At 66.2% G+C, this 56,528-nt stretch carries 55 protein-coding genes, 1 tRNA gene and 2 pseudogenes (1 of these 58 running past the window's edge); 35 read left to right on the top strand and 23 right to left on the bottom strand.

The features are described from left to right. From AWC25_RS13555 to AWC25_RS13540, 4 genes are all read left to right on the top strand, one after another. Window positions 1-647, top strand: the final stretch of a protein-coding gene (locus AWC25_RS13555) for a carbon starvation CstA family protein (RefSeq protein WP_085166942.1). It extends 1,618 nt beyond the left edge of the window; the window shows 647 of its 2,265 coding nt (coding positions 1,619-2,265); its start codon lies off the left edge, out of view; the stop codon is at window positions 645-647. Between the two features lie 37 nt (window positions 648-684). Next, window positions 685-2,214 carry an Hsp70 family protein gene (locus tag AWC25_RS13550; protein ID WP_069399714.1) on the top strand — a complete coding sequence of 510 codons (1,530 nt, stop codon included), beginning with the start codon at window positions 685-687 and terminating at the stop codon, window positions 2,212-2,214. A 120-nt stretch (window positions 2,215-2,334) separates the two neighbouring features. Next, window positions 2,335-2,718, top strand: a complete 384-nt coding sequence (locus tag AWC25_RS13545; RefSeq protein ID WP_308204723.1) for a hypothetical protein — start codon at window positions 2,335-2,337, stop codon at window positions 2,716-2,718. Further along, window positions 2,655-3,482 (top strand): oxidoreductase, encoded by an 828-nt coding sequence (locus AWC25_RS13540; protein ID WP_069399769.1) that lies wholly within the window; start codon window positions 2,655-2,657, stop codon window positions 3,480-3,482. Before AWC25_RS13545 ends, AWC25_RS13540 begins: the two co-directional genes overlap by 64 nt. 19 nt (window positions 3,483-3,501) lie before the next feature. Here AWC25_RS13540 and AWC25_RS13535 read toward each other — a convergent pair whose 3' ends face one another. Together AWC25_RS13535 and AWC25_RS13530 are read right to left on the bottom strand one after the other, a co-directional pair. Further along, window positions 3,502-5,073, bottom strand: a complete 1,572-nt coding sequence (locus AWC25_RS13535; RefSeq protein WP_085166941.1) for an AMP-binding protein — start codon at window positions 5,071-5,073, stop codon at window positions 3,502-3,504. 57 nt (window positions 5,074-5,130) lie between these two features. Beyond that, complete coding sequence (locus tag AWC25_RS13530) at window positions 5,131-6,330, bottom strand: acyl-CoA dehydrogenase family protein (RefSeq protein WP_142278827.1); 1,200 nt, start codon at window positions 6,328-6,330, stop codon at window positions 5,131-5,133. Between the two features lie 284 nt (window positions 6,331-6,614). Here AWC25_RS13530 and AWC25_RS13525 point away from each other — a divergent pair, with 284 nt between their 5' ends. After that, window positions 6,615-7,676 carry a helix-turn-helix transcriptional regulator gene (locus AWC25_RS13525; protein WP_069399711.1) on the top strand — a complete coding sequence of 354 codons (1,062 nt, stop codon included), beginning with the start codon at window positions 6,615-6,617 and terminating at the stop codon, window positions 7,674-7,676. Here the strand turns inward: AWC25_RS13525 and AWC25_RS13520 are convergent. Next, window positions 7,640-8,596, bottom strand: coding sequence for an LLM class F420-dependent oxidoreductase (locus AWC25_RS13520; protein WP_085166939.1), 957 nt, complete (start codon window positions 8,594-8,596; stop codon window positions 7,640-7,642). The two genes, AWC25_RS13525 and AWC25_RS13520, sit on opposite strands and share 37 nt — an antisense overlap. Window positions 8,597-8,669: 73 nt before the next feature. Between AWC25_RS13520 and AWC25_RS13515 the strand changes: the two genes are divergently transcribed. Beyond that, entirely contained in the window at window positions 8,670-10,487 is a 1,818-nt protein-coding gene (locus AWC25_RS13515) for a glycoside hydrolase family 15 protein (protein WP_264033755.1), read from the top strand. 39 nt (window positions 10,488-10,526) lie between these two features. Here AWC25_RS13515 and AWC25_RS13510 read toward each other — a convergent pair whose 3' ends face one another. Then, the gene (locus AWC25_RS13510; protein WP_085166937.1) at window positions 10,527-11,234 is read right to left on the bottom strand and encodes an MspA family porin; all 708 of its coding nucleotides are present in this window, start codon (window positions 11,232-11,234) and stop codon (window positions 10,527-10,529) included. 165 nt (window positions 11,235-11,399) lie between these two features. On the opposite strand from AWC25_RS13510, the gene AWC25_RS13505 reads away from it, so the two are divergent. Further along, window positions 11,400-11,651 carry a hypothetical protein gene (locus AWC25_RS13505; protein WP_085166936.1) on the top strand — a complete coding sequence of 84 codons (252 nt, stop codon included), beginning with the start codon at window positions 11,400-11,402 and terminating at the stop codon, window positions 11,649-11,651. A 364-nt stretch (window positions 11,652-12,015) separates the two neighbouring features. Continuing rightward, window positions 12,016-12,651: an HD domain-containing protein gene (locus tag AWC25_RS13500; RefSeq protein ID WP_069399707.1), complete on the top strand. Its 636-nt coding sequence runs from the start codon at window positions 12,016-12,018 to the stop codon at window positions 12,649-12,651. Window position 12,652: 1 nt separating this feature from the next. Here AWC25_RS13500 and AWC25_RS13495 read toward each other — a convergent pair whose 3' ends face one another. Beyond that, the gene (locus tag AWC25_RS13495; protein WP_069399706.1) at window positions 12,653-13,072 is read right to left on the bottom strand and encodes a DoxX family protein; all 420 of its coding nucleotides are present in this window, start codon (window positions 13,070-13,072) and stop codon (window positions 12,653-12,655) included. A gap of 73 nt (window positions 13,073-13,145) precedes the next feature. Between AWC25_RS13495 and AWC25_RS13490 the strand changes: the two genes are divergently transcribed. From AWC25_RS13490 to AWC25_RS13475, 5 genes and pseudogenes are all read left to right on the top strand, one after another. Beyond that, a complete protein-coding gene (locus AWC25_RS13490) occupies window positions 13,146-13,469 on the top strand; it encodes a DMT family transporter (RefSeq protein WP_069399705.1) in 324 nt (107 codons plus the stop codon). 119 nt (window positions 13,470-13,588) lie between these two features. Next, the gene (locus AWC25_RS13485; protein WP_085166935.1) at window positions 13,589-14,296 is read left to right on the top strand and encodes a cysteine peptidase family C39 domain-containing protein; all 708 of its coding nucleotides are present in this window, start codon (window positions 13,589-13,591) and stop codon (window positions 14,294-14,296) included. Window positions 14,297-14,436: 140 nt separating this feature from the next. Further along, window positions 14,437-14,796: pseudogene (locus AWC25_RS27395) on the top strand (alcohol dehydrogenase catalytic domain-containing protein); the annotation flags it as partial. A gap of 127 nt (window positions 14,797-14,923) precedes the next feature. Continuing rightward, window positions 14,924-15,502, top strand: coding sequence for a zinc-binding dehydrogenase (locus AWC25_RS27390; RefSeq protein ID WP_244899512.1), 579 nt, complete (start codon window positions 14,924-14,926; stop codon window positions 15,500-15,502). A gap of 234 nt (window positions 15,503-15,736) precedes the next feature. Beyond that, window positions 15,737-18,172 (top strand): glycogen/starch/alpha-glucan phosphorylase, encoded by a 2,436-nt coding sequence (locus AWC25_RS13475; protein ID WP_069399766.1) that lies wholly within the window; start codon window positions 15,737-15,739, stop codon window positions 18,170-18,172. Window positions 18,173-18,212: 40 nt separating this feature from the next. Here the strand turns inward: AWC25_RS13475 and AWC25_RS13470 are convergent, their stop codons facing one another. The 3 genes from AWC25_RS13470 to AWC25_RS13460 all read right to left on the bottom strand — a co-directional run bounded on the left by AWC25_RS13470 (window position 18,213) and on the right by AWC25_RS13460 (window position 20,274). Beyond that, window positions 18,213-18,419: a long chain fatty acid-CoA synthetase Faa4p gene (locus AWC25_RS13470; protein ID WP_069399703.1), complete on the bottom strand. Its 207-nt coding sequence runs from the start codon at window positions 18,417-18,419 to the stop codon at window positions 18,213-18,215. A 173-nt stretch (window positions 18,420-18,592) separates the two neighbouring features. Continuing rightward, the gene (locus AWC25_RS13465; RefSeq protein WP_069399702.1) at window positions 18,593-19,399 is read right to left on the bottom strand and encodes an SDR family oxidoreductase; all 807 of its coding nucleotides are present in this window, start codon (window positions 19,397-19,399) and stop codon (window positions 18,593-18,595) included. Next, entirely contained in the window at window positions 19,396-20,274 is an 879-nt protein-coding gene (locus tag AWC25_RS13460; RefSeq protein WP_069399701.1) for an HpcH/HpaI aldolase/citrate lyase family protein, read from the bottom strand. The genes AWC25_RS13465 and AWC25_RS13460 overlap by 4 nt, the downstream gene beginning before the upstream one ends. Before the next feature lie 186 nt (window positions 20,275-20,460). Between AWC25_RS13460 and AWC25_RS13455 the strand changes: the two genes are divergently transcribed. Both AWC25_RS13455 and AWC25_RS13450 read left to right on the top strand, forming a co-directional pair. Beyond that, the gene (locus tag AWC25_RS13455; RefSeq protein ID WP_069399700.1) at window positions 20,461-20,646 is read left to right on the top strand and encodes a hypothetical protein; all 186 of its coding nucleotides are present in this window, start codon (window positions 20,461-20,463) and stop codon (window positions 20,644-20,646) included. A 71-nt stretch (window positions 20,647-20,717) separates the two neighbouring features. After that, window positions 20,718-21,566, top strand: coding sequence for a PNPOx family protein (locus tag AWC25_RS13450; protein ID WP_069399699.1), 849 nt, complete (start codon window positions 20,718-20,720; stop codon window positions 21,564-21,566). A gap of 6 nt (window positions 21,567-21,572) precedes the next feature. Here AWC25_RS13450 and AWC25_RS13445 read toward each other — a convergent pair. Next, window positions 21,573-22,462 (bottom strand): annotated as a pseudogene (locus AWC25_RS13445) (DUF1295 domain-containing protein). Between the two features lie 259 nt (window positions 22,463-22,721). Between AWC25_RS13445 and AWC25_RS13440 the strand changes: the two are divergent. The 3 genes from AWC25_RS13440 to AWC25_RS13430 are packed head-to-tail and all read left to right on the top strand — an operon-like array spanning window position 22,722 to window position 26,719. Beyond that, a complete protein-coding gene (locus tag AWC25_RS13440) occupies window positions 22,722-24,107 on the top strand; it encodes a condensation domain-containing protein (protein WP_085166948.1) in 1,386 nt (461 codons plus the stop codon). Between the two features lie 27 nt (window positions 24,108-24,134). Next, complete coding sequence (locus AWC25_RS13435) at window positions 24,135-25,475, top strand: hypothetical protein (protein WP_069399698.1); 1,341 nt, start codon at window positions 24,135-24,137, stop codon at window positions 25,473-25,475. Further along, window positions 25,472-26,719: a hypothetical protein gene (locus AWC25_RS13430; RefSeq protein ID WP_085166934.1), complete on the top strand. Its 1,248-nt coding sequence runs from the start codon at window positions 25,472-25,474 to the stop codon at window positions 26,717-26,719. The genes AWC25_RS13435 and AWC25_RS13430 overlap by 4 nt, the downstream gene beginning before the upstream one ends. 7 nt (window positions 26,720-26,726) lie before the next feature. Here AWC25_RS13430 and AWC25_RS13425 read toward each other — a convergent pair whose 3' ends face one another. Continuing rightward, window positions 26,727-27,305 (bottom strand): hypothetical protein, encoded by a 579-nt coding sequence (locus AWC25_RS13425; RefSeq protein ID WP_069399696.1) that lies wholly within the window; start codon window positions 27,303-27,305, stop codon window positions 26,727-26,729. Beyond that, window positions 27,286-29,220 (bottom strand): putative alpha/beta hydrolase, encoded by a 1,935-nt coding sequence (locus AWC25_RS13420; RefSeq protein WP_069399764.1) that lies wholly within the window; start codon window positions 29,218-29,220, stop codon window positions 27,286-27,288. Before AWC25_RS13420 ends, AWC25_RS13425 begins: the two co-directional genes overlap by 20 nt. A gap of 136 nt (window positions 29,221-29,356) precedes the next feature. Here AWC25_RS13420 and AWC25_RS13415 point away from each other — a divergent pair, with 136 nt between their 5' ends. The 3 genes from AWC25_RS13415 (at window position 29,357) to fmdA (ending at window position 31,387) form a co-directional block, all read left to right on the top strand. Next, window positions 29,357-29,686, top strand: a complete 330-nt coding sequence (locus tag AWC25_RS13415; protein WP_069399695.1) for an alpha/beta fold hydrolase — start codon at window positions 29,357-29,359, stop codon at window positions 29,684-29,686. Window positions 29,687-29,789: 103 nt separating this feature from the next. After that, the gene (locus AWC25_RS13410) at window positions 29,790-30,125 is read left to right on the top strand and encodes an FmdB family zinc ribbon protein (protein ID WP_264033754.1); all 336 of its coding nucleotides are present in this window, start codon (window positions 29,790-29,792) and stop codon (window positions 30,123-30,125) included. Window positions 30,126-30,139: 14 nt separating this feature from the next. Then, window positions 30,140-31,387, top strand: a complete 1,248-nt coding sequence (fmdA, locus tag AWC25_RS13405) for a formamidase (RefSeq protein WP_069399694.1) — start codon at window positions 30,140-30,142, stop codon at window positions 31,385-31,387. Between the two features lie 390 nt (window positions 31,388-31,777). Here fmdA and AWC25_RS13400 read toward each other — a convergent pair. The 3 genes from AWC25_RS13400 to pgm all read right to left on the bottom strand — a co-directional run bounded on the left by AWC25_RS13400 (window position 31,778) and on the right by pgm (window position 34,797). Next, window positions 31,778-31,850 (bottom strand) — tRNA-Ala (locus AWC25_RS13400). Window positions 31,851-31,903: 53 nt separating this feature from the next. Next, the gene (locus AWC25_RS13395; protein ID WP_069399763.1) at window positions 31,904-33,073 is read right to left on the bottom strand and encodes an MFS transporter; all 1,170 of its coding nucleotides are present in this window, start codon (window positions 33,071-33,073) and stop codon (window positions 31,904-31,906) included. A 92-nt stretch (window positions 33,074-33,165) separates the two neighbouring features. Further along, a complete protein-coding gene (gene pgm, locus AWC25_RS13390) occupies window positions 33,166-34,797 on the bottom strand; it encodes a phosphoglucomutase (alpha-D-glucose-1,6-bisphosphate-dependent) (protein WP_069399693.1) in 1,632 nt (543 codons plus the stop codon). Between the two features lie 80 nt (window positions 34,798-34,877). Between pgm and crcB (AWC25_RS13385) the strand changes: the two genes are divergently transcribed. From crcB (AWC25_RS13385) to AWC25_RS13375, 3 genes are read left to right on the top strand one after another with little or no spacing between them, the layout of a single operon-like run. Then, complete coding sequence (gene crcB / locus AWC25_RS13385; RefSeq protein WP_069399692.1) at window positions 34,878-35,276, top strand: fluoride efflux transporter CrcB; 399 nt, start codon at window positions 34,878-34,880, stop codon at window positions 35,274-35,276. Continuing rightward, a complete protein-coding gene (gene crcB / locus AWC25_RS13380) occupies window positions 35,273-35,647 on the top strand; it encodes a fluoride efflux transporter CrcB (RefSeq protein WP_069399691.1) in 375 nt (124 codons plus the stop codon). Before crcB (AWC25_RS13385) ends, crcB (AWC25_RS13380) begins: the two co-directional genes overlap by 4 nt. Next, a complete protein-coding gene (locus tag AWC25_RS13375; RefSeq protein ID WP_085166933.1) occupies window positions 35,644-36,741 on the top strand; it encodes a DUF190 domain-containing protein in 1,098 nt (365 codons plus the stop codon). Before crcB (AWC25_RS13380) ends, AWC25_RS13375 begins: the two co-directional genes overlap by 4 nt. A 37-nt stretch (window positions 36,742-36,778) precedes the next feature. Here AWC25_RS13375 and AWC25_RS13370 read toward each other — a convergent pair whose 3' ends face one another. Genes AWC25_RS13370 through AWC25_RS13360 form a run of 3 tightly spaced genes read right to left on the bottom strand, consistent with a single transcriptional unit; the run spans window position 36,779 to window position 38,904 of the window. Then, window positions 36,779-37,840 (bottom strand): hypothetical protein, encoded by a 1,062-nt coding sequence (locus tag AWC25_RS13370; protein ID WP_069399689.1) that lies wholly within the window; start codon window positions 37,838-37,840, stop codon window positions 36,779-36,781. A gap of 22 nt (window positions 37,841-37,862) precedes the next feature. Further along, complete coding sequence (locus tag AWC25_RS13365) at window positions 37,863-38,489, bottom strand: GNAT family N-acetyltransferase (protein ID WP_069399688.1); 627 nt, start codon at window positions 38,487-38,489, stop codon at window positions 37,863-37,865. Between the two features lie 58 nt (window positions 38,490-38,547). Next, on the bottom strand, window positions 38,548-38,904 hold the full coding sequence (locus tag AWC25_RS13360; RefSeq protein WP_069399687.1) for a DUF488 domain-containing protein: 357 nt from the start codon (window positions 38,902-38,904) through the stop codon (window positions 38,548-38,550). A gap of 133 nt (window positions 38,905-39,037) precedes the next feature. Between AWC25_RS13360 and AWC25_RS13355 the strand changes: the two genes are divergently transcribed. Both AWC25_RS13355 and AWC25_RS13350 read left to right on the top strand, forming a co-directional pair. Further along, complete coding sequence (locus AWC25_RS13355; protein ID WP_276048450.1) at window positions 39,038-39,610, top strand: hemerythrin domain-containing protein; 573 nt, start codon at window positions 39,038-39,040, stop codon at window positions 39,608-39,610. Window positions 39,611-39,620: 10 nt separating this feature from the next. Next, window positions 39,621-41,084 (top strand): protein adenylyltransferase SelO, encoded by a 1,464-nt coding sequence (locus tag AWC25_RS13350; RefSeq protein WP_069399685.1) that lies wholly within the window; start codon window positions 39,621-39,623, stop codon window positions 41,082-41,084. A gap of 91 nt (window positions 41,085-41,175) precedes the next feature. Here AWC25_RS13350 and AWC25_RS13345 read toward each other — a convergent pair whose 3' ends face one another. Beyond that, window positions 41,176-41,571, bottom strand: a complete 396-nt coding sequence (locus AWC25_RS13345) for a DUF4267 domain-containing protein (protein ID WP_069399684.1) — start codon at window positions 41,569-41,571, stop codon at window positions 41,176-41,178. Between the two features lie 21 nt (window positions 41,572-41,592). Further along, complete coding sequence (locus AWC25_RS13340; protein WP_158089744.1) at window positions 41,593-43,902, bottom strand: SDR family oxidoreductase; 2,310 nt, start codon at window positions 43,900-43,902, stop codon at window positions 41,593-41,595. 375 nt (window positions 43,903-44,277) lie between these two features. Between AWC25_RS13340 and AWC25_RS13335 the strand changes: the two genes are divergently transcribed. After that, window positions 44,278-47,163 (top strand): MMPL/RND family transporter, encoded by a 2,886-nt coding sequence (locus tag AWC25_RS13335; RefSeq protein ID WP_069399683.1) that lies wholly within the window; start codon window positions 44,278-44,280, stop codon window positions 47,161-47,163. A gap of 17 nt (window positions 47,164-47,180) precedes the next feature. Continuing rightward, window positions 47,181-47,810 (top strand): DUF732 domain-containing protein, encoded by a 630-nt coding sequence (locus tag AWC25_RS13330; RefSeq protein ID WP_069399682.1) that lies wholly within the window; start codon window positions 47,181-47,183, stop codon window positions 47,808-47,810. A 19-nt stretch (window positions 47,811-47,829) separates the two neighbouring features. On the opposite strand, the gene AWC25_RS13325 is transcribed toward AWC25_RS13330, so the two are convergent. Then, window positions 47,830-48,723, bottom strand: coding sequence for a DUF808 domain-containing protein (locus AWC25_RS13325; RefSeq protein WP_069399681.1), 894 nt, complete (start codon window positions 48,721-48,723; stop codon window positions 47,830-47,832). Between the two features lie 265 nt (window positions 48,724-48,988). Here AWC25_RS13325 and AWC25_RS13320 point away from each other — a divergent pair, with 265 nt between their 5' ends. Continuing rightward, window positions 48,989-50,284 carry a cytochrome P450 gene (locus tag AWC25_RS13320; protein WP_372513403.1) on the top strand — a complete coding sequence of 432 codons (1,296 nt, stop codon included), beginning with the start codon at window positions 48,989-48,991 and terminating at the stop codon, window positions 50,282-50,284. Between the two features lie 11 nt (window positions 50,285-50,295). On the opposite strand, the gene AWC25_RS13315 is transcribed toward AWC25_RS13320, so the two are convergent. Continuing rightward, on the bottom strand, window positions 50,296-50,586 hold the full coding sequence (locus AWC25_RS13315) for a DUF732 domain-containing protein (RefSeq protein WP_232326944.1): 291 nt from the start codon (window positions 50,584-50,586) through the stop codon (window positions 50,296-50,298). 250 nt (window positions 50,587-50,836) lie between these two features. On the opposite strand from AWC25_RS13315, the gene AWC25_RS13310 reads away from it, so the two are divergent. The 5 genes from AWC25_RS13310 (at window position 50,837) to AWC25_RS13290 (ending at window position 54,309) form a co-directional block, all read left to right on the top strand. Then, complete coding sequence (locus AWC25_RS13310) at window positions 50,837-51,562, top strand: CDP-alcohol phosphatidyltransferase family protein (protein ID WP_085166930.1); 726 nt, start codon at window positions 50,837-50,839, stop codon at window positions 51,560-51,562. Beyond that, window positions 51,559-52,194, top strand: coding sequence for a lysophospholipid acyltransferase family protein (locus AWC25_RS13305; protein WP_085166929.1), 636 nt, complete (start codon window positions 51,559-51,561; stop codon window positions 52,192-52,194). Before AWC25_RS13310 ends, AWC25_RS13305 begins: the two co-directional genes overlap by 4 nt. 322 nt (window positions 52,195-52,516) lie before the next feature. Further along, window positions 52,517-53,119: a phosphatidate cytidylyltransferase gene (locus AWC25_RS27385; protein ID WP_308204724.1), complete on the top strand. Its 603-nt coding sequence runs from the start codon at window positions 52,517-52,519 to the stop codon at window positions 53,117-53,119. A gap of 5 nt (window positions 53,120-53,124) precedes the next feature. Then, window positions 53,125-53,361, top strand: a complete 237-nt coding sequence (locus AWC25_RS27835) for an ATP-binding cassette domain-containing protein (RefSeq protein WP_069399676.1) — start codon at window positions 53,125-53,127, stop codon at window positions 53,359-53,361. A gap of 66 nt (window positions 53,362-53,427) precedes the next feature. Further along, window positions 53,428-54,309 (top strand): hypothetical protein, encoded by an 882-nt coding sequence (locus tag AWC25_RS13290; RefSeq protein ID WP_069399675.1) that lies wholly within the window; start codon window positions 53,428-53,430, stop codon window positions 54,307-54,309. A 19-nt stretch (window positions 54,310-54,328) separates the two neighbouring features. Here the strand turns inward: AWC25_RS13290 and mtf2 are convergent, their stop codons facing one another. After that, window positions 54,329-55,114, bottom strand: a complete 786-nt coding sequence (mtf2, locus tag AWC25_RS13285; RefSeq protein ID WP_372513409.1) for a fatty-acid O-methyltransferase Mtf2 — start codon at window positions 55,112-55,114, stop codon at window positions 54,329-54,331. Window positions 55,115-55,251: 137 nt separating this feature from the next. After that, complete coding sequence (locus AWC25_RS13280) at window positions 55,252-56,082, bottom strand: LLM class F420-dependent oxidoreductase (protein WP_069399673.1); 831 nt, start codon at window positions 56,080-56,082, stop codon at window positions 55,252-55,254. A 251-nt stretch (window positions 56,083-56,333) separates the two neighbouring features. Between AWC25_RS13280 and AWC25_RS13275 the strand changes: the two genes are divergently transcribed. Next, the coding region (locus AWC25_RS13275) for a transposase (protein WP_211281046.1) at window positions 56,334-56,528 on the top strand (195 nt) is incomplete at its 3' end.

The raw sequence follows: 56,528 nt of genomic DNA, 5'->3' as shown, positions 1-56,528 counted from the left end.
CGAGCTGGCGGCCCGGCGTGTGGGTGTGCAGCCTGGTCGTGGCCGCCGGGTGGGGCAGCATCCTGTTGATGGGCGTCACCGATCCGCTGGGCGGCATCAACACCCTCTTCCCGCTGTTCGGGATCTCCAACCAGCTGCTTGCGGCGATCGCACTGACCGTGATCACGGTGATCGTCATCAAGAAGGGTCTGCTGGCCTGGGCGTGGGTCTCCGGCGTCCCGCTGGCCGGGGACCTGGTGGTGACGCTGACCGCGTCGTGGCAGAAGATCTTCTCCGCGGACCCGAACATCGGCTACTGGGCGCAGCATTTCAAGTACTCGGCCGCCCGGGCCGCCGGTAAGACGGCCTTCGGTTCGGCCAAGAATGCGCACGAGCTCGACGCGGTCATCCGAAACACCTTCATCCAGGGCACCCTGTCGATTTTCTTCGCGGTCGTGGTGCTGATCGTGCTGGTGATCGGAATTGTGGCGTCGATCAAGGCGATTCGCGGCAACGGCCGGCCGTTGACGGAGGAGGATCCGGTCCCGTCGAAGCTGTTCGCTCCGTCGGGGCTGATCGCCACCGCCGTCGAGCGGGAAGTGCAACGGCAGTGGGATGCGCCGCGGCCGGTGCCGGCTGACCAGCGCCACGCCGGAATGATGCAGTAGACCCGAAGTTCGCCGCGCCGCCCTAAGATTGTGCGGAATGAGAGTCGGCATCGACTTCGGCACCACCCACACGGTCGTCGCGCTGGTCGACCGGGGCAACTACCCGGTCGTCTCGTTCGACGGCGTCGATGCCTGGCCCTCGCTGATCGCCGCCAACGCCGCCGGAGAGCTGCGCTTCGGCGTGGACGCCAGCGCCGTCCGACACGACCAGCAATGGTCGGTGCTGCGGTCGATCAAACGATTGCTCAACGATGCGGGCCCACAAACCGAGGTGACGCTGGCTGGCCGCGACCACCGGTTGGCCGACCTGCTCACCGGCTTGCTGGCCCAGCTGAAAAGCGATCTGCTGCAACGCTCGAACGCCTGCCTGACCCCGGGTGAACCCATCGAAGCGGCCGTCAGTGTGCCGGCCAATGCCACCAGCGCTCAGCGTTTGCTGACGCTGGATGCCTTCGTGGCGGCCGGTTTTCACGTCGTCGCGCTGCTGAACGAGCCGTCCGCGGCGAGTCTGGAGTACGCCCACCGGTATCGGTCCACGATCACGGCGAAACGCGAATACGTCCTCATCTACGACTTGGGCGGCGGGACCTTCGACGCCTCGCTGCTCAAGATGACCGGGCACTCCAACGAGGTCGTGATCAGCGAAGGGATCCAGCGCCTCGGCGGCGACGATTTCGACGAGGCAATTCTTCAGCTGGTCCTGGACGAGACGAAACTGCGCGACACCGACGCCGGAATGGACGCGGGCGCGCTCGCCCTGCTGCGGGAGGACTGTGCCGCACGCAAGGAGAGCGTCGGTCCGCAGACCCGCCGATTTCTGGTGGACATGACGGCAATCGACGACGGTGTCGACCGGCCGCCGTTCTCCTGCGCCATCGACGACGTCTACACGGCGTGTGCGCCGCTGGTCGAATTCACGATCGAACTCCTCGACCGCATCCTGCGCGACGCCAACAGCGACGTGGCATGGAACGAGGTGGCGGGCATCTACGTGGTGGGCGGCGCCGGCGGCTTTCCGCTCGTCCCGCGGATGCTGCGCGGCGCCTTCGGCGACAAGCGCGTCAAACGCTCGCCGCATCCGTTTGCCGCCACCGCCATCGGGCTCGCCGTCTTCTTGGACAAAGAGTCCGGTTTCGTGTTGTCCGAACGCTTTTCGCGGCATTTCGGCGTCTTCCGCGAGGCCGAGGCCGGCGCCGGCGTCGTCTTCGACCCGATCGTGTGCAAGGACGCCTCGCTCCCGGCCGACCGGCACTCCCCCCTCGTCGTCAGACGGACCTACCGGGCCGCGCACAACATCGGACATTTCCGCTTTGTGGAGTGCAGCCGCCTGGTCGACGGCCGGCCGGACGGCGACGTGACGCCCTACGATCCGGTGTTGTTCCCCTTCGATCCCGCTCTCTACGACCGCGACGACCTCGGGCGCCAACCGGTCGGACGGTGGACCGATGGACCCGACGTCGAGGAGCGCTACGTCGTCGCGCCCGGCGGCGCGGTGGAGGTGACACTCACGACGCAGCCGGGCGGTTTCATGCGCACCTTCCGCCTGGAGCGCTGCACCTCCGCATAGCCGCGCGCACCCCGAGCACGGCTACATCGTCAACGACGAGGACGACGACGCGATCTCCTGCTCGACCGGGACGGCAATCATGTCCAGACCTGGTGGGAGGGCTACCCCTACGACCGGCGGATGCCGCGGCCGCAGTACGAGGACTTGAAGCGGCGCCTGCCGATCGAACCGCTGAAGTTGCAGAACCACGGCAAGCGAACCGGCGGGCGCCCCGCGCGATACGCCGAATTCATCCAGCAGGCACCTCGTGTGGTGGTGCGTAGCAACGACAAAAAGCGAGCGCGGATCAATGCGATGCGCTCTGTCCTGGCTCAATCCGAGTACGCGGACAAGGATTACAGTGTGGTGGGCGAGCCGGATGCGCAGATCGTCGGGCGCGCCCCGGCCGATTGGGCGGCACCCTGGCGGCGCTGCGTGCGCCACGACGAATCGAGGACACCATGCCCACCTGGTTCATCACCGGCTGCTCCACCGGTCTCGGACGCGCGCTGGCCGAGGCCGTGATCGGTGCCGGCCATAACGCCGTCGTCACCGCACGCGACATCACCAACGTTGCGGATCTCGCGGACCTCGCACCGGATCGGGTGCTGCCCGTCACGCTGGACGTCACCCAACCCGATCAGATCGGTTCGGCGACCCGGCAGGCCCTCGATCGGTTCGGCGCCGTCGACGTGCTGGTGAACAACGCCGGCTACGGGTACCGCGCGGCGGTCGAAGAGGGGGACGACGCCGAGGTCCGCACCCTGTTCGAGACGCACTTCTTCGGAGCCGTCGCCATGATCAAGGCGGTTCTGCCGGGCATGCGGGAACGCCGCCGCGGCGCCATCGTCAACATTTCGTCGATCGGAGCCCAGGTGACGCCGGCGGGGTCGGGCTACTACTCGGCCGCCAAGGCGGCGCTGGAAGGCATGAGCGGTGCGTTGCGCAGCGAGCTGGCCCCCCTTGGCATTTCGGTGACGATCGTCGAGCCGGGTGCCTTTCGCACCGACTTCGCCGGACGCTCGCTGCGTCAGTCCGCCGTTCCCATCGACGACTACGCGGGCACCGCGGGGCAGCGCCGCAAGGAGAACGACACCATGCACGGCAATCAGGCCGGTGACCCCGCCAAGGCCGCCGCCGCGATCGTCGCGGCGGTCGAAGCCAGCGAACCACCCGCATTCCTGCTCCTGGGCCCCGATGCGCTGGCCCTGTACCGTTACACCGCCGACGCCCGCGCCAGCGAAATCGCGAAGTGGGAAGAGGTGACCAGCGGCACCGACTTCGACTGATCCGGCGGCGTCGGGTGCCTCAATGTGCGCGCAGCTCCCGACGCAGAATCTTGCCGGTCGCCGACTTCGGGATCTCATCGACGAACTCGACCTGCCGAATTTTCTTGTAAGGCGCGACCTTTCGGGCAACGAAGTCGATCACGTCACCTTTCGACAGGGCCGCGCCGCGCTGTCTCACCACGAACGCCTTCGGAATCTCTTCGCCCGAACGGTTATTGACCACCCCGACCACCGCGACGTCCGCGATGTCGGGATGGGTCAGCAACAGTGCTTCGAGCTCCGCGGGCGCCACCTGGTATCCCTTGTACTTGATCAGCTCCTTGAGCCGGTCGACGATGTAGACGCAACCGTGCGCGTCGACGCGCGCCAAGTCGCCGGTGTGCAGGAAACCGTCGCCGTCCATAATCTCCGCGGTCGCTGCATCGTCTCTCAGGTAGCCCGCCATCACGTTTGGCCCCCGGACGCATAACTCCCCCGGCTGACTCAAGCCCGAGGTGGGAAGCGGTATTTCGGCCCCGGTTTCGACGTCGAGAATCTTGCTCTCCGCATTCGGCAACGTCCACCCGCAGGAGCTCACCGGAGCGACCAAGCCCTCCGGATGCCGGCCCTCGTGCGGGGTTACGTGGCTGGCGGGGCTCAACTCGGTCATCCCGTAGGCCTGCACGATCTGGCAATCGAGTCGTTCCATCACCGCATTGGCCAGTTCTTCGTCCAGCGGCGCCGCCGCCGAGGTCAAGACCCGCAGGGAAGACAGATCGAACGATTCGACCATCGAGTCTTTGGCCAGCGCCACGGCCAGGGGCGGCACGATGAAGGCCTGTGTGCAGCGGTACTTCTCGATGGCGGCCAGGAACGCGCCCAGGTCGAACCTCGGCATGACGATCAGCCGCGCCCGCGCCTGCAGCGCCGCACACAACAGCGCGGTCAAACCGTAAATGTGGAAGAAGGGAATCACCGCCATCAGTGTCTCTTCGGAATCGAGCCCTGACACTGGGTGCAGTTGGGCTATGTTCGCGACCAGGTTGCGATGGGTCAGCATGACGCCCTTGGGTTTTCCCGTGGTTCCCGAGCTGTACGGCAGTACCGCCAGATGCGTCGCGGGATCGAAGTCGACGTCCGGGCCGGCCGCGGGGATCATCAAGGCTTTATCGTCGACCAGCAGCACTTCGTCGACGGACAGGCCCGCCATCGATGCCGCTGCCACGGCCCGGTCCCACAACTGTCCCGCCGTGATCAACAGCCGCGCGGCCGAATGCCGCAACTGACCGGCGATCTCGTTGACCGTGGACAGCGCATTGATCGGCGTCGCCGTCGCCCCCGCCCGCAGGATGCCGTGCAACGCGATCACCGACGCCGCACTGTTGGGCGACAGCAGCCCTACCACGTCGCCGACTCCGATACCCCGCTGCGCCAACGCCGCGGCGACCGAGTCGATGCGCTCCACCAGCGTGCCGTAATTCACCTCGGTCTCGGTGGTGAGTTCCACCAGCGCGACGCGCTCCCGGTCGGCCTCGTCGAGGTTGCCGAACACGAAGTCGTACAGACTCGTGTCCGGGATGACCACGTCAGGAAAAGGACTGGCGAACTTCATGATTCCTCCCAAAGATGGTTCGCTCACGCTGGCTTGTCTCGACACACCCACCCCTGGTCAGATCAGCGGTGAGATCCGTTCGGCCACGCCCACTAGCGACTTGCCATAAATTTCATAGCCGACATAGGAATTCAGTCCGGCGTGTCGCGCCGCGATATTTGCATCCCGCCAATGTTGCTGCATCGCATCGGAATCGGCAAAGCTACCCGCGCCGTGGACGTTGACCAGTATGTGAATGGCTTCCAGGATTTGTTGCGCGGCGTAGCCACACTGGGCTCGCGCTCGGGCACGCTGCGCGTAGCCCGCCTCACCGTGGCCGATCTCGCCGGCGTCCAACGCGTCGGCGATTTCGAAGGCGTGCAGCCGGGCGCTCCGCAGCTTGAGTTCCGCCTCGGCGATCTGGATCTGCACGCCGGCGGAACTGCTCTGCCGGGCGAAGAATGTGTTGCTCAATGGCTTTGTCTCGGCTTGCTCGATCACCAGGTCCGCCGCGGCCCGGCCGGTACCGAGCAAGGGGCCGATCAGCAGCAGGGGAGCCACCGTCCCCAACGGTGGCCCAGCGTCGGGCTCGCTCCCCGCCGCCGAAGCGTCCAGCAATCTGCAAAACGGGATGGTGCGGTGGTCGGGAACGAAAACCTGATCGGCCAAGAACGTTTGGCTCGCGGTGCCGCGCATACCGACGGTGTGCCAGGTGTCGCGCAGTCGCACCTCGGCCGCCGGCACCAAGCACAGGTAGGACTCTTTGCCGCCTGCGCCCGGACCGGTCACCACGGCGTGGATGGACGCCCAATCCGCATGTGGGGCGCCGGAGGCGTAGGACCAGGTGCCGTTGATCACCAGCCCGCCGTCGACCCGACTTGCCGTGCCGGGGGCCAGCCCGCCCGCGATCCGGGAATCCGGTGAGCTGAAGACTTCGGCTTGCGCCCGCTCCGATCCGTGCCGAGCCACTGTCGTGCCGCCGGCCGCGATGCCCACCAACCACGCCGCCGATGCGTTCGCCGTGCCGATCGCCTCGGTGAGCTCCAGCATGGTCCGCTGCCCGATGTCCAGACCGCCGAAGCGCTGCGGCTTGAACAGCCGGAAGAACCCGGCGTCGGTCAACGCCTCGATCGTCTCGTCCGGCAGCCTGCGCATGGCCTCACCGGACAACACGCTCTCACGAAGCAGCGGTTGCAATCGCACCGCATTCGCCAAAAGTTCTTGGTGCACCGCGGCGCAGTCCATCGGCGTCGTCGTCATGTTACTCCGATCACTCATCGAAATCTGTTGTCGGATAACGCTTTCACAGCGACAGTACGGACGCCACAGAAAGAACACCTCGGCCCAGTACAGATCGCGCAGCGTTTGAGACACTTTGCTACGGATGCACACTTCGGTGTCTGCAACGCGGACCGATATTCCAGCTTTACCTGCGCTTAATGTGACGTCCAACACACCTGGCGATCCGCACCTGCCTCCGCCGCGAATGCCCGAATAGTCCGGCCAGCGGACCAGAAGCGCGAGAAGTGGAGTTCGAAATGCGTGACCTATGCCAGTCGTCGATGACTGCAGAATTCCAGTCCACCGACACAGCGAATCAACTCGCCGAATTCTCCCCTTGCCTAAAACCGGTCGAACCCCTCGACAGTCGCAAGCCGATGTCGCTCACCCACCGGGTCGGTACCGTCGGACCGATCACCGTTTTCGACCTGACACTGGGCGTCGACACCTGCCTCGGCAGCACGCACGACCGGCCGTTTTACCAAGTCAACGTGCTGGCGTCCGGACAAATGCAGCTGGTCCATCGTGGCGCTGCCATTACCCATGGCCCCGGGGTCGCCACCATTTGTTTGCCCGAGGGCGAACTCACCGTTCCCCGCTGGCAAGCGTGTTCTCGATTGCTTGCATTACGCGTCGCCAGAAATTCTCTCGAAGAAGCGCTCGGCGAAGCGCTCGGTCGTCCCTTGAGCACGCAAATCGAGTTCACACCATCGATGGTGACCAGCTGCGGTCCCGCCCGCAGTTGGCTGCACATGTTCACCGTGTTCGCCCAGGAGCTTTTCCGGCCCGACAGCACCCTGGTGCAACCGCTGGTGGCGGCGCCGTTCATCGACAGCTTGCTGCGGGCGTTGCTGCTTGCCGCCGAGCATCCGCACCGGGGAGCGCTGAAGGAACAGACGAAAATCGTTGCGCCGCAATGTATCCGGCCCGCGGTCGACATGATTGAGTCCGAGCCACAACTTCCGCTGACGCTGGCCGGCCTGGCGGCCGAATGTCACGTCAGCTCGCGTGCGCTGCAGCAAAGCTTCTCACGTCATATGGGCATGTCGCCGATGACCTACCTGCGCCAGGTGCGACTGCGGCGCGCGCACCATGAACTGCTCGAATCCGATCCGTCGGTCGAAACCGTAGCGTCAATCGCCCGGCGCTGGGGATACACCAACCCCGGCCGGTTCGCCGCGGCGCATACGGCCCGGTATGGCGAGAGCCCGGCGGCCACGCTGCGCCGCGCAGGAGCCGCCGTCGGTGCACGGCAACTGCACGGCCGAATGCCGGGCCATCAGCCCGGCCAGCCGGGCGGCAGACGTCAGTCCCGCAACGCGGGCAGCACGTCGCGTGCGTAGGCAGCAAAGAACCCCTCTTTGTCCGGGCCGACCTGCTGCACGTACAACTCGTCGACGCCGGCGTCGAGATACTTGCGCACCTGCGCAACGTGGGTGTCGGGGTTCGGCCCGCAAGTGATGGCGTCCGCGACCTGGTCCGCGGTCACCAAAGACATCAGTGCGGCAAAGTCCTTGGGCCGGGGCAAGATCTGCGCGGTTTGCCCGGGCAGGCCATCGTTGGCCCACAACCGCCGCGCCGACTTCAGCGCGACATCGGCGTCGGCGTCCCAGCTGACCTTCATGCCCGCCTGCACCGGCTTGTCGCCTCCACCGCCCTTTCGGAAGGCCTGCACCAACTCGGGCTCCGGTGTCACCAGGACATAGCCGTCGCCAATGCGCCCCGCCAGTGCGGCGCCCTGCGGGCCGAACCCGGACACATAGATGGGCACCGGTCGCTCGGGTCGGGTGTAGATGCGCGCCTCCTGCACTTCGTAGTACTTGCCATGGTGGCTCACCTCGTCGCCGCGGTGCAGCAGCCGGATGACCTCGACCGCCTCTTCCAACATTTCCTGGCGCACGCCGACCGACGGCCACGGATCCCCGAGCACGTGTTCGTTCAGCGCTTCGCCACTGCCCACGCCCAACACGAAGCGGCCCCCGAGTTGCACGGCGGCAGTGGCCGACGCCTGCGCGATGACCGCGGGATGAATCCGGGTTGTCGGGCAGGTCACGGCCGTGCTGACCGGCAGTGAGGTCACCTCCGACAATGCGCCGATGACCCCCCACACGAACGGGCTTTGGCCCTGCTCGTCGTTCCAGGGGTGAAAGTGATCGGAGATCCACAATGCATCGAAACCGGCGGCCTCCGCTCGCTTGGCTTGGTCCACTAGTTCCTTGGGCCCGTACTGCTCGCAGGACAGGAAGTATCCAATCTTGGTCATGGCGACGGGCTACCCACTGCGCGCGACATTATGCGCCGTTTATTCGCCACCGGTCGCGGGAACCCGTCGGCTCGTGTGTCCGGCACCAGAACTCGACCCCGACGTTTCAGAGCCTTGCGAATCTTTCTGCCGGACAGACGGTTTCACCGACTTGCGCGGTTACGCTCCGATAGGTGATGGCCGGACGGTGGCGTTGGTGGCCCAAGACGGTGCCATCGACTGGTTGCCGATCCCGAACCTGGACTCGCTTCCGGTGTTCGCGGCGCTGGTCGACCGGCGCAACGGTGGACGGCTCGAACTGATGCCGACGGTGCCGTTTCACACCGAACGGCGGTACCTGCCGAGAACGAACGTGCTCCAAACAACTTTCGTCACCGATTCGGGGCGGGTCCGCGTCACCGATGCACTGAACATCGGCTTCGGCGGCCGGTTGCCCTGGACGGAGTTGGCCCGCCGGGTGGAAGGCATCGACGGGGCGGTGCCGATGCGCTGGCGGGTTGCGCCCGGTACGTGCTTCAATTCCACGTCGCCGTGGGCGCGCCACACACCGCATGGTCCGGTACTGCGGGCCGGGACGCTGAACCTTGGTGTCTGCGTGTCCGATGAGGTGAGCGTGGACTGGACCGACCAAGCGGCGTCCGGGACGTTCACCACCGCGCCCGGCGCCCGCCAGCTGATCGGTGTCGTGGCTGCCGAGGCCGAGCCGCTGATGTTGTCGCGGGCCGACGACATCGACGACGGCCTGGACACGACCATCGCGTTCTGGGAAAACTGGTCAAACCAATTCGCGTGCCCGGACGCCTGGGGCGAGGCGGTGCGCCGCAGCGCGCTTCTGCTTAAGCTGCTCATCTTCAGCCCGACGGGCGCGATCGCCGCGGCCGCGACGACCTCGTTGCCCGAACGGATATCGGGCGGCAAGAACTGGGACTATCGCTACGCTTGGGTGCGCGACACCGCGTACACGCTAAGTGCGTTGCGCCGGTTCGGGATTCGTGAAGAGACGCACGCCGCGGTGAGCTGGCTGCTGCGCACCGTCCGCCGGCACGGTCCGGAGGTGGGGGTGTTCTACTGCCTCGACGGTTCGTCCCCACCCCCGGTCTCCCACTACGAGGTGGCCGGCTGGCGCGGCATCGGCCCGGTTGTCACCGGCAATGGCGCCGACGGACAATTACAGCTCAGCATCTTCGCCGATCTCTTCGACACGGTTCGGCTCTACGTCGACAGCGGCCACGTGCTGGACACCGAAACCGGCCACCTGCTTGCCGGTTTCGCCGACCGGGCCTGCGATGCATGGCGGCATCAGGATGCCGGCATGTGGGAACTGCGGCGCACCGAGCACTACACCACGTCCAAACTCGGCTGCTGGCAAGCGTTGCGATGCGCCGTGTACCTCGCGGAGCTCGGCCAGATCCCCGGCGATCCAGGCCGGTGGGCCGGCGAGGCCGACCGGATCCGGGACTGGGTGCAGCGGCACTGCTGGTCCGACCAGCTGGGTAGTTATGAGTGGTACCCGGGCAGCGGCAAGCTCGACGCCTCGATCCTGCTGCACGCCGGGAGCGGGTTCGACCGCGGCCCCCGCATGTCCGCCACCATCGACGCGCTGCGTCGGGAATTGGGCTGTGGGCCATTGCTTTTCCGCTTCAGCGGGGCCCAGGAGGAGGAACGAGAGGGCGCTTTCGTCGCATGCTCGTTCTGGGTCGTGTCCGCCTTGCATCATGTCGGCAGGCGCGACGAGGCCAAGCAGCTGATGACCGAGCTCGTCGAACTGACCAACGACGTCGGCGTCTTGCCCGAGATGATCGGCGCCGACGATCACGCCTTCCTGGGCAACCTGCCCCAAGGACTGAGCCACCTCGCCTTGATCGGCGCGGCCCTCGACCTGAGCTCCTGAGCGGGACGGACCCACCGGGCCAGCCGGCACCCCCCGCGGCTAAACCGCGGTCGTCACACCGACGTAGGACAGCACCACGTCGGACAGATCGGTCACCCGGGTCAGGGTCGCGTAGGAGCGAATGAACGACTGGCCCACGCAACCGTCGATCTTGACGTGGAACTTACTGATCATCACCCACGGGTTGGAGCCCCTGAACTGCTTTTTGTTGACCGGCACCACAACCACGAAGCCGGGTTTGAGCCCGATGTTGATGGTGCCTTCCACCGGTGCCGAAACCAGGGGCACCAGCCCCGTCGCCACGCCGGGCAACAGTGCCGTCGTTCCGAGTGTTGGGCCGATGCCGGCCGCGCCACCGAGCTCGACGCCGTTGGAGGTGCTCATGTCGATGCCGCAGCCGATTTCGAACCCCACCTCGAGCAGACCTTGCGCCGGCTCCGGTCCGGTCAGCGAGCCGACGAATGTTCCGCTGGATAGGTATTCGCGCGACGAAAGGGCGGTGGTCAACGGCGCAATCGGAACGTGCGACTCGTCCTTGGCGCCCAGTCCCAATCGCCAGCCGTCGGGCGTGTCGATGATGGTAGGCGGGTTGGAGGGCACCCGCCCATCGGTGGCGGGCGCGGTGGCGCCGGCGGGCTCGGCGTCCGGCTCACCGCCCGCCGGGCCGGCGGCCGTCACCGACACGACGGCGCACACGGCCAGTGCCGCACCGCGACGTGCTATCAGGGTGATCCCCCTCACAGACATCAACCTATGGGCCGCGACGGGCAACCCGCCGGACTCGGTGGGTCGCCGGGTGAAGTCGTTGTGTGTTCGTAACTGTTATGCGATGTGCATTCGGCACGCTGGCGTTGCCCCACGCGGCCGCCGCGCCGCTAGAATCGCGGACATACGACGGAGAGAGGGGCGGCGATGAAATCTCGTTCCTACACTCGCGCGGCAGCGGCCGGGGCGTTCGGCGTCGTGCTCCTCGGCACCGGCGTGGCGCATGCGCAGCCCGACGACGACCCCGGCACCCCGATGGTGCCCCCCTCCCTCAACGAATGGCTGAAAGTGGAAGGCCCGTCGATATTCACCAATCCGGCCAACCGGGGGCGGCCGGTGGAGAAAAACTGGGACGGTGTCGGCATGTACTGCCAGAACATCTTCATTCGGTGCGGCTGACTAGTTCACCATCGCCCCCGCACGCCGCAACCGATTTGCGTTGGTATGGCCGGGAATCGCAGTCGATCACCGCTCGATTTCGGCGAGCGGACCGACGACCGGCTCGTCCGCCAACCGAGATTCGCCGGCGACTTCGACCATCGGGCGGCTGGCTGGAGCCAGCCTGCCTCGGCGAGGACGGATTGGGGGTGCGCGATGCGCCCGGTCATGGTGTTCGGACCGCCCGTGCACAGCAGTACGCGGCTTCGGTGAACAGGTCGATATCCGCGGTCTTGATCCACCCCGCCGGCTTGGCCCAAATCGTGGGGAGCGAGTCGTTTTAGACACTCACAACACGGCGGGGGCCCACCCTAGCGTGGTCGGCATGCAGGCAATTTCAGTTCTCCCCGACACCTTGATCGCCCGGGCCGCGATCCGGTTGGCGCAGTCGACCGAGTCGCCGTCGATCTTCAATCACAGCGTGCGCAGTTACCTGTTCGCCGAGTTGGTCGCGGAGCACGAGGGGATGCTCGCACGATCCGACTATGACCCGGACGCCCTGTTCCTCGGCTGCGTGCTGCATGACCTGGGCGCCGGCTCCGCGGCTCCCGGCAAACAACGATTCGAGGTCGAGGGCGCGGACCTGGCCGCCGCCCTGCTGACCGAGCACGGCTGCGATCGCGCACTGGTCGACGGGGTGTGGGAGGCCATCGCCCTGCACACCTCGATGGGCATTGCCGACCGGCGCGGCGCGCTGTGCCACCTGGTCCGCAGCGGCGTGGGCGTCGATTTCGGCCGCGACGCGGAGTTCATCGACGACGGGACCGCCGCTGCGATCCACGACCGCTACCCCCGGTTGTCCATGGCGCGCACGCTGCTGGACGCGATTGCCGTTCATGCCCAACGCAGCCCCGAGGCGGCGCCGCCGTACACGTTCCCCTACCAAGTGCTGCGCGAGCGCACTGCCGATGGCATCACGCTGCTGGAATTGGGGGCGGCGCAGGGCCGCTGGGGCGACTGATTCACCGCCGGCGCCAGGCGTCGACCGAGTAGCTGCCCGGGCCGGCGAACACCAACAGGAAGAAACCGAAGCAGAACAGGATCGCGGGAAGGCCCCCGTTGCCGGCGGGTGGCGCGCCGACCGGCCATAACGCGTGCGGTTGATGCATCCAGAAGTAGGCGACGGCCATTTCACCTGAGGCTACGAATGACGCTGCGCGAGTGAACAATCCGGCCGCAATGAGTAGTCCCGCGACGAATTCGATGAGCCCCGCATACCAGCCGGGCCAACCACCCACCACAACGGGCATGCCGGGATGCACCGGCCAGGCGAACAGGTTCATCGAGCCGGACGCCGCGAACAAGAATCCGTATACCAACCGGAACAGGCTCAGCACGGCGGGCGTCAGGCGGCCCAGGCGATCATCGAGATTCGTCGTCATCCGACTAACGTTACGGCCGCGCCGCGACCGGGTGGTGTAGACAGATTCATGCACAACCACGCAAGGAGGCGCGTTGACGTATCTGCTTCTGCTCGGCGCGATCTTCACCGAAGTGGTGTCGACCAGCCTGCTCAAGAGCACCGAAGGATTCACCCGCCTGGCGCCGACCTTGTTCTGCCTGGCCGGCTACGGCACGTCATTCGCACTGCTGGCGTGGTCGATCCAACGCGGCATGCAGACCGATGTCGCCTACGCGTTATGGTCGGCGATCGGCACTGCCGTCATCGTGTTGATCGCGGTGGTCTTTCTGGGCTCCCCGATTTCCGCGGCCAAGGTCGTTGGGGTCGGGCTGATCATCGCCGGGGTGGTCACGTTGAATCTGTCCGGCGCGCATTGACCGCGCATTGACGATGCCGTCCGTTCAGGCGAGCAGGCGCCGCCCCAGTCGGTGCGCGTATGCCGGGACCACAGCAGCGCTCCAAGAATTCGTGGAGGTCGGTGACCGAACCTTGGTGGATGATCCGGATTGCGACCGCGCCCCGCAGGCCCGTCATTGCCGTCCTGACCGGCGTGGCCGCGCTGGCGCTCACGACCGGCACCGCGCAGGGCTCACCCGGTGCTCCCGACCAGCCGAGCGGCATGCGCTACGGCGACCCCGCCGCGGCGGCGCCGTTCTGGCGGTACCAGCGCTACGACGACGACTGCGTCGAGATGGCCGTCGCCGACGTGGTCGGTGAACTGACCGGCCGCCAGCCCACGGAACACGAGATAGTCGCGCTGGCCCAGTCGACACCCAGCAGCGTTCACCCTGGTCCGATCTATACCAAGCCCCGGAAACACCACACCGGTGCGGGCACGTCCTTCGACGACGAACCGACGCTGCTTGGGCTCTATGGAATCCACGCCGTGACCACCGACAGAGACAGTGTCGCCAAGACGCGGCTGCCCACCGGTATGACGGCGATGGAGCAGGATCTGGCCTTGGGCCGCAAAGTAATTGCCGCTGTCAACGCCGAAATCATCTGGGGTGAACCCGTCGAAGACGAAGATTCCAACGGCGATCCGCAGGCCAATCATGCGGTGGTGCTGACCGGCGTCGACACCGCGGCCGGCGTGCACCTCAACGACAGCGGCAGCGAGCAGGGCCGCGACGAGCAGGTCCCGATCGACGTCTTCATCCGTTCCTGGGACAGCGGAGACGACCAGATGACGGTGACCGGCTAGGCACGCCGCGTCGCAAACTAGAAGTTGCCAGTGCGCGGATTTGCTGGCATTGTCAGCAGCAAAGCTGCTGGCTCGCAACATGTCTCAATCGCGCCGGCCGCGGTCTGATACCAGCGCGCCGAGAGGGGATCTTCGTGAAGATGCGGGCGGCCCGGATGCACGGATACCACCAACCCCTACGCCTCGAGGAGATCGAGGTACCCCGCTTCGGTCGCGAAGAAGTCTTGCTCAAGGTTGCCGCAGCGGGCATGTGCCGCAGTGATTTTCAGCTGATCGACGGCTACTTCGAGGCAGGCTTTCCGCTCTCGTTCCCCATCACGCCGGGTCATGAGGTGGCGGGACGCGTGCACGCGGTTGGCGCCGAGGTGCCGGCATCGTCCGGGCTGGCCGAGGGAACGCCGGTCGTCGTCAACCCCAACTGGGGTGACGGGCGATGCCGGCAATGCCGCGAAGGCAACGAGCAGCTGTGCGCGGACGGTCAGCTCGCAGGGTTCGGGCCACCCGGCGGGTTTGCCGAGTACATGCCCGTCCACTATCGGCATGTCATCCCCGTCCCGGAGCAGGCCGGCCACACTCCCCAAACGCAGGCCCCCCCTGACCGACGCCGGCCTGACCCCTTACCGAGGCATGAAGAAGCTGCAGGCAACCGGGAAACTCGGCGCCGGCCGCACGGTCGTCGTCAACGGCATCGGCTGTCTCGGCGGTTACGGGGTGCAGTACGCCAGGCTGCTTGCCGGCGGAGCGACGGTCGTGGCCTTCGCCCGCAGCGACGACAAGCTCGCTGTCGCCCGGGAAAACGGTGCCCACCACACCGTCAACACCCGAGGCAAGACCGCCGAACAGGTGCAAAGCGGGCTGCAGAACCTGACCGGCCGACGGGATGTCGACGCGGTGTTGGACTGCGCGGGCGCCAAAGAATCACTGGAACTTGGGTTTTCGATTCTGTCGAGGGAAGGCGCATTGACCTGTGTCGGCCTGATCGGGCAGCACGCCCAAGTTCCCGTCTTCCCCTTCGTCAGCGGCGAGAAGTCGTTCTCCGGATCGTTTTGGGGCAATCACAACGATCTGACCGAAGTCCTCGCCCTCGCCGGCCAGGGATTGATCAAGCACCACATCGTTCCGGTCGATTTTGACGACATCAACGACCATCTCGAGGCGCTGGGCCGCGGTGACGTGGTGGGACGCGCCGTGGTCGTCTTCGACTAGGGACGCTGGGCCAGACCGTGAGATTACGTTCACGCGCCGGTCGTCAAATGCGTGCTTGTTGGGCAACCACCGGTGCCACACTGCGAACCACGCCGAGCCGGGCGGATCGATGCGATACTGCCACCACGTCTAGGGACTAGGACTCATATGACCGATCTCTATCAATCTCAGAACCCGTCGGACGGAGCGGCCGCCAGCGTGCGGGTCGACCTGGTCGAACCCACCCGCACCGGTATGCAGGCCGCCGCGTTGCAGCGGGCGATCGCCGATCACTTGCGCTACTCGATCGGCCGCCCGGCGGCCGCGCTGCGGCCCGAGCACTACTACCGGGCCCTCGCGCTGGCCGTGCGTGACCGCATGCAGGACCGACGGGTGGCCTCGACACAGACCTCCCTCGACCTCGGCCGCAAGGTGACCTGCTACCTGTCGGCGGAGTTTCTGATGGGCCCCCAGCTGGGCAACAACCTGCTGAATCTGGGCTTGGAACGCGCGGCCCGAGCCGCGCTGGCGGCAATGGGTCAGAACTACGACGAGGTGCTGGCGTGCGAGGAGGAGCCGGGTCTGGGCAATGGCGGTCTGGGTCGGCTGGCCGCGTGCTATCTGGACTCGCTGGCCACCTTGGAGCGCCCGGCGATCGGGTATGGCATCCGTTACGAGTTCGGCATTTTCGACCAGGAGATCCACGACGGCTGGCAGGTAGAGCAGACCGACAACTGGCTGGACCGTGGAAACCCTTGGGAAATCGCCAAACCCGACGTCAACTATTTGGTCAAGTGGGGCGGTTACGTCGAGCGTTACACCGACGACACCGGGCGCGAGCGGTCCCGGTGGGTACCCGGACTGCTGCTCAAGGGCGTCGCGTATGACACGCCCATCCAGGGCTACGGCGTCAACACCTGCAACGTCCTGACCCTGTGGAGCGCGCGAGCCGTCAAGTCGTTTGCGCTGGACGCCTTCAACACCGGCGACTACTACAAGGCGGTCGAGGACGAAGTCACCTCGGAGACGGTCACCAAGGTGCTCTACCCCAACGACGAACCGGAGGCCGGCAAGCGGCTGCGCCTGCTGCAGCAGCACTTCTTCGTGTCCTGTTCGTTGCAGCACGTCCTGCACATCATGGACGATCTCGCCGACGTGTCCGTCCGGGAGCTTCCCCAGCGATTCGCGTTGCAGCTCAACGACACTCACCCCTCGATCGGAGTCGCCGAGCTGATGCGACTACTGGTCGACGAGCGGCTCCTCGAATGGGAGGAGGCGTGGGAGATCACCGTCGCGACCTTCGCCTACACCAACCACACCCTGCTGCCGGAAGCCCTCGAGACCTGGCCGCTGGAGATGTTCGGCCAGTCCCTGCCGCGCCACCTCGAGATCATCTACGAGATCAACCGGCGGTTCCTCAACGAGGTCCGGACCCGCTTTCTCGGCGACGCCGACCGGGTCCGCCGGATGTCGCTGATCGGCGAGGACAACGGCAAGAACGTCCGGATGGCGCACCTGGCCACCGTGGGCAGCCACGCCATCAACGGCGTCGCCGCGTTGCACACTGAGCTGCTGAAAGACAGTGTGCTCAAGGACTTTTACGAGATGTGGCCGGAGCGGTTCAGCAACAAGACAAACGGCGTGACGCCGCGACGGTTCCTGGCGCTGTCCAACCCGGGCCTACGCGAGCTGCTGGACCGCACCATCGGGGACGGCTGGCTGACGGACCTGGGCAAGCTGCGCGGCCTGGAGCCGTTCATCGACGATTCGTCCTTCCGGGAGCAGTGGCGAGACATCAAGCGCAACAACAAGGCGCGGCTGGCCGCGTTCGTCCGCCAGGCAACAGGTGTCGAGCTGAACCCGCAATGGATCTTCGACATTCAAGTCAAGCGCATCCACGAGTACAAGCGTCAGCACCTCAACGTGCTGCACATCATCGCGTTGTACTACCGGCTCAAGCAGAACCCGGAGCTCTCGATTCCCCCGCGGGCGTTCATCTTCGGGGGCAAAGCAGCCCCCGGCTACTTTCTGGCCAAGCGGATCATCAAGTTGATCAACGCCGTCGCCGAAACGATCAACAACGACCCGGAAGTCAACAAGTCGCTCAAGGTCGCGTTCATCCCGAACTTCAACGTGCAGAACGCACATCTGATCTATCCCGCCGCGAACGTCTCCGAGCAGATCTCCACGGCCGGCAAAGAGGCCTCGGGCACCGGCAACATGAAGTTCATGATCAACGGCGCCCTGACGGTCGGCACACTCGACGGGGCCAACGTCGAGATCCGCGAGGAGGCCGGCGCGGAAAACTTCTTCTTGTTCGGGCTGACCGTCGACGAGGTCGAAGCGTTGAAGGCCGGCGGTTACCGCCCCGCGGACTACATCGACGGCAACGACGAGCTGCGCGCGGTGCTGGATCTGATTGCCGGCGGGACGTTCTCGCACGGCGACACCGAGGTGTTTCGGCCGCTGGTAGACAACCTGCGCTACGACGACCCCTTCCTGGTGTGCGCCGACTACGCGTCCTATGTCGACTGCCAGGCGCGAGTGAGCGCGGCATGGCAGGACGGGGAGTCCTGGACGAAGATGTCGATCCTCAACACCGCGCGCAGCGGCAAGTTCTCGTCGGATCGCGCGATCGCCGAATACTGCGACGACATCTGGAAGGTGTGGCCGCTGACCGTGACCATGTGAGTCGCGGTCGGCGTGGTCGCCGAAGCGGCGAATCGCGGTGCTAGCAGGTCTCTTTCGTCACATAGACGATGATGTAGCCCATCGGGATTCCGGTGCGGGCCGCGATGCATTCGCGGGCCACCTGGTCGACCGTGGCACGGCGGCTGGCGCGGGCCATGGCGGCGATCTCCGGAATACGGATGAGCCACCCGTCGGTCTCGCGGGTGATTTCGACGTCGAAACACTGACCGACCTTGGGAAAGGTCACACGAGAAGAGCTGCGCGGCGACTGCACCCGTCGCAGAGTGGACTGAATAAGCATCTGCTTTTCCTGAGTCGACAATGAGCCGCGCGCAAGAATAATGCGAACCGGGGCAAAACACCTAATCCGCTGGCACAGTCCGAGCCCAGATTGTGATACGACGGTTGCGTTTCCGTAGCTCAGCGATATCCGGGCAGGTCAGGCACACCGCTGGCGGTGAGCCAACCCCCGCCGTCGACCACCAGCACCGCGCCCGTCACGTAGGAAGCGGCGTCGCTGGCCAAGTACAGCACCGCTTCGGCAATCTCGGTGGTGGAGCCGGGACGCCGCAGCGGATTTTGGATCGCACGGTGCTGGCCGTCGCCGGCGATTCGCCGGACCCCCTCGGTGCCCGACATCGCTCCGGGGGCGACCACATTGACGCGGACTCCGCTGGGGCCCCATTCGATCGCACAAGCGCGGCTCAACGCGTCGACGCCGGCCTTGGCCGAAACGACATGCGCTTGCAACGCCATACCGCGGTATTGGATCGCCGCACTGATGTTCACCACGGCACCACCGTGATCGCGCAGCCAAAGCTCGTAGGCCGCTTTGGATACGTTGAACGTGCCGACCAGGTCGATGTCGACGACCGCTTTGAATCCGTTGGGGCTGAGTTCACTGATCGGCACCGGAAAATTTCCGGCGGCGTTGTTGACCACCACGTCGAGTCGCCCGAAGGTGGCCAACACCTGCTCGACGACGGCGGTGACCTCTTCGGGGCGCCGGACATCGCAGCTGCCGTAAATCGCTTCAATCCCCTCGTGCCGCAGGGTTTTTACCGCGGCCTGCAGATTGGGCTCCTTGCGGCTGCAGATCGCCACGCGAGCGCCGTGATTGCCCAGGACCCGGGCGACCTCCAAGCCCAGGCCCGTCGCCCCACCGGTAACCAGAGCCACCTTGTCCTGCAGAAGATCGGTCCGGAACGGACTCGGCCGGGCACTCATCGGGAATCCAGTTGTGAAATGAGGTCGGCCAAGGCCAGGATCCGCTGCGCGTCGCGCACGTGCAGGCTTTCGATCATGCGACCGTCCACGGTGATGACGCTGGTCCCCGCCGCCCGCGCCTCCTGGTAGGCCGACACGATTCGACGGGCGTCGGCCACCTCCTTCTCCGAGGGGCCGAACAGTTCGTTGGCCGGGCCGACCTGCGAGGGATGGATCAGGGTCTTGCCGTCGAAACCCATTTCGCGACCCTGTGCAGCCTCGGCTCGGAACCCCGTTTCGTCGTCGATCGCGTTGTAGACACCGTCCAAGATGGACTTGCCGGCCGCTCGGGCGCCCAACACCGCCAACGACAGCGCCGGCACAACCGGCGCACGTCCCGGCACATGCAGCCCGTGCAGGTCGTTGACCAGATCGTTGGTGCCAACTACCAACACGGTCAGCCGTTCGCTGGCCGCGGCGATCTCCTCGGCGCGCAAAATGGCCCGCGGTGTCTCGATCATCGCCCACAGCTGCATCGAGCGCGGCGCACCGAGCCGCTCGAGCGCGTTCGCCAGCGCCTCGACCCCGGGACCCGTCTCGACCTTCGGCACAAGCACAGCGTCGGCGCCCGAAGTGGCCACGGCGGTCAGATCATCGTCATGCCAGTCGGTCCCGGCGCCGTTAATGCGCACCACCACCTCGCGAGGACGGTAGCTGCCCGAGGAGACCGCAGCACACACCCTGACTCTGGACTCGTCCTTCGCGTCCGGTCCGACGGCGTCCTCGAGGTCGAAAATCAGCACGTCGGCCGGTAACGACTTCCCCTTCTCCAGTGCTCGATCTTTGTTGCCGGGCAGATAAAGAGCGGATCGGCGCGGGCGCGGCGTCGGTGCCATGCCGATAGCGTAGAGCAGCCCACTTTCGCCGAATCCTGGTGGTAATAAGCGCGGCACTCGATGCGGAATCGCCGTGCATTTCTCGCCATTTGCTGGACCCGTGAAATCGGTCGGTGGCAAACCGGACCGGGAGGTTTATGCTGATATCCGCGGCATAATGCCGACCGAAAAGAGTTAGGTCGAAGCATGAGCACGGAAAAAATCAACCGCGGCATCCTGCTCACCATCGTGGCGATCGGAACCATTGCCTACGTCGCCCTGTACGACCATGCCTCATCCAACTTCAGGCTGTACGTGCCCCTGTGTGTGGCGGCCGTGTTGGGACTGGTCGTCGCGGACGCGGTGAGCGGTCACAAGCCCCGCAGGCACTGACCCCGTCCCGACCGCGCCGTCACGCTAGCGGCGCCGGGAAGTTTCGGCGCGCCCCCGGCGTTATCGGGTCCGTGGCAGTAACGGGCTTTCACGAAGGTGAACTCGCGGCGCAACGCCGCGCCGGTGTCGAAGCCGCCGCAAAACGGCTGGAGAATATGCTGCGCGCAAACCGCATTTCCGCGGGCGCTACGCAATTTCTTTCCACCCAGCGTTTCGCCGCGCTGACCGGACGCGACTACGCGGGGGTCCTGTGGATATCCCCGATAGCCGGGCCGCCGGGGTTCTTACGCGGCGCCGACGACGTTGTGCAAATTTCCCGGGTGCCGCGCGCCGGCGATCCGCTGCACCGAATTGCGGCCGGCCAACAGGTCGGGTTGATCGCCGTCGATTTCGCCACCCGCCGCCGGGTGCGCGTCAACGGCACCCTGCTGGCGCGCGACGACACCGGCATGGCGATCGGCGTCGAGCAGGCCTACGGGAACTGCCCCCAGTACATCCATCGCCGCGACGTCAATGTCCCGGCGCTCGCCAATCACGGAACACCAACCCATGCAACGGCTTTGAGTGCGGTTGACCAAACGATGATCACGAACGCGGATACGTTCTTCCTGGGCACCACGCATCCGCGCCAGGGCAGCGACGCCTCGCACCGGGGAGGCGCGGCCGGATTCGTGCGAGTCGACTCCCCCACTCGGTTGTGGTGGCCGGATTACCCGGGTAACAACATGTTCAACAGCCTGGGCAACCTGATGGTCGACGACGAGGCCGCCCTGTTGTTCGTCGACTTCGACACCGGCGCCAGCATCCAGCTGTCCGGTTCCGCCCAGGTGCAATGGAGCATTCCCGAAGCCGACGACGCTGCCGGACGCGGTGTCGCGTTCCAGATCGACTCCGTCGTCACGTCGGCACCGGTCGTGTAACGCGTTTTACGCCTTGGCTTTTCGTGGGGGACGCGGCACGAAGCGCGGGACCCGATCGACGACGTCCCGGTAGGACGGACGGCGCTGCAGGCTGCGCTCCTCCATCATCGGGATGCTGGCGCCGAGCAGCATCGCCAGCATCGCGGCGGCCCCCAAGATCAGCCACCACCAATCGCCGGGTGCTGCCGCAATGCCGAACAACGCGATGGCAACCCAGAAGCTGAACTCGCCGAAATAGTTCGGGTGCCGCGACCAGCCCCATAGGCCCCGGTCCATCGCTTCGCCGGGCCGCCGCCGCGCAACGAATCGATGCATCTGTACATCGGCGACCAACTCGAGCGCCACGGCGGCCAGACCCACGACGAAGGCGGCCCAACTTAGCCACACTCACCCGGGGCCGGGCCGGACCACGGCGACGTATGCCGGGATCATGGCCAAAATACCTGCAGCGTCGGGATCAGGTGGATGGCGATCAGGTCGACCAGTACCGCCCAGCGGCCCGCGCGCTGCTTGAACATTGGGTAACGCCAGTCTTCATGTTGCAGGCCCGGAAACGCATAAAACCAATTTGCGGTCAGCCGCACCGCCCACAGCACGACCACGACGGCTATTAGCCAGAACCGCAATTGGTCGACTCGGAGTGTCACCCGGGCCCACCAGTAGAACTACAGCAGCGGCGGAATCACACTCCAGTAGGCGTCGTAGCAGCTTGAGTTGCGAAATGCCCGACTGAAGACGAAGACCACCAAGGTGGCCAGCACATCGGCGATCAGCGTGTCCAGCCAGAGCTGACCAGCGGGCGGGCCCCACGTCAGCCATCCGGCGGCCACCGCGAGGGCGATCAGGTAGGCCACCATGACCAGCCACAGGGACCGGGCCTTACTCCCCGTCGTCATCCTCGGAGCTTAGCGAGGCTTTGCCTACCAGTGATGTACGTCTCACCGTCGAGTCGACCCGCATGGCCTGCGGATCCGAGATTTCGCCTGCAAGTGGGCATTTGGACCATCCGTCAAGCGGACGCGGGGTTGTTCAGCAAGTGTTCACCGGGCTCGGCGTTGGTCTGCACGAATTGCACAGTCACGTTAGGGTCGTCACGTTATCGAGCGGGGGTGGCATCGCTCACTGTCGGTATGAGTCGGTATGAAGGGCGTGCGCGTGTTCCTGGGCACCGTTGACAACTGGACGGCCGAGGGCACCGTCGTGTCCTGGTGCCCCACCGCGTCGACCTATGCCCGCGCGGCCAGAGCGCGCCCCCACCCCGCGCCGGTGAGTTACCAGCAATCGCAGCATCTCCAGTACTACCGGCGCCAAGTCGGCCTGGGCCGCGATATCCCACGGTTGTGCATCGGAGCCTGGGAGATTGGGGGCACCTGCGACATCGACGCGATGACGCAGGCGGTCAATGGCCACGTGCGCCGCCACGACACCTATCACGACCGATTTGCCTTCTGCGACAACGACGAAATCCATCGCTACGTGATAGCCGAACCGGAGGCGATCACCCTGGCGCCCAAGGATCTTGGTCGCATGGAGGCGCCGCAGATCCGAAAACTGTTGCTGAACACCCCGGATCCGATGCAATGGGATTGCTTCACGTTCGGGGTGGTCCAGGGCGACGGTCACTTCACCGTCTTGATCGCCATCGACCATCTGCGCGCCGACGGTATGTCGGCCGGCGTCATCTTCCTCGACATCCAGACGCTGTATTTCAGCGCGCTGCAGAGCGGGGAGGCGACCCTGGTACCCGCGGCCAGTTACCGCGAATACAGCGCGAAGCAACGTGCCTACACCGCCGGCCTGGCTGAGGACTCACCCGAAATTCAGTCCTGGCGCGACTTCGTCGCCGCCAACGACGGTGCGCTGCCACAGTTTCCGTTGGAACTGGGCGACGCCACCCCGGACACACCGGGCGCTATCGACGTGTTCGACCTCATCGACGCCGATCAGGGCCGACGTTTCGAGGCGGCGTGCCGAGCGGCGGGAGCGCGCTTCAGCGGCGGCGTGTTCGCCTGCGCGGCCCTGGCTGAGCACCGATTGACCGGCGCCGCAACATACTTCGGGCTCACGCCGTTCGACAACCGCCGCGAACCCGCCCAAGCCGTCACCGTCGGCTGGCTGGCCAGTTTCGTCCCGTTGACCATTCCCACCGCGGGCGCCTCGTTCGAAGCGGTTGTCCGGGCCGCACAGGCGTCATTCGACACCAACGCCGCCCTCGGAGCGGTGCCGTTCTATCACCTGCTCGAGACGCCGGACGGCTCATCGGCTGGAATCGAAGTTCCCGACCGTCCCGTTCCGATGCTGTCCTACATCGACATTCGCAAGCTGCCGTTCGGTGACGACTACAACGATCTGCGGGCCGGCATCTGGGGTGACAATCGGCTACCGGAAACGGTGTGCATGTGGGTCAATCGCATGCATGGCAAAACGCAGGTGGTGGTCGCCTACCCGGGCACCGAACTGGCCCGCGGTTCCGTTCACCGCTACGTCGAGGCGATGCGCGCCGAGTTCATCCGCGTGTGCGACCGCGCCCAGGACGAGTGAGGAAGGCACGGCCGGCGCGGGGTGAGCATGGCGAGGCTGGCGCTGCTGGATCAAGCGGCTTTCTTGCGACTGCGAGCCAATGGCCAAGGCAGCGCCGTGCAGTGCACCTGGGTGTACGACCGCGATGTCGACCTCACCGAATTGCGGCGCTTCAACGACCACCTCGGCGCGGGTTTGCTCGGGCGCCGGATCGAGCGCGCACGGGTGCCGTTCGGCCGCCACCGCTGGGTGGTCGACCACCGCTCCCCCGGCATCGTCATCGATGCGCGTCGGCCACGTTCGCAGGTCGCCACGTGGATCGAGGCCCGCGGATGTATTCCCGTCGACCCCGAACACGGACCCACGTTTCATCTCGGGGTGTTGCCGTTGGACGACGGGGGCGCCGCCGTCACGCTGGTGACCTCGCACTGCATCGTCGACGGACTGGGTTTGGCAACCGCAATCACCGACGCGGTGAACGGCAAAGGCCGTAATCTCGGTTATCCACAACCGAATTCACGCCCCCGATGGCGTGCGGTAGCCGAGGATCTGGTCGACGTCCTTGCGACCCTGCCCGCGGCTGCGCGCGCACTGATCGCCACGCTTCGGATAACGATCGAGGCCAACGCCGATCGGCGGCCTCGGGTACACCCGCCACCCACACCCGTCGACGATGAGCCGACCGCGCTGCCCGCGGTGATCGTGCACACCGACGCCGCGGCATGGGAGGCGCGGGCACGCGAGCTCAACGGAAGCGGCAACAGCCTTTTCGTCGCCTACATGGCCGCGCTGGCGCAGCAATCTGGCCGGATGCACACGGACGGGAAGGCCGTCACCGTGGTGCTCCCGGTCAGCGACCGCGGGATCGACGACGACCGCGCCAACGCGCTGACCTCGATCGCACTCACCGTCGACCGCCGACGGGTCGATGAGGACCTGAGCGCGGTGCGGGCAGACATCAGAAACCGACTGACGTCGTTGGGTACCGAGCCCAACGAGATGCTGGCCGGACTGCCGCTGGTCCCGTTCACGCCGCGATGGCTGGCGCGGCGGGCCGAAAGCATCGCCATGGCGACCGACCAACTGCCGGTGGGTTGCTCCAACATGGGCAGGTTCGATGCGGCCCTGGCCCGCATCGACGGCGACGCGGCGACCGACGTGTCGATCCGGCTCGTCGAGCCGGGCCTCACCCGCGGCCGTATCGAGCAGGTCGGCGGCCAGTTGTTCGGCGCCACCGGGATCGTCAACGGCAATCGGTTCATCGCCGTGGCCCTGTATCAGTGCGGCGCCGACAACAGTGCTGTCGCCGTCCGTGAGCTCGTCTGCCGCACACTGGCCGGCCTGGCCTTGCACGCCACGGCGGTGTATGGGGGTGAGTCCCGACGATGATCCCCGGTCGCACCGTGAAACCCATTGTCCGCCAACGGGTATATCTCGGCATCGGCGTGGCGATAACGCTGTGGGCGGCGACGGTGCTGTGGTTCGCCATCGCCGTTGTGCCGCTGGACGTGTACTGGATGTCCTACTACTCGGCCAGTTACGCCCACGGCTTCGTCCGGCGCGGTCTGGCCGGCGAACTAGTGGGCATGTTTCCCGGCCACTACTTCACGGTCGCCCTGGGCCTGCGGTGGGTGTCGACGGCGGTTTATCTGTGCGGGCTGGCGGCGGTCGCGGCCGCGGTGCTGGTGCGGCGGCGCCGGGCCGAACGGCACCTGCTGGTCACGATGGCGATTCCGTTGCTGCCCTTCGGTATTCCGTTCGCCGCCTACTCCGCCCGACCCGACCTGTTCGGTGGGGCCGCCCTGACGCTGTTCGCCACGGGGTTGACGTTCGCGCGTTCCCGTGCGACGGCCATCGGCCTGTGTCTGGTCTACGGCATCGCGACCGCGGCTCTGACGCTGGTGCACGAGGCGATCGGGCTGCAGTTCGCGTTGGGGGCTGTGCTGGCGGTCGTCATCCTCGGCCGTGTCCTTTCGGCCGGCCAGGGCGCGGGCGCGCTGCTCGCGGTCGCGCCGGGTGCGTTGACCGCGGCCGCCATCGCGGTGTTCGGCCGTCACGACATCGCCCCCCAACTCTGTGTGTCGGTCCCGCATCGCTTGCTGCCCAATGCATTTGCCACGATCACGTCACCGTCGACGTTGGTGCGCTACGTGATCGACGGGCGCCCGCGCCAGACCGACTACCACGACTGGGTCTGCCGCAACGTGCTGCCCAGCTACGACCACGACATTGCCGAGGCCCTCCGAAGTGTCGGCCACGTCGGGATCGTCGGCCTGACGGCGTCGTTCGTCTTCGGCGCCGCCGGTGTCGCCGTGACGCTGTGGGGTCTCCGCGAGCTGTCCGGCGTGCCCCTGCGCGCATTCGCCGAGACGCTGCGGGGCCGGATGTCGTGGGCGTCGGCGGGACTGATCTTGATCGTCCCGGTGTTCCTCACCGGCTACGATTGGACCCGCTGGCTGACCATCCTCGCCTTCGATGTGGGCATCGTATTCATCCTGTTCGCCGCGGGACGACCGGAGATCCAGCAACCGCCCAGCCCAAAGACGTTACAAGTCTTCGCTTTTCTCGTCATCACGCTGGCGCTGATCCCGATCGGGGCCGTTCCGGGATTCGGCGGACCGCTGATGGCCTGATCGGTGGCTAGTGTCCTGTCAGTTGACTGGTGATATCGAAACCGGCGCCAGGGTCGTGGTGGTGGTCTGTGGTGTTCCGGCACTCGCCGTACAGGATGATCTGGCCGCGACTGTGATCGGACGGCACGAAGCCGATGCTCGCGGTCACACCGTTCTTGTTCAACGCCGCGCCGTGATAGTGCTGTCCCGGCGGGGCGCCTTCGCTCCAACCGGTCGCGCGCATGGCGGACCGGACGTGTTGAAGGTAGGAGTCCGGGTCGCCCTGCAGCAGAAAGCCGATCGTCACCCTGCCCTGATAGGGCGGATCGCCTTGGTCGTTGCACGAGGCGAACGAGAAGCCGCCTTCGGCGCCCTGCAAGCCGGCGGCGGCAACGATCTGCTTGGCCGGCTCGATCACCTGGGACCTGGTCTGATCGTCGGTCATCGGGTGTGCGGAGTCGTCAAAAGGGTTGGCAGAGCCCGAGGAATGCGGTTTGGGGAACATCAGCGAACACCCTCCTAACAGCAACGCAACGACAGCCACTACCGCGGCAAGGCGCACTCGCCGGAACGAAACGTGTTGCCGTTCAGTGATGGTGTTGGTCATCGAAGACATGATCATCGGTAACAGATTGCGGCGGGCGACCCCACTCCGGGTCGACGACGGCGGGCGTGCCGGGTATGCCGATGCCGACCGGACCGAGGCCCGGGATGTTGACCTTGCCCGGCTGATACCGGTGCCCGGCCGTCATGCCGTCGGCTTCCAGCGCGTCGCCGTGGCCCGAGGCGATGTCGGCCATGCTGTACAACGCCTCGCTGCCCGGGTGGTAGTAGTACGAATGGTCGTGCGGATTGATGGCATCGGCACCGGGCACCTCGGCGCGGAACCGCACCGACCCGAAGCCGTCCGCGGCGGGGTCGGTACCCAGCCCCGGGGTCAAGCCGAGCACCTGGCCGCCGATGTTGTCCCGGTTTACATAATGGCTGAGGCCATTCAGTTCGCCGAGCATGCCAACCGGATCCGTCGAGGCGTCTCCGACGTACACGTGCCCGCCGTCCAGCTGAAAACTCGCCGCGTTCGGCGCCAGATCGGTTCCCGGACAACCGATCAGCACCGCGTCGTTGGCGTGCATATGTCCTAAGGCGAACGCGTCCGCCACGGTGGTCGAGCCGTAGGAGTGCCCCAGCACGGTGACGTGCTGGCCACCGCCGAGGTGGGTGGCCCACAGGCCGTTGACGTCCTGCGCCAGGGCCTGACCACCCGTTCGCGCCAGTGCCGGGGTGGAAATACGCTGGACGTCGTTGAAGTCGTTCGGTGCGTCGTAGCCCATCCACGCGATCACCGCCGTGGGGTTCTTGGGATCGGCGGCGTTGGCCTGGCCGTAGAGATTCAGCGCATCGTTGTGGCCCTCGTGCAGCCAGCCACCCTTCACGCTGCTGCTGGTGCCGGGCACGATCACGGCGGTGTTCTTCGCCAGGTCAGGGTTGCCGATCGCGATCGCGGCACGCCCCTTGCCGCCGAACGCCAACGGGTCATAGGCGAACAGGAACACCGGGTTGTGGCCGTGATCGGCGTCGTGGTCGAGACCTTGCTTCGTCTGATCGGCGTTCTGGTACCGGGTGATGTCGTCGGCGGACAGACCGTACCGCGCCGGGTCGCGCAGCACGTCGTCCGGCGAGACGCCAAAGCGGGCGGCGGCGTCCCGCACACGGTTGAGGTCCTGCGTCAGCACCGCGACATTGGCGTCGTTGCGCGCCGAGACCGGGACGCCGTTGAGACTGCCGACCTGATCGGGGTGCTCGGCGATGAGCTGCTGGCGTTCCTCAGGTGTCAAGGAAGTCCACCACTGGTGCACATCCTCGGGACTGGTGCCCGGCGGCGGAATCTGCGGTCGTGCGTCGACCGCTTGGAGAATTCCTGGGTCGTAGCCCTCGGCTCGCAGCGTGGCGAGGGCGTTGTCCAAGTAATCGGAGTAGCCGTCACGGAGCGACTCCACCTGTCCCAGAGCCGATTTCGTGCCCGCGATGGCTTCGTCTTCCAGCTCCGTGATGTGCAGATCCAACAGTTTTCGCTCGCCGGCGGTGAGGTGGCTGTCCTTCTCGGCGGTCACCGCCGCACCGATTTCATCGTCGAGCTGCTGCAGCTGAGCTTCCAGCGTCGAGATCAGCACCGCGCCGGTGCGCTGCGCCTGCGCCAACGTGGCCGCGATGTTTTCCAGACTCAGCCCGATCTTGGGCAACTGCAACGACTGCGCCCCCAACGCCCTGGTCACCCGCTGCACCTCGGCCCCGTCATTGATCGGGTGCACACCATCTTCGCGGTTCCACGACGCCTCGAACCGGCGGCGCGCTTCGGCGAACGCGGCACTGGACTCGGCCGTGCATCGGCCGGCAGCGTGAAACGCCTCCGCCAGATCGGCGATCTGCGCCGGACGACCAACCTGAAGGCTCTGATTGATTGCCCACGGATCGCCGCCGGCTTCGCCGATCAGCGCCGGGACGCTTATGTATCGCAGCTGCACCGCGTCACCCGCCCCCGACACCGGGAAGCGCTTCGGTCATGATCGCCACCCCCTCGTCCGAGCTGGCGACAACGCTACTACTACTGTCCTGCGACGCACCGCGGACTTGAAGGTGGCCTGTGAGGTCAGTGGATCCGTGGGCGGGCGCCCGTTGGTCGCCCTGCATGGGTGGCCGGACACACCACACTGCTGGGATGGTGTACTGCCGGCGCTGCATGACGACGGCTATCGAGTGTTTCGGCCCTGGTTGCGGGGTTTCGGCTCGACGCGCTTTCGGCGCGCCGACAAGCCGCGCAGCGGCCAGATCGGTGCATTAGGCAAGGACCTCGCAGATCTCCTGGACGCGCTGGCTGTCGACGATGCCGTTGTGGTGGGCCACGATTGGGTGCACGCGCCGCCTCCGCGGTGGGCGCCCTGTTTCCAGCGCGCGTCGCGCGGATCATTTCCCGCCCCGAGAAGCGCCTGACAGAGTAGCCGAGGCGATCCTCTCTGGTCGGCCGGCAGCCTCAACCAAGGCCCGCCAGGACGTACCAAGCGTCACCCAGGTCGCATCGCTACCATGACGACTGGTGCCTGCAGCGCTGCCACCGGTCTTTCAGGGTTGTCTCCGGAGGTGGGCGTTGCCAACGTACGGCTACAAGTGTGGCGACTGCGGTCCGTTCACCCTTGTTAGGCCGATGGCCGAGGCGCGGTCGCTGACGGACTGCCCCGGTTGCGGCGATGCCGCCCGCAGGGTGTTCGGGTCGCCTGCATTGCATGCGCTCGACACGGGCGTACGCCGGGCACACGACGCCAGCGAGAGAAGCGCCGAGGCCCCGCAGGTCGTTTCGTCGGTGCCTGGGCGTTCGCGGCGCGCAACCCCTATCACGTCCGACCCTCGACACGCCCGTCTGCCCCGTCCCTGAATCTGGAGGTTGCCATGCCCGACGTCGTCTTCTCGGTTGACCAGGCACGCTCGATGCGCGACCAGGCGGTGCCCGGTCACAACCGGTGGCACCCCGATATCCCGCCAGCGGCCAATGTCCGTCCCGGACAACACGTTCGAATCGAATGCCGGGAATGGACCGACGGTCAGATCGGCAACAACGACTCCGCCAACGACGTGCGCGACGTCGACCTGACGCATGCGCACATGCTGTCCGGGCCGCTCTACGTCGAGGGTGCCGAACCCGGCGATCTGCTGGTCGTCGACATTCTCGACCTGGGTCCAGTGCCACAGCAGGTCGGGGACGTTCCCGGTCAGGGCTGGGGCTACACCGGCATCTTCGCGAAGGCCAACGGAGGCGGCTTCCTCACCGACCACTTCCCCGACGCGTACAAAGCCATTTGGGATTTCGCGGGCCAGAAGTGCACCTCGCGGCACATCCCCGGAGTGGAGTTCACGGGGATCACCCACCCCGGGCTGTTCGGCACGGCGCCGTCGCCTGAGCTGCTGAGTAGGTGGAATGCCCGCGAGCGGGCGCTGATCGACACCGATCCGACCCGGGTGCCACCGCTGGCGCTGCCGCCCTTGGAGGAAAATACGTTAGGCGGCACCGCAACTGGCGAAGCACTGGCCGCGATCGCCCGTGAGGGCGCACGCACCGTGCCCGCCCGGGAGAACGGCGGCAATCACGACATCAAGAACTTCACCCGCGGCTCGCGGGTGTTCTATCCGGTCCACGTGCCGGGCGCCTTATTCTCCGGCGGCGACCTCCACTTCAGCCAAGGCGACGGCGAGATCACCTTTTGCGGCGCCATCGAGATGGGCGGCTTCATCGACTTCCACATCGACCTGATCAAGGGCGGAATGGAAACGTACGGGGTGACGACGAATCCGATTCTGATGCCGGGCAACGTTGAACCGCGCTATTCGGAGTTCCTGACGTTCATCGGCATCGGCGTTGACCACGGCACCGATACGCAGTTGTACAACGACGCGACCGTGGCGTATCGCAACGCGTGCCTGAATGCGGTCGCATACCTGGAGAAGTTCGGCTACTCGGGTGCGCAGGCGTACTTGTTGCTCGGCGCGGCACCGATCGAGGGCCGGGTCAGTGGTGTTGTCGACATCCCGAACGCCTGCTGCTCGTTGTATTTGCCTACTGCCATCTTCGATTTCGACATCCGGCCGACGGCGAGTGGTCCGGTGCGAGCAGATCGCGGCAGCTGTGCCGTGTCGTCCTGAAACGAGCACAGAACTTACGCACGTCTTCGTCGAGCGCAGTTTGGCTGCGCTCCGAGTCCCTGCGTTGCTCCGGGAAGCTGATTTGCACTAACGACGATGCGTAACACTACGGCGAAGCAGAAGCGCAATGTGTTGGCGAGGTGGAGTGGATTGGGCTCACGGCCGAGCGTGGATGGATCGGCTTTCACACTCAGTTCAGACAGACCGCATCGTCAGACTGCCGCTGTAACAGCCAGAGCTACTGATCTGCTTAAGCCCACGCTGGACATGCGGTGTCGTCACGTCCGAGTGTTCGAGTGTGGCGCCGTCGTTCGAACGAGGACTGTCGTCGACCGACGGTTGGACGGAATCATCACGCTCCGACCTTCGCGAACCGCCTGTTCACATGGGTGGAGCTAAGGGGACTCGAACCCCTGACCCCCACACTGCCAGTGTGGTGCGCTACCAGCTGCGCCATAGCCCCAAGTCGTGCCCATCGAAGCTACACCACCGGTACCTGTCCTTCAAAGTTGCAGGTCACACCGGCTCGACGTCCGCCTCCCCCGCCAAGAATTCCTTGTCCGGAGCCGGCATCGCCTTGGTTTCCGGTGCCGCCACCCAGCCAACGGCCGCGATCAGCAGAACCAGCCCGCTGATGGTGAAGCCCCAGGTGTAGCTCCACTGTTCGGCCGCCCAGCCGACCACCAGGGACCCGACGATGGCACCCAGATCCGACATCATCTGGACCGTCGCCACCGGAAGACCGGCACGGGCCTGGCTGCCGAGGATGTCGGCGACGGCGGCCTGCAGCGGTGACATGAAGATGCCCGTCATCGCGCCCACCACGGCGGCCGCGATCAGAAAGGTCGGCAGCGCCGACACGAAGCCCAGCCATCCGGTCGCCAGCCCCGACGTCACCAGCCCGACGATCAACAACGTGCGCCGTCCCATCCGGTCCGAGAGGTAGCCGCTGGGGACGACGGCCAGCGCGTTACCGCCGGCGAACGCCGCCAGCACGACGCCGATGACGCCCACACCGCGGCCCATCACGTCGGAGATGAAGAGCGGCACCAGGGCGACGCGCAGCCCGAACGCCGACCAGCCGGTCGCGAAGTTCGACAGCAGCGCCGACCGATAGGCCCGAACCCGCAGCGCCTCGCCCATCGTCACGGTCGATCGGGTCGGCGGTGGCGGCGCGGCCAACGCCGAGTTCCGCAGGCTGTAGAACAGCACCACGGCCACGCCGAGCATCGCCAGGCCGTACACGACGAACGGAGCGGTCAGCCCCCACCCGGCGGCCAGGCCGCCGACCGCCGGACCCCCGACGGCGCCCACCATGAATGACGTGGTGAACAGGCCCGCGATCCGCCCCCGCGCGTCGGGAGGGCTGATGTGGATCATCAACCCCAGCGCCGAGACGTAGAACATCGTCGACCCGATGCCGCTGCACACCCGGAATACCAGCAATTGCCAATACGCCTGCGAGAAAGCACAGGCCGCGGTCGAAATGGCGACGATCAGCAAACCGCCGATATAGATACGCCGCTCACCCAACCGTTGCGCCAGCAGTCCGCTGACGGGTGCGAAGCACAATCGGCTCAACGAAAAGACGGTGACCAGAAAAGTCACCGCCTTGATGCTGACCCCGAAGGTGCGGGCAAAGGTGGGCAGCGCCGGCGAGATCACCCCATAGCCGAGCGCAATCATGACGTTCGCCCAGCTGAGAATCCACACTTCGCGCGGCAACCGGGCGGACGCGGACCCGCGACCCCCCGCGCGGGCGAGACGGAGGCAACAAGTCACCCAATGACTTTATTAACCACCTCGCGCGCGGTTTCTTGCACCTCGGCCAAATGGTCGGGCCCGTTGAAAGATTCCGCGTAAATCTTGTACACGTCCTCGGTGCCCGACGGCCGGGCGGCAAACCACGCATTGGCGGTGGTCACTTTCAGCCCGCCCAGCGGGGCACCGTTGCCGGGCGCCGCGGTGAGCTTGGCGGTGATCGGCTCCCCCGCCAATTCCGTGGCGGTGACCTCGTCGGCGGACAGCCGGGACAGCCGGGCCTTCTGCTCCCGATTGGCGGCTTCGTCGACCCGGGCGTAGCACGGTGTGCCGTATTTGTCGGCGAGCTCTTGATACAGCTGCGACGGCGTGGCATCGGTGACGGCCAGAATCTCCGACGCCAGCAGGGCCAAGATGATGCCGTCCTTGTCGGTGGTCCACACCGATCCGTCGCGCCGCAGGAACGATGCGCCGGCCGACTCCTCGCCGCCGAAACCGATGGTGCCACCGATCAAGCCGTCCACGAACCACTTGAAACCGACGGGAACTTCGACGAGTTTGCGGTCGATCCCGGCCACCACCCGGTCAATGATCGAAGAGCTGACCGCGGTCTTGCCGACCGCGATACCGGCCGGCCAGGACGGCCGATGCGTATACAGGTAGTCGATGGCCGCGGCCAGGTAGTGATTGGGATTCATCAACCCCGCGTCCGGGGTGACGATGCCATGGCGGTCGGAGTCGGCGTCGTTGCCGGTGGCGATCTGGTAGTGGTCACGGCTCGCGATCAGCCCGGCCATCGCGTCCGGGGAACTGCAATCCATCCGGATCTTGCCGTCGTGGTCGAGCGTCATGAACCGCCAGGTCGCGTCGACCAGCGGATTGACGACCGTCAGCTCAAGCCGGTGCCGTTCGGCGATGGCGGCCCAGTAGTCCACGCTGGCACCGCCGAGCGGGTCGGCACCGATCCGGACGCCCGCTTTGCGGATCACGTCCACGTCCACCACGTTCGGCAGGTCGTCGACGTAGCTGTCCAGGTAATCGTGGCGGCGCACCGTCTGCAGTGCCCGCGCCAGCGGAACCCGCTTCACCCCAGAGCCACCGGCTCGCAGAATTTCGTTGGCGCGTTTGGCAATTGCGTTGGTCGCCTCGGTATCGGCCGGGCCACCGTTGGGCGGGTTGTACTTGAAGCCACCGTCCGGCGGCGGGTTGTGCGAGGGGGTCACGACGATACCGTCGGCCAGCGCTTCGCCACGCCCGCGGTTGTAGGTGAGGATGGCGTGGCTGATCGCCGGAGTCGGCGTGTAGCGGTCGGCGGAGTCGATCACTGCGGTCACGTCGTTGGCCGCCAGCACTTCGAGCGCCGACACCCATGCCGGCTCGGAAAGACCGTGCGTATCACGGCCGATGAACAACGGGCCGGTCGTACCGTGGGCCGCCCGATACTCGACGATCGCCTGGGTGATCGCCACGATGTGCGCCTCGTTGAAGGCGCCGTTGAGGGACGAGCCGCGGTGGCCCGACGTGCCGAAGACAACTTGCTGCGCGACGTCCTCGGGGTCGGGTTGGATGGCGTAGTACGCCGTGACTAGATGGGAGAGATCGACGAGGTCTTCGGGCTGGGCCGGCTGACCGGCTCGCGGGTTGGCCATGTCTACAGATTGTGCCCGTGTCGCGGCGCGCACGTCGCTTCGTGCTGCAAGTGCATGGGCAAACGAAAGGGAACCAACACGTGGCACAACCCGACTATCGCGAACTGGCCGCGGTTTTCGCCGGCGGTGCGCTCGGCACGCTGGCCCGCGCCGCGTCGAGCACACTGACCGTGGCCGACCCCGGCGCCTGGCCCTGGCCGACGTTCATCGTCAACATCGTCGGTGCGTTCTTGATCGGCTACTTCACCACCCGGCTGCTCGAGCGGCTGCCGGTGTCGAGTTATCGGCGCCCGGTGCTGGGCACCGGCCTGTGCGGCGGCCTGACGACGTTCTCCACGATGCAAGTGGAGACGCTGAGAATGATCGAGCACGGCCACTGGGCGCTCGCGGCGACCTACACGATCGTCAGCGTCGTGCTGGGGTTGGTGGCGGTGCAGGTGGCCACCGCGATGGTGCGCCGGGCGCGGGTGCGTTCGTGACGGCGACGGCGATCCTGGCCTGGACCGCGGTCGCGGTCATCGGCGGCATCGGGTCGGTGCTGCGGTTTCTGGTCGACCGCACGGTCACGCGCCGGCTGGCCCTGCCGTTTCCGGTCGGCACGCTGGCGGTGAACATCAGCGGCGCCGCGCTGCTCGGTTTCCTCGGCGGTCTGTCGTTGAGCAGGGACACCGCCCTGCTGGCCGGCACCGCATTCGTCGGCGCCTACACCACGTTCTCCACCTGGATGCTGGAGACCCAGCGCCTCGGCGAGGAGCGCCGGGCGTGGGCGGCGGCAGCCAATGTCGTGGTCAGCGTGGTGCTGGGCCTGACGGCCGCGCTACTCGGACAATGGCTGGCGGAGCAGCTATGAACCAGCCGTGTTTGAAGTTGACCGCGTACTTCGGCGAGCGCCAGCACGCCGTCGGCGACGGCAGGCGCTTTCTGGCCGACGCGATGTTCGACGTGTTCGGCACTCATGACGTGGCCACCAGCGTGATGCTGCGCGGTATCGCCAGTTTCGGACCGAGCCACGAACTGCGCAGTGACGTGTCGTTGAGCTTGTCCGAAGATCCGGCGGTGGCGGTCGCGGCGGTCGACGTCGAGCCCAGGATCCGCTCCGTGATCGGCGAGGTGGCCGCACTCACCGGTCGCGGGCTGCTAACCGTGGAGCGCGCACGGCTGTTCACCCGGGAGCGTGGCACCGGCGCGCTCGGTGGCTTCGACGCCCACAACGGTGATGCCGCGAAACTGACCGTGTACGTCGGCCGTCAAGCACGCATCGCCGGTAAGCCCGCCTACTACGGCGTCTGCGACCTGCTGCATCGGCACGGATTCGCTGGGGCGATAGCACTTCTCGGCGTCGACGGCACAGCACATGGGCAACGTTTCCGGGCCCACTTTTTGGGCCGCAACGGCGACGTGCCGATGATGATCATCGGCATTGGCTCGACCGACCAAGTTGTAACTGCCACAACGGAGTTGGCGGATCTGCTGGCCGACCCGCTGCTGACCGTCGAACGGGTCCGGCTGTGCAAGCGCGACGGCGCGACGTTGGCGCGTCCGCAGCAGCTCCCCGCCACGGATACGCACGGGCGCACCCTGTGGCAGAAGCTGATGGTTTACACCGCCGAAGCCACTCGACACGAGCAGTTGCCGATCCACCGCGCATTGGTGCATCGCCTGCTGCGTTCGGGAACCGCTCGCGGGGCGACGGTGCTGCGGGGCGTGTGGGGCTTCTACGGTGACCACAAACCGCACGGGGACAAGTTCTTTCAGGTCACGCGCCGGGTTCCGGTCACCACCATCATCGTCGACACGCCGGAGTCGATCGCGCGCAGTTTCGACATCGTCGACGAGCTGACCGGCCGCCACGGGCTGGTCACCAGCGAAATGGTTCCGGCGGTGCTCTCACTCGACGAGACCCGACGCCTGGGTGACATCTCGTTGGCGCAGCTCGACTATTGACGTCGTGATGACGCCAAATCCGCACCCGCGCAGCGACTCAACGCCGAAGATGACATGGCGGGATGAGCGCGTTGTCCGCCTCGATGAGCTGGCCGATGGTGTGCTGATAGGAGCCGCGCCACGCGAACACCTGGTCGGGGGGCGGTGTCGCAAACGAGTCACGGCGCGCCTCGGTGACCGTCGATACCGCCGTCGTGGACAACTCGGCAATGCGGCGCAGGTGGGGTGCGAGCTCCGGCGCCGACACCTGATGCGAGTAGGCGACGAGTTGATCTGACCAGTTCCGGTACTCGTCCAGACCGGGACCGCCGGGCATGATCAGCCAGGGATCGAGCATATCCGGGTGCGCATGGATGTAATTCACCGCCGCGTCGGCGGTCCGGCAGTCATGGCTGGGCTGGTCCTGCAGATAGCCCGCCAGTGCCCCCACCGCGCCGGCGGCGACCGCCACCACCACGACCACGACGATGCGGTAGCGCAATCCGGGCGGCGCGGCCGGGATGTCGTCGGAATGGTCCAGCGCCGAAAGTGCTTGCGGGCTCGCGTTTGCCGCCGACCGCAGTAGCTCGAGATGCAGCGGCAATCGTCGCGCAGCGCGTGTCATCCACCCCAGCCGGCCAGCCACCAGCACTGCCAGCACAACCCAGATCAGACCGACGCGCGCATCGTGGCCGACGAATTCCAGCACCCCCGCCGCCGCTGCCAGCAGCGGAACCAGCCAGGCCGCCCGCCGCTGCCAGCGCGGCACCCGGCGCAGGTATGCGGCGGTGAGGTCGGCGACCCGGATCGCGGCCGCCAACACCGTCGGGTCCGCCGGCGCCTCGCCCGTGCGCAGCGCCCGGACGACGTTCGAGCGCTGTTCCAGATTCAACGCGGCGACGATCCGCGCGAAACTCTGCTGCGCCGGGCGCCGCGCAAGGGTCAACAGCGCGGTCACGGTCAGGCTGAAGGCCAGCACCGCCAGCACCGGCCAGGTCCAGCCGTACATGACGAGGACGGGAAATCCCAAGGCGCCCAGCACGGACAACGTGACGGCGAAGATGGCCGCGTTGAGCAGCCAATGCACCCACCACGGTGCCACCACGAGCCGAGCCCACATTTGTGCTCAGTGTCGCAAAGAATCAGCCGTCACGGGACCGCGGCACGTCGTCGGGCGTGCGTGGCAGCACGTACAGCGCCATCCGCCGGTTGGACATGTCGTGCTCACCGAGGAAAACGCAGCCGCCGCGCTCACAGAACTTGCGCGCCTGGATGTTTCGATGATCCGGGTCGAACATCACCCGCCGACACCGCGGATCGAGGGCGAACACGCTCACGACGACGTGCGGCAGCACGTAGCTCACGTGCCCGCGACTCAGGTACTCCAGATCGGCAACCGCGGCATGCAGCCCCAAGTCGTGGGGGTCGTAGTCGTAGCGGGTAGCGATGGAATCCTTTGCGGCCCGGTAAAGTTCGACGTATGCGTGGTCCACGCCGTCCAGGCTGATCAAGATGGGCAGCGAGAAATCGCTGTCGAGCTGCGCCCGCAGGTACCGGCGCCAGCGCTGCGGCGGCCACGGATACTCCCAGGATTCAGCCAAGTGCGGACGGTTCATCCATTCCGAGATCATCTCGGCGTCGGCGTCCGGGTCGGCCAGGCGCAAGCCGTACGGCGCCGGCACCTGGGGTATCGGCGGCGGGGGGACGTTGGCGACTTCGGCGCTGACGTCGATCAATCGCCGGGGCAGGATCACTTCGGGGTCACTCATATCGTCGCGGAGCCTACCCGCACCGCTTTCGGTCTAGCTGCGAGTTTGTCGCGCCGGCTCAGTCGCGGTCCAGCAATTTCGCCAGCACCGCCGCGTGGCTTTCGGACACGTCGCGGGTGGCGGTGACTAGGGTGACCACCCCGCGTTTTGCCAGCGCGCGCAGTTCGTGCAGCGCCGGGTTGCCGGCCAACTCGGCCTCGTAGCGTGACGCGAACTGGTCGAAACGCGCCGGGTCGTGGTGATACCAGTCGCGCAGTTCGCGTGACGGCGCGACGTCCTTGCACCATATGCCTACCCGCGGGTCGTCCTTGCGGACTCCGCGCGGCCACAGGCCGTCAATCAGGACGCGCTGTCCGTCCTCTGGAGTGACGTCCTGGTAGAGGCGCTCGACCCGGACCCGGCTCTTGGCGCTCATATCGCCAGCGTAGCGACCACCGAGCCGACAACGGGCGTTTATCTGTGCCCGGTCGTGGTAACCGATATCGAAACTGCGACAGCCCGCCGACGTGCTTTCCACACCCCGACTCTGGAGGTCACCCGTGCCCGAGATGATCATCGAGACTCCCGATGAGGTGGTGGCCTTCCTCAAGGCACAGCACAACTTGATCGAGGACATGTTCGACGAGGTGCTGTACGCGTCGGACCCCGAAGCGCGGGAGGCGCCGTTCACCGCATTGCGGCAGTTGCTGGCGGTGCACGAAACGGCCGAGGAGATGGTGGTGCATCCCCGGATGCGACGCGAGTCCGACGCCGGCGACGCGGTCGTCGACGCCCTGTTGAAGGACGAGCACAGCGCTAAAGAGCTGCTGTCCCAGATCGAAAAGCTGGATGTGACGTCGCAGGAGTTCGTCGACGAGCTCACCAAGCTGCGCCAGGCGGTCCTCGCCCATGCCGAACAGGAAGAGCAGGACGAATTCCCTTACCTGGAGCGCGAACTCGACTCCGACGATCTGAAACGCATGACCACCGCGGTGCGGGCGGCGCAGGCCATCGCGCCGACGCACCCGCATCCGGGCGTCGAGTCGGCCAAAATGAACTTCGCCATCGGTCCGTTTGCGTCGATGCTCGACCGGGCTCGCGACGTGATCCGCCAGGCCGTCAGCTTCCTCGATTCTCCGTAGTCTGAATGACGTGAGTGTCACACCGGAGGTCAGCGTTGCGATCCATCACGGCTTCGCCCGCGAGCTGCCCGAGCTGGGCATCCGCTCGCGCGCCGAGACGCCGCCCGACCCGCGGCTGCTGGTCCTCAACGAGCCGCTGGCAACGGAACTCGGATTCGACCTCGCCTGGCTGCGCGGCCCTGAGGGTTTGCGATTTTTGGTGGGCAATCTGCTGCCCGCCGGGGCGGTCCCGGTAGCGCAGGCCTACGCCGGTCACCAATTCGGCGGCCTCGTGCCGCGGCTCGGCGATGGACGGGCCTTGCTGCTGGGCGAACTGGCCGACCACGACGGCGCGCGGCGCGACATCGCCCTCAAGGGTTCCGGGCCGACCCCGTTCGCCCGCGGCGGTGACGGCCTGGCGGCGGTCGGCCCGATGCTGCGCGAATACGTCGTCAGCGAGGCGATGCACGCCCTCGGCGTCCCGACGACCCGCTCGTTGGCCGTGGTCGCCACCGGCCGGCCCGTGCAGCGCGAAACGCTGCTGCCGGGTGCGGTGCTGGTTCGCGTCGCCGGTAGCCACCTGCGGGTTGGCAGCTTCCAATACGCCGCCCTGACCGGGGACACCGACCTGCTGCGGCGCCTCGCCGACCACGCGATCGCCCGGCACCATCCCGACGCGGCGCACGCCGAAAATCCTTATCGCGCGCTCTTCGAGGCGGTGGTCGCCGCCCAGGCGTCGCTGATCGCCCGGTGGATGCTGATCGGATTCGTTCACGGTGTGATGAACACCGACAACATGACGATCTCGGGCGAAACGATCGACTATGGGCCGTGCGCCTTCATGGAGGCCTACGACCCCGACACCGTGTTCAGTTCGATCGACATGTGGGGGCGCTACGCCTACGGCAACCAACCCGCCGTCGCCGGGTGGAATCTCGCGCGCTTCGCCGAGGCACTGCTGCCGTTGCTTTCCGAGGACGTCGACGAGGGCGTCGCGCTGGCCGAGGAATCCTTCGGGGTCTTCCACAGGGAATACGACGCTACGTGGTCATCGGGTATGCGGGCCAAACTCGGTCTTTCCACCGGTGTCGACGCGGCGGAGGTCACCGGCCTGGCCGACGCTCTGTTGCGGCTGCTGAAGGAAAGCCACGTCGACTACACCTCGTTCTTCCGCCGGCTCGCCCGTGCCGCGCGCGGTGATACCGAGCCGGCCCGGGGATTATTCGTCGACCTGGCCGGATTCGATGCCTGGCTGTCCCGCTGGCAGGCCATGGGACCGAGCGCCGATGCGATGGACCGCGCCAACCCGATCTATATCCCGCGTAACCACCTGGTCGAAGAGGCCCTGACCGCGGCGACGGACGGCGACCTGGCGCCGGTGAGACAACTGCTCGAGGCGGTGACCGCTCCGTACGACGAGCGTCCCGGCTTGCAGCGCTACGCCGAGCCGGCGCCCGAGGAATTCGGCACCTACCAAACATTCTGCGGCACTTAGCTTTTAGTCCCGATCGGGACGGTCCGCTTGAGCTGACCGACCCAGACGACGTCGCAATCCGCGCGGCACAGGCGAATTCGGCGCCCGGACCTCAGTCCGCCGGTTGCTTCTGGGCTTTCGGTACGGGCCGCACCGCGCCCCATAATCCGACGGTGATACCCACGACCGCACCACCCAGGCCGATCAACCGCTGCGAGCGTTTGAGTTCGTGGTGCACACTCAACCCGCCCAGCAGATCTGCCGCGTCGGCGCCGCCCGAGGCCAGAAACCAGCCGCGGGTGTTCTTGCCGCGCAACGCCGCCGCCGTGAGCAGCCCGCCGATCAATGCGTCGCGGTAGCCCATCGAGCGCAGTAGCAGCCGCGCGGTGGGCGTCGGCTCCCCCGGGTCCCCCCATAGGCGGTTTGCCCCCAGCGGGTCTACCAGAAAGTGGACACCGGAGGCGAGTCGGATGCTGCCCGCAACGAGCGCGGCACGGTCGATCGGCATGGCCGCAGCCTACGCCGCGACTCAGCGGGCCGCGGTGATTTCACCCGCGGCGACGGCGTGGCCTGCGAGCACGGCGGTGGCGGCAGCGCAGCATTCGGTGACGGCTCGAAGGTCCTCGGCGGACAGCTGATTCGAGGCGCCGCTGAACCCCGGGTCGATGACGTCATTGCCGAAGTCCAGCCACTGCCGATCCGCCTCGATCTCAAGGAAACTCGCCAGACGGGTCAACGAAGAACGGGGTTCGGCGACAAGCTCTGCATACGACAACGGCAGATAATGGTCGCCGGGCAAGTCGGCCAGCTCGGCTTCGCCGGTGAGAATCAGCTCGCTCCACATCCGGGCGAACCGGACGACGGGCAGGCGCTGTCCCATCAGATAGTCGACGTCGCAGGTGTCGCCGAGCAGCGAGGCCAGTTCGATCGGTATCGCCGTCGGGTCCAGCCGCAGCCCGGGATGCCGGCGTTCCGGATCGAGATCGAGCAACTCGAGCGCGTCTTGGATGAGCGCCATCAAACGGAATCCGGTATGGCGACTCATCGAGACGGCCGTGTCCGGCCCGTTGCGATACAGGTGCACGAATTTCGCGTCGGGGAACGTCTGGCGCAGCCACGGCACGCTGCTCAACGACATCGCCGAGCGCTCGACCACCACGGTCCCGCCGAAATGCGTTGCAAGCCAAGCGAATAATCTCTTGTAGTGCAATCGGGCCGGTCGCTCGGGCCAGGTCTGGATCTCGGCGGCGAGAGCATCGAAGACACCGTCGGGATCGGAGGACAGGTGCGGCAGCGTCATCATGCTGATCGCCGGGATGCCGGTGGTGCTGGCGTCGAACCGAGTTCCTTCCAGTCGCGGATAGACGAACTCCGGCATCGCCGCGCCACCGCGGACCATCGAGTCGAAAATCGGGTGCGGGTCGGCCAGCATCCGCCAAAATTGTTCACCCGACAGCGTGTCGTCGACCGCCGACGACGCGCGTACCGACAGGTAAAACTCGTTGAGGCTCAACACATCCGGGTGCGCCCCCAAGACGCGCGACAGCGCCGTCGACCCGCTGCGACCGACCGTGACGATGAACGTCAGCCCTCGGACCGGGCCCACCTGTCGATGACGTGCCTGCGCGCCGCGAGCGGTGACGTCGAAGGGCCGTCGCACGCACGGCAGCGGCGGCGATGCCGAGCCACGGCCTTGCCGCGATTCGGCATTGACGGTGAAGTATCGCTTGTGGCGTCCCACGCTGTTCAACAGGTAATCGAGATCGACGACCGTATTGCGCTGCGGCTCACCGATAACGGCCCGGGTTTTGCTCGTGTCGTATGTCCGGCTGTGCTCGAGGTAGGGCATGAAGCCGCTCGCCCACCGCAGTCGCCGCTCCAGCAGGTTGGGGTCCTCGATCGGGCCGTCGACGAGCGTCAGGGGGATCGGCGACAACGCGTTGAACAGCTCCACCAGGGTTTGCACCGCGACGTCGTGGTGATGCACGACGTGGTAGGTATTCAGACCGTCGGGGGCCAACCGCATCAAACGCACCATCTCGTCGGCCGCCTCGCCGGCGGGCATGTAATTCAAGTGGCCGTTGGGATCTCCGCTGAGCCGCATCGACATGTTGGTGCGCATCGGACGTCCGGACACGGAGAACAGCCGCATCCCGCTGTCCGCCGACGTCGACAAGAAAGACAGCGGATGCAAGGGAAAGTCCGGGTGCGGCGGCCGGTCCACGATCAGGGCGCTGGGCCGCAGCACCACGACCCGCCGCCCCGTGCGTCGCGCCCAGTCCCGCACCAGCGACTCGGACTCGAATTTTGAACGCTCGTAGTTGTTTTCGAAGCCTTGGTCGTCGTCGCCAAGTTCGGTCTCGTAGATGAGACCGGTGCGGCGCTTGCCGGCTACGAACGCCGTCGACACATGGAATACATCGGGCGCTCGGCCGCCGGCGTCGGCGAGTTCGAGGATCCGCGTGGTGCCACCGACATTGGTGCGACGAAGGTCGTCAAGGTCGGCATCCAACTCGATGTTGCCGGCGCAGTGCAGGACGGCGTCCAGACTGTCGGCAAGCTCTCGGAACTGCCGATGCGTCAGCCCCAATCGGGGCGCCGCGAGGTCCACCGGGACGATCGTGAGTCTGTCGCGCAGCTCCCCTTCGCTCCAGGTCTGCATGTTGGTCCCGGCGTTTGCCGCTCCGTTTTCAGCGGTCAACGGCAGGGCCTTGTGGATGCGGGCGATGGGGTCGGCTTGCGGGCGGGTCAGCAGGGTGAACGTGTCGTCACCGCGAAGGATTTCGCTCAAGATGTGAATTCCGAGAAAACCCGTTGCGCCGGTGATCGCCCAATGCATCAAACAGTTCCGTCCCTCGCCCGAGCCCCGTGCCGTGACGGCCCCGGCTGGCCCCGGGTGGCCCCCACGCGAACTTACTGGGGTATCACAGAGCCCGCCATCTGAATTCATTCGCGATGACAACATCGCAGCTCAGGGCCCTGGCGGTGGCGGAGTTGCCGGGAAGTGAACCGCTGCTGTAATACGTTTCCTGTCGCCGCCGATCCATTCAATGAGAGACTTTGGAAGCGTCGCCTGCTCGCGGCAGGGTGACGGCAATACCAGAGGGAGACGAGCGATAGTGACAGCAGCTGCTGGCGCACCGGGGTGGACGGCGTGGTCGACGGGGATCACGCATGACGTGAACGCCGACAACTTCTGCTGGCAGTGGACCGCATGAGCGATCCACGCGTGGACGCGGAGCAGCGCCCGCCCTTCGCCGCACGGCTGATCCATCGGCTGTCGGTCCCGATCATCTTGGCGTGGCTGATTCTCACGGTCCTCGTGACGGTTGCCGTCCCCTCGCTCGAACAGGTGGAAAAGGAACGCTCGGTCTCCCTCAGCCCTCGGGATGCGCCGTCGATCAAGGCGATGCAGCGCCTGGGTGAGGACTTCAAGGAATCGAATTCCGACAGCCTGGCGATGATCGTGCTGGAGAGCCAGCAACCCTTGCGCGACGACGCGCACCACTACTACAACAACCTGCTGCGTGAACTTCGCAACGACCCCAAGCATGTGCAGCACATCCAGGACCTGTGGGGAAATCCGGTCACGGCCGGCGGCGCGCAAAGCGAGGACGGCAAGGCCGCCTATGTGCAGCTGAAGCTCGCCGGCAACCAGGGCACCAGCCTTTCCAACGAATCGGCGGACGCCGTCCGCAAGATCGTGGAGCGCACACCCCCGCCACCGGGCGTCAAGGTTTATGTCACCGGACCGGCGCCGCTCATCGCTGATCTGAACCACAGCGGCCAACGGACCATTCTCAAGGTCACCGTGGTGAGCCTCGTGGTCATCTTCGTGATGCTGCTGTTGGTGTACCGCTCGCTTTTCACCGTCATCGTCCTGCTGTTGATGGTTGGGATAGAGCTGCAGGTGGCCCGCCAAATCGTGGCGTTCTTGGGCAACAACGGCGTGCTGAGTCTTTCCACCTTCGCGGTCAATCTGCTGATCACCCTCGGCATCGCGGCAGGCACCGACTACGGGATCTTTTTCTTCGGGCGCTACCAGGAGGCACGTCAAGCCGGTGAGGACCGCCTGACGGCCTATTTCACCACTTACCGCAGCACGGCGAAGGTGGTGCTGGCTTCGGGTTTGACCATCGCCGGATCCGTGTTCTGCCTCAGCTTCACCCGGATGCCGTACTTCCAGACCATCGGGGTCCCGTGCGCTGTCGGCATGCTCGTGGCGGTAGCCATCGCGCTGACCCTGGTGCCCGCGGTGCTCGCGGTGGGTGGCGGTCTCGGCGTGTTCGAGCCCCGGCGGCGGCTCACCGTTCGTCGCTGGCGCCGGATCGGCACGGCGGTCGTCCGCTGGCCCGGACCGATTTTCGCCGCCGCGTGCGCCGTCACGCTGGTCGGTCTGCTGGCGCTGCCGGGCTACACGACGAACTACCACGACCGGGTGTATTTGCCCGACGACCTCCCGACCAACCAGGGATATGCCGCCGCGAACCGGCACTTTCCGTTAGGCCGGATGTTGCCGGAGTTTGTCTTGATCGAGGCCGATCACGACATGCGCAATCCGTCGGACTTCCTGATCCTGGAACGGCTGGCAAAGGGCGTTCTCGCGGTCCCGGGCGTTTCCCGGGTGCAGTCCCCCACCCGCCCGGCCGGCTCGCCGATGGCGCACACGACCATCCCGTTCCGGTTGGGCATCATGAACGCGAGCCAGATGGAAAACATCGAATACCAAAAGGCTCGCATGAACGACATGCTCAAGCAGGCCGATGAGCTCGCCAAGACGATCGAGATCACGACGACGCTGTATCACCTGATTCTGCAGCTGAACGCCGTGACCCATGACCTGGCTCTCAACACACACGACGTGCAGGCGATCACCACCGAACTCCGCGACGACATCTCGAATTTCGAAGACTTCCTGCGGCCGATCCGCAGCTACTTCTACTGGGAAAAGCACTGCTACGACATCCCGATCTGCTGGTCGTTCCGGTCGCTGTTCGATTCCTTCGACGGCATCGACGAGCTGGATGACAAGCTCGCCGAACTCGTCGTCGACATCGACAAGGTCGATGTGCTGATGCCCAAGCTGGCCGCCGAGCTTCCGATTCAGATCGACACCATGAAGCAAATGCGCACCATGATGTTGACGATGCACTCCACCATGAGCGGCATCATCGGCCAGGCCGATTCGCAGGGCAACATCACCACCGATATGGGCGCGGCCTTCGATGCTTCGAAGAACGACGACTCCTTCTACCTGCCCCCGGAGGTCTTCCAGAACCCCTCGTTCCAGAAGGTGATGGGACTGTTCCTGTCGCCGGACGGCAAAGCGGCACGAATGATCATCTCGGATCGTGGCGACCCCGCCACCCCGGAAGGCATCGCGCGGGTCGCGGCGATCAAGACCGCGGCCGAAGAATCGCTGAAGTCGACGCCGCTGGAAAACACCAACATCTATGTCGGCGGTGTTTCGGCGACCTACAAAGACCTGCATGACGGCTCGCGGTACGACCTGATGATCGCCGGCATCGCCGCGCTGTGCTTGATCTTCGCGATCATGCTGATGATCACTCGCAGTTTCGTGGCCGCCATGGTGATCGTCGGGACGATCGTGACGTCGTTGGGAGCCTCGATCGGATTGTCGGTGCTGCTTTGGCAGCACATCATCGGACTCGGGCTGGAATGGCTCGTCTTGCCGATGTCCGTCATCATCCTGTTGGCGGTGGGATCCGACTACAACCTGCTGCTCGTCTCGCGGATGAAAGAAGAGCTGGGTGCCGGTATCAACACCGGCATCATTCGAGCAATGGGCGGCACCGGAAAGGTCGTCACGGCCGCGGGGCTGGTGTTCGCCGTCACGATGGCCTCGATGGTGGTCAGCGATCTGCGCGTGATCGGTCAGATCGGCACCACGATCGGTTTGGGCTTGTTGTTCGACACGTTGATCGTGCGCGCATTCATGACGCCGTCCATCGCGGCCCTGCTGGGCCGCTGGTTCTGGTGGCCGTTGCGAGTCCGGCGGCGGCCGGCGAGCTACCTGCTGCGCTCCGAAGGCTCCCGTCCGATGGTCCGCGCCCTGCTCGGCACCCACGCGCCCGACTAGCCGCAGCGACCCCCGACATGTCCGAGCCGGGACCGGCCACCGACAAAACCGCCGGACTGGACGGTGGCGAGACGGCCGCCGCACCCACTGCTGCGGAACCCGAAGCGCCGACGACGTCGAACTCCGCCGGTTTGGCGTGGTCTCGCGACGACGCGGGTGACATAACGGGCGAGTCGACGAGCCAGCGCCGGTCCTGGCGCGCCACCTGGCGTACCGCGGCCGCGTTGTTCGCGGCCGGCGTCGTGGTCGCCGGAGCGATCGTGCTGGGCTGGGCCCTGTTGGCTGACCATCCGAAAAACCCTGCGCCGTCCCCCGGTGCGGCACCGACGTCGACGACCACACCCGCGTCGACCGCAGCGCCGGCGGCCACGGCCGCCCCCTCCTCGATCGTGTCGACACCGGATCAGGACAACCGGTACGTGCAATCCCTCAACGACCGCGGTATCTCCTTCGCCAACCCCGACGCCGCGATCTACAACGGAAAGATGGTCTGCGAGAACATCCGGGTGGGCATGACGGTCCAGCAGGTCATCGCCGACTTCCGGGCCAGTAATCCGGCGCTCGGCAACGACGCCGACGCCTACGTGACGATCTCGGTCCACGCCTACTGCCCGCAGTATTCAAACCTGGTGGGCTCGGCTCCCTAATGGGCGCGTAAAACCGTCCCTAACGGCCCCCGCGGATCAGTGACAACAGCTGGACGAGACCGAACCCGGTGAATCCGACGAGCAACCCGATCAGGGTGGACGCCGCGGCGTTGACGAGCCAACCCAACAGGCCACCGACGATGTCGACGGCGTGGCTGAGGCGGGATTCGGCATGGTGCACCGCGCCGGGCACGGTGTGCCAGCCGAGCCGAGTGCTGCCGTCGAGCAAGATGTGGCCACCGACCCACAGCATCGCCACCATCCCGATCGACGAGAGCGCGGACAGCAGCCCGGGCATGGCCGCGACCAGCCCCCGGCCGACGCCCCGGCCGATTCGGGAGGCAGTGGACGTGAGACGCAAACCGATGTCGTCCATCTTGACGATGACGGCCACCACGCCGTACACGGCGATGGTGAGGACCACGGCGACGACGACCAATATGACCAGCCGGGGCAAGAAAGTCTGGTCGGCCACCTCGTTGAGGGCGATCACCATGATTTCGGCCGACAGCACCAGGTCGGTCCGGATAGCCCCGGCCACCACCTCGTCCTCGGCGGCGGACACCGCGTGCGGGGCCCGGCCGCGGAAACTGCCCCACACCTTTTCCGCGCCCTCGTAGCACAGGTAGACCGCACCGACCATCAGAACCGGGGTGACCAGCCGCGGCGCGAACTGACTGAGCAGCATTGCGGCGGGCAGAATCACCACGAGCTTGTTGCGAAAGGATCCCAGCGCGATGCGCCGGATAATCGGCAGTTCGCGCTCGGCGGCGATGCCATGAACGTATTGCGGCGTGACGGCGGTGTCGTCGATGACCACACCGGCCGCCTTGGCGGTCGCGCGACCGCTGGCGGCGGCCATTTTGGCCAGGACCGCGACGTCGTCGAGCAGTCCAAATAGGCCCGCGCTCATCGTGTCCCCGCCATGGCGTTGCAGGGTACCCGGTCGCTGCACGGTGACGCGCCATGGGACGAGTTGACAGCAAAGCGCTGCTGGTCATCGGCGACGTCCGCGCCCACACCGCCCCAGCCCTGTCAGCATCACCGACCCCATCAGCACCAAAAGGCCTGGGCTAGAACAGATCCGGCAAGGGACCGCAACAGTGCGCCGCACGCACAACCCCGCCCAGTGATATGTTCCGGCAGACGACTCACCGGCGGGTGCGAAGGGGATCGCTGTGCGGACGAGCATCTGGACTCGGTGGATGCTGAGGTACGGCGCGCCGCGGGCGTTCTTGGCCGTGCAGGCCCGCCGCGGGCAGCCCCTGGCCCGTTTCCTGCTGGGGCGCGCCTCCGACCACGAGATGTATCGCGTGGTCGAAGACATCCGAGCCCAGGGCCGGTTGGTGCGGCGGCCGTTTGTGTGGGTGACCGCCGATCATCAGGTCTGCCGCGCCGTGTTACGCGATGACGCGTTCGGGGTCACCAATCTGGTGAATGCGCCGTTCCCCCAGCCAATTCCGGCGTTGATCGGCCGCACCGATCCGGGCCTGCCGAATCCGGTGGAGCACCCCGCCATGGTGATGAGCGATCCTCCCGATCACACCCGGTATCGGCGGTTGTTCGCGCAAAGTTTCACCCCGCGCGCCATCGACAGACTCGGCGCCCGCGTCTCGGAGATCACGGCCGAATTACTCGACCGTTTGGCAGCCAGCCCGCGGCCCGATCTGGTTGCGGACTTCGCGACGGAACTACCTGTCGCAGTCATCGCCGAGATCCTCGGGTTGCCAACCGATGCGCGTCCGCAGGTGCGGGACTGGGGGTACAGTCTGGCGCCGCTGCTGGATTTCGGGACAGGCTGGAAGACGTTTCGTCATGCCGTGGAGTGCCTGCGCGAGGTCGACCGCTATGCGGCCGAATTCATCGAACACGCACGCAACGGCGATGCAGGTGACGACCCGTTTGGCCGCGTGGCCGTCGGCGGTGAGCTAACCCATCGCGAATTCGCAGCCAACGCAGCACTTTTGGTCGGCGCCGGGTTTGAGACGACGGTGAATTTGATCGGCAACGGCATTGTTTTGCTGTTGGACCATCCCGACCAATTGGAATTGCTGCGCAACGATCCGGGGTTGTGGCCGGCCGCCGTCGAGGAGATCCTGCGATACGAAAGTCCCGTGCAAATGCTGGTGCGCACCGCGCACCGGGACGTCGAGATCGCGGCCACACAGATCCCCGCCGGATCCATGTTGGTGTTGTTGATCTGCGGCGCCAACCGCGACCCACGCGTCTTCACCGATCCCGCCCGGTTCGACATCACCAGAGCCAACGCGCGCGATCACTTGGCGTTCGGTTCCGGCATGCACGGCTGCCTCGGCGCAGCGCTGGCCCGAATCGAAGGCGCCATCGCCCTGCGCACGCTGTTCGAGCGGTTCCCCGACCTGGCGCTGCGCGAGCGGCCGGAGCGGCTCGGCCTGGTCACCTTGCGCGGGTTCAAGCGGCTGCCCGCCGAACTGCGGGCCAGCCAGACGCGATAGAGCGGACCAGGTTAACCGGCCCCAGGCGCCGACGGGGGGCCCGGCTCCCCTTCGTGTTGTGGGCAGTAGGCGTCCTCCGCGATCGCGGTGAACTGGGCGGCCGCGTCCCCCTTGAACGCCGGGTTGCTCTCCGACACGGTCTTGATGACGTCACTTTCGGACATGCCCTGGTCCATCAGTGTGCATTCCCTCTTGCCGACGCTGATCGCGGCGTTCGGGGTCGGATACGAGATTCCGGCTGCTTTCAGCGCGGCCAGAAACTTCGAATCCGGCCCCGGGTCCGCGTGTGCCGGTACGGCCACACCGATCACGACAGCAAGGTTCGCAAGAAGTACAAGGATTCCCCGCATCACCCCATCGTCCTACGCGGCGGCATCGCTGTCCTGTGGAGCAAATACATTCGCCGGCGGTTCTTGGGATCGGTAGTCGCTGCGGCTCGATGTACTGGGCGCAATCGCAATCGCACGCCGCCACGCGCGAAAGGAGCCGGCCATCAGTACCGACGCCGCCACCCCGATCTCGTCCCCGCCGAAGACCCGCCGGGGAGCACGCTTGACGGGCCTCTACGGGCTCAAGCCGTGGTTCAGCGCGCGGTTGACGCCGATCGTCGAGGGCGCGGTGACCCGGCGGGTCTCCCCGGACGTGTTCACCGTCGTCGGGGTGCTTGCCGCGGCCGCGGCGGGCGTCGCCGTCGCGTTCGGATGCTGGCCACTGGCCGCGGTGTGCATGGTGCTGCGGCTGGCCGGCGCCAACCTCGACGGCGCGGTGGCCCGCGCTCGGGGAGTGACCCGGCCCTGGGGTTTCGTCGTCAACGAAATCGGTGACCGTACCGCGGATCTGCTTGCTTTTGCCGGGTTGGCGGTCTGGGCGGCACGACATTCCGGCGCCGGGCTGCACTGGCTGTCCTGGCCGGTGCTCCAGGTACTCATCGCGGCGCTCGCCGCGACACTGCCGACCTTCGCGTCGCTTGCCGCGGCCGCGGCCGGCGCCACGCGCCGCAACGGCGGCCCCCTCGGCAAGACCGAACGCTGCCTATTCGTGGTGCTGGCCACGGCGTGTCCGGTGATCATGCCCGTGCTGCTGGTGCAACTGGTGAACGGGTCGATACTCACTACCGTGTTGCGGCTGCGGGCGGCGCACCGCGAGTTGACGGAATGCGCCGAGCAGCCCCAGCGGGTCGCGCTGAGGGAGCAACTCGAGGCGGTGACGCGACCGCTCGACATCGTCACGCAGCCGCTCAACGTCGCTACCCGCCCCCTCTCGGTGGCAGCGGCATGACCGCGAACGGGTTGCCGAGCCTGCTTCGGCACTGGCTCTGGCGGATCGTGTGCGCCGCCGCGGGCGGATTGATCGTGGATCGACCGTCGCAGACCCCGGGCGGTTGCGTGGTCGTGGCCAACCACAGCTCGCATGCCGACACCGCGGTGCTGCTGGCCGCGCTGCCGCCGGCGTCCAGGCCGGTGTTCGGGGCAGCAGCCGACTACTGGTTCGACGTACGCGTGCGGCGGTTCATCGCGACGTCGGTTGCCGGGATCCTCCCGATCCGGCGGAACGGCAACGGCAACTACGCCGCATTGCTCGCCGCGGCCCGGCCCGCCCTGCAGGCCGGCCGCTCCGTCGTGATCTACCCCGAGGGCATCCGGTCGACGGACGGGCGCATCGGCGAGTTCCGATCGGGTGCGCTACGACTGGCACGCGATTGCGGCGTGCCGATCCTTCCCGTCGCGATCTCCGGCACCGCGGCCGTGCTGCCCAAGGACGGGCGCTATTCCCCCGGCCCCATGCGCGTGCATATCGGCGCGCCGCTCGACCCGCACGCCATCTCGGCCCCGCAGCTGCGGGCGCATGTGCTGGCCTTGCGCGACGACCTCGGCATCGACCCTGCTCACCGGTATGCGCTGGCGTCCTGAATCGGGTCGACGGGCATGACGATCGTCGATGGCTACCTGGCCTTTTTACATCGCGATCGGCGGATGCCGCACGACGTCGACCTCGGTCGGCTGCACATCCACCTGTACTCGCGGGCCGTGTTTCTCATGTGGGTCACGGTCGCAATCCTGGCCCTCGCCGGCCTCATCGTCCTGGCTTCGCGCAAGCGGGAACTGATCGAGAAGTCGCGCACCTGGGCACTCATCGCCCCTACGGTCGGCATCCCGGTCTGGATCGGCCCCGCCACCACCGCCGTGCTGGCGGCGGCGCTGGCTCGTCGTCGCGGCCGCCGAATACGCGCGACTGGTCGGGCTGGGGCGTCGGGATGCCTACTTACTGGGCGCACTGGCCGCCTTGTACCCTGCCGCGGCCTGGTTGCGGCCCTCCCTGCTGCAGCTGGCCCCCGCCGTGGTGCTTTTGTGCGCGGTGCCGTCCGTGCTGAGCGGCGACGTCGCGCACGGCGCCAAACGCGGCGCGTTCACGGGATTTGGATCCGTGTGGATCTGCTGGTCGATGTCCCACTTGGTCATGTTGTGGCCGAACAGCTATCTGCTGTGCTTTGCCGTCGCGGCCGCCGACGTCGCCGCCTGGTGCGGCGGAAAAGGGTTGCGCCGCATGGCGTGGGCTCGCCGGCCGCTCTCGCCGCTGAGCCCGAGCAAGACGGTCGGCGGCATGGTCGGGGCCATCATCGGGGCGTTCGTCGTACTCACCCTGCTGGGCACCATGTCGATCGGACTGCTGGTCGCCATCTCCGTCGGCGGTGTCTTCGGGGACCTGCTGGAGTCCATGGTGAAGCGGCAGGCGCAGGTCAAGGATGCCGGTTGCTGGCTACCCGGTTTTGGAGGCCTGCTGGATCGGATCGACTCCTTGTTGCTCGCTCTCCCGCTCGCCTACCTACTCGGATGACTCAAATGACCTTTTCCACTGCGCCGACAACCGCGATGCGTATCCCCGCGACCGCCACCGCCGCGGGACTCGAAGTCCACGACGTCACGCTAACCCGTGCGCGCGATGCCGTTGCGCTGGAACATGTCTCGTTGACCGCGCGGCCCGGAACGCTGACGGCGATCATCGGGCCGTCGGGCGCGGGAAAGTCCACGCTCGCTGGTGGAAAACGCGGCCTGCACGCTAGCGATGCGACCGGCTGATTGCGATTTGCCCGGCCCGGGCGTGAGGATGGTCGAAACGGCTGCACCCGCGGAGGCGTACCCACCATGCCTTACGACCATCCGGACGCGTCGCGGGTGTCGGCCGCGGAGCACGCGCAGGCACTGGTCGCCGCGGCCCGGGACGATCCGACGGCGCGACTGGCGTTGCTGCGCCGTCTTTACGAGGTGCCCCGTGGGGTGGATCGCGGTTATCTGCCGTACCGCCGCGCCGCCTCGGCATTCATGGGATGGCAGCTGCGACGGGGCCTGCTCAACGCGCCGGACGACCCGTGTCCGGGTAGCCCCTGGTGGCGGGCAGTTAACGAAATTTTGCTGCGCGACACGGCCGAAGCGCGCGCCTTTGCGTTCGGGTGTGGCGGAAAGCCCAGTTCACCCGCGGTCGATGTCCACCTGCAATTCATCCAGTATCCGACCGCGCGCAATTGGTACCGCGCCCATAACGCCTCGATCGCCGCGGCGTTTATGGCCAATGAAGAGCTGGCCTATCGGGAGACGCGAGTGGAACGGTTCTTCCTCAACGTGGTCCTCATCCGGGTACTTTATGCCCATGCGCTGGTTGCCGCGCCCCAACTGGCTCTGGGCTGGCTGGCCCCAATGGCGCGGCCACTCGGCGACCCGCGGGTTGGGATGACCGGGATATTCTTGTCGCTGTCGCGCATCCTTCCAGACCGCTATCCGCTCGGCGATGACGTCGAAACCTACGTCGCTCTGGAGCACCGCCTGGGTCACCTGCTCGACGTCGGCATCATCAGGCCTCGTTGGGGCCGCCTGTATGAATGGTCCGCCGATGAGCTTGCGCACCCGGCACTGCGCGAACTGTTCAATGGCGACACGCCCACCTACGCGTGGGCTACCGAGGACAGCGACGTCTGGCAGTTCCAGCCCTCCTTGTTGGCCCGTGCCGCACGGCGGTTCGTCCCGGCGTAGCAGCCTCGTACGTCGCCGGTCACCCCTTTGCCAAGCAATACATGCGATAGTCAGTCGAGCCGCCAGATCCCATGTCCTGGAAGACTTTCCAGATCAGCACATAGCCGCGGACCAGCAGCCACCTGCGCAGGAACGCCGGCACCAATCGATCGATGACGCGGACCCACCATTGGGAGTTCTTCTCCATCCCACGCATGACTTCTTCGTTGATGTTCCGCCGGGACAACATTGTCAGCGATGCCTCAGCCAATTGCTTCTCCCAGGGAGCAACGGTGTCGGAGAACCGGAAATCGGCGTAGAGGAAATGACCGCCGGGATGTAATACGCGACTCACCTCGTCGAGGAAGCGGGGAAAGTCGGGGTAGAGATGTGACGATTCGATATTGATCACCGCGTCGAAGGAGTGGTCAGGGAAAGGCAGTTCCTGCGCATCTCCTTGGACGAATTCCAGGCCGAGAACGTGGTGTCTTTTCCGACAGAAGGCAATGCCGGTGGCGTTCAGGTCCAGCCCGGTGTACGACGCCGGGCGCAAGGTGCGCGTCAGGTAGGAAGCGCCGCCGCCGTGGCCGCAGCCGACCTCCAACACCGTCTTGCCGGCCAGGTCGACCTGGGTCGCCGTGCGGTGATACAGCTGGATGAAATAGCGGTCCCGCTCGTCGGCGGCCGACAGCGGCACCGCCATCGGCGGATCTTCCTCATACCCGTAATTGAGGAACAGCACGTCGTCCTTGCGGAGCCGACGGGTCAGGTACGGATAGAAGTATTGGTAAATCAACTGCAGAAATTTCGTTTGCAGTGTGGTCAGCAGCGACGGGCGAAACTCTCTGGCTTCCACTCCCATGCGCGGAGTGTAATGCGCATGTTCGCTAATGAGACGGAATCGACAAAATTAACGTAATCGCCGACAAGACGTGCGGTGTCCCCCGAACCCGGGTGGCCTTTTCAGAGGTACTTATCCACCTTCGCGGCGTATTCATCGAGCAAGCGCAACGATTCGTCCAACGGTTTGGTCGGCAACAGCAGCGCCAATTGATGGAAACCCAATTCTTTTGCACGATCCCAATATTCGGCGTCGGCCGGGGTGCCGAACATTGCCAGCGGCACGTCGCGACCGCCGCTGCCTTCGCGTAGCTGCTCGACACGTCGGGCCAGATGCTCGATCGGCAGCGGGTTGGAGATCCAGCCGGCGTCGTGGCGAATCACCCGTTTGACCGTGGCATCGGAGTCGCCGCCGATGAAGATCGGGGGGTGCGGCTTTTGCACGGGCTTGGGCCGGCTGTAGGCGGGATCGAAGTCGACGAATTTGCCGTGGTATTCGGCGGGTTCGGTGGTCCACAGCGCTTTGATCGCCTCGATGCGCTCGTCCAGCAGCTTGCCGCGTGTCTTCGGGTCGGTGCCGTGGTTACGCAACTCTTCGATGTTCCAGCCGGCGCCGACGCCGAAGACGAAGCGGCCGCCGGAGATCAAATCGATGCTGGCAGCTTCCTTCGCCGTGATGATCGGATCGCGCTCGATCAGCAGGGCGATTCCGGTGAACAGCTCGATGGACGAGGTCACCGCCGCGGCGGCGGCCAACGTGACGAACGGATCGAGGGTCCGGTAATAGAAGGAGGGCAGCTCGCCGCCACGGGGATAGGGGGACTCTCTGCTCGCCGGGATGTGGGTGTGTTCGGCGATGACCAGCGAGGCGAAGCCGCGCTCTTCGATTGCCCGGGCCAGCGAGACCGTGTCGATGGTGTCGTCGTTGACGAACGTCGAGATTCCGAACTTCATGCTGTTCCCTATCTTCGCCGGGTGAAGTGTCACTAACGCGGACCAACGCCCGCTCACCCGACGCTAATCCCCCACGCTGCCGACGGCCTCGGCTGTTGTCACGGCAGCCCCGGTCAAGGTTGTGTCCACCAAGGTGGTGTACGAGTCGGACCTGATTCTGGTGACCGGCGTGTCGTAGCCGAGTGGATGAAGGTCATCGCGTGATTCTTCGAGAGACCGTCCAAAGTTTCTCGAGCAAAGGAATCGACGCGATGACCACTGCCCACAATATCGACCTGCCTGCTGTGCTGGCCGAACGACTCACCACCTGCCACCCCGACGTGCTGCGGGAGATGCTAGCCACCTTCATCCACACCCTGGTGGGCGCCCAAGCCGACGCGCTGTGTGGTGCCGGATACGGCCAACGCAGTTCGGAGCGCACTAACCAGCGCAATGGCTATCGGCAC

It is taken from the genome of Mycobacterium sherrisii (genome assembly GCF_002102355.1).
Classification (GTDB): Bacteria; Actinomycetota; Actinomycetes; order Mycobacteriales; family Mycobacteriaceae; genus Mycobacterium; species Mycobacterium sherrisii.
Note: the sequence above shows the minus strand (reverse complement) of the source record. Positions and strands in the feature narration are given on the sequence as shown.

Bases quoted from the DNA above. Each gene is read 5' to 3' on its own strand.
- AWC25_RS13550 (WP_069399714.1), top strand. From the start codon at position 685: ATGAGAGTCGGCATCGACTTCGGCACCACCCACACGGTCGTCGCGCTG.
- AWC25_RS13545 (WP_308204723.1), top strand. From the start codon at position 2,335: ATGCCGCGGCCGCAGTACGAGGACTTGAAGCGGCGCCTGCCGATCGAA.
- AWC25_RS13540 (WP_069399769.1), top strand. From the start codon at position 2,655: ATGCCCACCTGGTTCATCACCGGCTGCTCCACCGGTCTCGGACGCGCG.
- AWC25_RS13535 (WP_085166941.1), bottom strand. From the start codon at position 5,073: ATGAAGTTCGCCAGTCCTTTTCCTGACGTGGTCATCCCGGACACGAGT.
- AWC25_RS13530 (WP_142278827.1), bottom strand. From the start codon at position 6,330: ATGAGTGATCGGAGTAACATGACGACGACGCCGATGGACTGCGCCGCG.
- AWC25_RS13525 (WP_069399711.1), top strand. From the start codon at position 6,615: ATGACTGCAGAATTCCAGTCCACCGACACAGCGAATCAACTCGCCGAA.
- AWC25_RS13520 (WP_085166939.1), bottom strand. From the start codon at position 8,596: ATGACCAAGATTGGATACTTCCTGTCCTGCGAGCAGTACGGGCCCAAG.
- AWC25_RS13510 (WP_085166937.1), bottom strand. From the start codon at position 11,234: ATGTCTGTGAGGGGGATCACCCTGATAGCACGTCGCGGTGCGGCACTG.
- AWC25_RS13505 (WP_085166936.1), top strand. From the start codon at position 11,400: ATGAAATCTCGTTCCTACACTCGCGCGGCAGCGGCCGGGGCGTTCGGC.
- AWC25_RS13500 (WP_069399707.1), top strand. From the start codon at position 12,016: ATGCAGGCAATTTCAGTTCTCCCCGACACCTTGATCGCCCGGGCCGCG.
- AWC25_RS13495 (WP_069399706.1), bottom strand. From the start codon at position 13,072: ATGACGACGAATCTCGATGATCGCCTGGGCCGCCTGACGCCCGCCGTG.
- AWC25_RS13485 (WP_085166935.1), top strand. From the start codon at position 13,589: ATGATCCGGATTGCGACCGCGCCCCGCAGGCCCGTCATTGCCGTCCTG.
- AWC25_RS27390 (WP_244899512.1), top strand. From the start codon at position 14,924: ATGAAGAAGCTGCAGGCAACCGGGAAACTCGGCGCCGGCCGCACGGTC.
- AWC25_RS13475 (WP_069399766.1), top strand. From the start codon at position 15,737: ATGCAGGCCGCCGCGTTGCAGCGGGCGATCGCCGATCACTTGCGCTAC.
- AWC25_RS13465 (WP_069399702.1), bottom strand. From the start codon at position 19,399: ATGAGTGCCCGGCCGAGTCCGTTCCGGACCGATCTTCTGCAGGACAAG.
- AWC25_RS13460 (WP_069399701.1), bottom strand. From the start codon at position 20,274: ATGGCACCGACGCCGCGCCCGCGCCGATCCGCTCTTTATCTGCCCGGC.
- AWC25_RS13455 (WP_069399700.1), top strand. From the start codon at position 20,461: ATGAGCACGGAAAAAATCAACCGCGGCATCCTGCTCACCATCGTGGCG.
- AWC25_RS13435 (WP_069399698.1), top strand. From the start codon at position 24,135: ATGGCGAGGCTGGCGCTGCTGGATCAAGCGGCTTTCTTGCGACTGCGA.
- AWC25_RS13430 (WP_085166934.1), top strand. From the start codon at position 25,472: ATGATCCCCGGTCGCACCGTGAAACCCATTGTCCGCCAACGGGTATAT.
- AWC25_RS13425 (WP_069399696.1), bottom strand. From the start codon at position 27,305: ATGACCAACACCATCACTGAACGGCAACACGTTTCGTTCCGGCGAGTG.
- fmdA (WP_069399694.1), top strand. From the start codon at position 30,140: ATGCCCGACGTCGTCTTCTCGGTTGACCAGGCACGCTCGATGCGCGAC.
- AWC25_RS13395 (WP_069399763.1), bottom strand. From the start codon at position 33,073: ATGATTGCGCTCGGCTATGGGGTGATCTCGCCGGCGCTGCCCACCTTT.
- pgm (WP_069399693.1), bottom strand. From the start codon at position 34,797: ATGGCCAACCCGCGAGCCGGTCAGCCGGCCCAGCCCGAAGACCTCGTC.
- AWC25_RS13375 (WP_085166933.1), top strand. From the start codon at position 35,644: ATGAACCAGCCGTGTTTGAAGTTGACCGCGTACTTCGGCGAGCGCCAG.
- AWC25_RS13370 (WP_069399689.1), bottom strand. From the start codon at position 37,840: ATGTGGGCTCGGCTCGTGGTGGCACCGTGGTGGGTGCATTGGCTGCTC.
- AWC25_RS13365 (WP_069399688.1), bottom strand. From the start codon at position 38,489: ATGAGTGACCCCGAAGTGATCCTGCCCCGGCGATTGATCGACGTCAGC.
- AWC25_RS13360 (WP_069399687.1), bottom strand. From the start codon at position 38,904: ATGAGCGCCAAGAGCCGGGTCCGGGTCGAGCGCCTCTACCAGGACGTC.
- AWC25_RS13355 (WP_276048450.1), top strand. From the start codon at position 39,038: ATGATCATCGAGACTCCCGATGAGGTGGTGGCCTTCCTCAAGGCACAG.
- AWC25_RS13345 (WP_069399684.1), bottom strand. From the start codon at position 41,571: ATGCCGATCGACCGTGCCGCGCTCGTTGCGGGCAGCATCCGACTCGCC.
- AWC25_RS13340 (WP_158089744.1), bottom strand. From the start codon at position 43,902: ATGCATTGGGCGATCACCGGCGCAACGGGTTTTCTCGGAATTCACATC.
- AWC25_RS13335 (WP_069399683.1), top strand. From the start codon at position 44,278: ATGAGCGATCCACGCGTGGACGCGGAGCAGCGCCCGCCCTTCGCCGCA.
- AWC25_RS13330 (WP_069399682.1), top strand. From the start codon at position 47,181: ATGTCCGAGCCGGGACCGGCCACCGACAAAACCGCCGGACTGGACGGT.
- AWC25_RS13325 (WP_069399681.1), bottom strand. From the start codon at position 48,723: ATGAGCGCGGGCCTATTTGGACTGCTCGACGACGTCGCGGTCCTGGCC.
- AWC25_RS13305 (WP_085166929.1), top strand. From the start codon at position 51,559: ATGACCGCGAACGGGTTGCCGAGCCTGCTTCGGCACTGGCTCTGGCGG.
- AWC25_RS27835 (WP_069399676.1), top strand. From the start codon at position 53,125: ATGACCTTTTCCACTGCGCCGACAACCGCGATGCGTATCCCCGCGACC.
- AWC25_RS13290 (WP_069399675.1), top strand. From the start codon at position 53,428: ATGCCTTACGACCATCCGGACGCGTCGCGGGTGTCGGCCGCGGAGCAC.
- AWC25_RS13280 (WP_069399673.1), bottom strand. From the start codon at position 56,082: ATGAAGTTCGGAATCTCGACGTTCGTCAACGACGACACCATCGACACG.